This is a genomic window from Brevibacillus fluminis (assembly GCF_003710825.1).
GTDB lineage: Bacteria > Bacillota > Bacilli > Brevibacillales > Brevibacillaceae > Brevibacillus_D > Brevibacillus_D fluminis.
Genome location: NZ_RHHQ01000009.1, coordinates 1 through 43,550 on the forward strand (window position 1 = coordinate 1; position 43,550 = coordinate 43,550).

Genomic DNA, 43,550 nt, shown 5'->3' on the forward strand with positions numbered 1-43,550 from the left:
CTGGTAAGACCCCTCATAGACGATGAGGTTGATAGGTTCGGTGTGGAAGCGCGGTAACGCGTGGAGCTGACGAATACTAATCGGTCGAGGGCTTATCCACAACTAATCCACAAGCATACTTGCGTATCCAGTTTTCAAGGAATAACAAGGGGTGTCGGCACTTTGCCGGCATCCTTTTTGTCGTTTATCCAAAGAGTTGTCCACAGCTTGCACAGCTGGTTGTGACGAATCTGAAAAATTTGAATAACCACAACGAATCGATCAGCGTTATGATAGAGTGTGAGTGAAAACAGAGAGGAAAGGTTTATCCATGATTGAAAATAGTAAGGGGGTCACCATAACAAACCGGCATGGTGAAAGCGAGGAGAACGAAATGAAGCAACAAGTGGCTGACGCGGTAAAAAGCATGATCCCAGAATTGGTGGCATGGCGGCGGGACTTCCATCAGTTTGCTGAATCCGGATGGGTCGAATTCCGCACCGCGTCAAAGGTAGCCGCCCTTCTGAAGGAGTGGGGCTACGACATTCGCATCGGACATGAAGTCGTCAAAGCGGAAGCGAGAATGGGTGTACCACATGCCGCGTTTCTCGCAGAGCAAGAAAAGCGGGCGATCGAGCAGGGGGCGGAGGCCGAATGGCTGCCTTATTTAAGCGGCGGCTTCACCGGCGTGGTTGGCATTTTGGATACGGGGAAACCGGGACCAACGATCGGCTTTCGCTTCGACATGGACGCATTGGACATCCAGGAATCGATGGAGGACGACCATTTACCAAAGGCGGGGGGATATGCTTCCATCAACGCAGGTATGATGCATGCTTGTGGGCATGACGCACACACAGCCATCGGGCTGGGATTGGCCAAGCTGCTGATGGAGCAAAAAGACCAGCTGTCCGGGCGCATCAAGATCGTGTTTCAGCCTGCAGAAGAGGGCGTGCGAGGCGCGAAAGCGATGGTTGAGGCTGGTGTGTTGGACGATGTCGAGCTGTTCTTTTCCGGCCATATCGGCTGCGACATACCTCTGGGGGAAGTTGTTTGCGGTGCAAACGGATATTTGGCGACGACGAAGCTTGATGTCACGTTCAAAGGGTATGCCGCACATGCAGGCGGCAGCCCGGAGGAAGGGAAAAACGCTTTGCTCGCCGCAGCATCTGCCGTGCTGAACTTGCACAGCATCCCGCGTCATTCCAAGGGCGCGTCGCGGATCAATGTCGGCGTGCTACATGGCGGTAGCGGGCGCAACGTCGTACCAGGCTCGGCATTCCTCAAAGTGGAGACGCGGGGAGCGACATCGGAAATCAACGAGTACATGCTGGAGCGCGCGGTGCAAATCATCAAAGGGGCAGCCATCATGCACGAGGCCCAAGAGCAGATTGAAATCGTAGGTATGGCGAACAACTGCGATTCCAGCGAAGCGCTCATCCCCTATATCCGGGCACAAGCCGAGCAGGTGGCAGACGTGCATGCTGTCCATGATATCGTCGAAGCGGGTGGCTCTGAGGATGCGACCTACATGCTGCAGCGGGTTCAGGACAACGGCGGATTGGCCTCATATTTAATGTTCGGGACGACGTTGGCTGCCGGCCACCACAATGAAAAATTCGACATCGATGAAAAAGTCATGGCCATCGCGATTCAAACATACGCGCTGTGCGCATTGAACGCGGGCGACTTAGCGAAACGATAAACAGACGAACGGTTAGCGGCAAGCCAAATACTCGCGAGCAAACCAAAAAACGATTTTAGCGGAGCGGGAGGCGCTGATGGACGATAAAGATTGGCTGATGCTGCAATACATCCATAAGGAGCGCAATTTCACAAAAGCCGCCGAACAGCTCTACATGACGCAGCCCGCACTGTCGTATCGGCTTTCGCAGCTGGAGAAAGAATTCGGCGTGCCGCTGATCATCAAGAGCGGTAAAGTGTTCCGGTTTACACCTGAGGGCGAGCATCTAGTCGCCTATGCGAAAAACATGCTCGCTGAGCTACGTAAGACAACCGATTTCATCGTCAACATGCGGAGCGAAGTGCAGGGGAGTTTGCATATCGGCGCCTCCATCTATTACGGGCAATATGAGCTGCCGCAGAAGCTGCAGCAGTTTTTGGAGATGTATCCGCACGTTGAGGTGCGGGTCGATACCGGATTCAGCACTGAGATTATCCAAGCGCTCATGCAGGAAGAAATCCAGATCGGCATCGTGCGAGGGGATTACGAATGGCTGGACCAGAAGCTTTTGCTCGGCGAAGAGCAGATCAGCCTGATTTCCAAAACAGCAATCGATCCAGAGCGTTTGCCCTGCCTGCCGCGCATCAACTATCGGGCGCCGAAGCTTGCAGTGAAGGCAGTGCGGCATACGTCCACCTCATTGGATGAATCGATCAGCGCGTGGTGGTATGAGCGCTACCAGCAGCCCCCGCTCATCACCATGCAGGTGGACAGCTTTGAAACTTGCAAGGAAATGGTCCGCCACGGACTAGGTTATGCAATCATCCCAAGCAGCTTCGTCAGGCCGAGCGATCAGCTGCACAAGCTAGACCTGATGCTGAAAAATGGCGAGCCTATCACACGCAAGACATGGCTGTTGTATCGGGAAACGGCGATGCAGTTCACAGCGGTGCAAAAGTTTGTCCAGCTGCTGCAGGCTGACAAGGAACAAGAAGCAATCACGGAGGGGCCATAGCGCCTCTCCTTTTTGTTTTCATAATAAAATTTTTTAAGGATTATGCCATAATGTTTTCAATTTCACTTATAAAAACAGCACAAGTAAAATGAGAACGTACCAAACATAGTTCAACTATTTTAAATATTCACGAATAAGTCAAAAGGGGGGGCTTCTAATGAACAGTCAGCAAATGAGAGAAATGAAACAACGAATACTAGAGGCGGTGGATGCGCATGATGAGACGCTGCGAAGCATCGCTTTGACGATTCACGCGAATCCGGAAATCGCCTTTCAAGAAGTGAAAGCGGTTCAATGGCTGACGGCGCCGCTCAAAGAGGCGGGCTTTCGCGTCGAGACGGGCGTTGCTGATCTGCCAACCGCCTTTCGTGCAGAATGGGAAGGACAGCCGGGGGGACCGACGATCGCGCTTTTGGCGGAGTATGATGCGCTGCCTGGATTGGGACATGCCTGCGGGCACAACATCATCGGAACGTCCGCAGTCGGAGCAGCACTTGCTTTACAGCAGGCTTGTCCTGAACTAAAAGGTCGGATCGTCGTGCTCGGAACGCCGGCGGAGGAAGACGGCGGCGGGAAAATCATCATGTGTGAAAAAGGGCTTTTCGATGATGTGGACGCTGCCATGCTGTGCCATCCGCATAAAAAGACGATGGTGCTGCGCGGCGCGCTGGCTTGTGTCGATGCCACCCTGCAATTTTTCGGCAAGGAAGCCCATGCATCATCCGCGCCGGAGACCGGCATCAGCGCGCTCGATGCGATGATCAACGCCTTTGTCGCGATCAACGGGCTGCGCCAATTTTTCAAAGAGGACGTCCGCATTCACGGGATCATCACAAAGGGCGGCGAAGCGCCGAACATCATACCTGAATATTGCGAGGCCAAGTTCATCCTGAGGGCAGCGACAGTGGCTGAGCTCACGGTCGTGCAGGAAAAAGTGTACACAGCCGTCAAGCATGCCGCCGCAGCGGTCGGGGCGCGAGCAGAAATCCAGGAAGGGCTCGTCTACGCGGAGCGCAACAACAATCATGCGCTCGCCGGGCTGTTTGCGCGAAATCTGGAAGCGCTCGGCCTTGAGGTAAGCGAGCCGCCGAAAAAAGGCGGAATCGGCTCTTCGGACATCGGCAATGTCGGCCAGCTCACATCGACGATTCACCCGTACATTCAAATTACCGAAGCGGGCACGCATACGCCAGCGTTTACCGAGGCGACGGCATCAGAGCAGGGGATGGTCGGACTGATTCAGGCGGCAAAAGCACTGGCGATGACAGCCTATGATTTATGCGCCGATGCGAACGCGCTCAAGGACGTGCGAGAAGAATTCATACGCTGGAAGCAAAACCGCGACAAGGAGGTATAGGGATGCACGGAGAGATGGGCATACAAACAAATGGAAGCACAGACAAACCGAAAACGGGCTTTCTCCGCTTTTTCAAGATTCCTCATACGTACGTCATCCTGGTCATCCTGACTTTGGTGGCATGTGTGCTCACGTACCTCGTCCCGGCGGGCGAATTCGACCGGGCGAAAGATGCGCATTCCGGAAAAACGTTGGTTGTGCCGACCTCGTACCACGCGGTTGAGCCGCATCCAATCAGCCTCCTCGAGGTGCCAGGCGCGATTGTCAAAGGCTTGAATGATTCGAGCGACATTGTCTTTTTTATCTTCATTATCGGCGGAGCTTTTCAGATCATTACGGCGACAGGAACCATCGAGGCGGTAACCGGACGCGTGGCCAGGCTGTTTGCCAAGCGGGCCAAGCTGGTCATCCCGGCGTTTCTGGCCATGTTCTCTGTGGGCGGATTTACAATGGGGATGTCATCGGAGGTCATGGTGTTCGTGCCGCTTGGCATCGCAATCGCGCGCTCGCTTGGCTATGATGCCGTGACGGGGACGGCCATGGTGTCCTTGGGAGCATCGATCGGCTTCACCGCCGGCTTGATGAATCCGTTCAACGTCGGAATCGCGCAGGTGATCGCCGAGGTGCCGATGTTTTCCGGTATGTGGCTGCGGGCAATTTTGCTTCTGGTGCTGTTTCTGTTGACCAGCTGGTATCTCATCCGCTATGCGACACGGGAAAAAGCGAAGCAGCCCGAGCAGACGGATGCGGCGGCTAGCATGCAAGCAGAGCTTTCCCAGCTGCCCAAAATGGAGACCAAGCATTACCTCACGCTGCTTGCCATCGCGGCGGGATTTGCGCTTTTAATCTGGGGTGTTTCGAAAAAAGATTGGTGGATGGAAGAGCTGTCGGCCTTGTTTTTGACGATGGGTGTCGTATCTGGCGCCTGCGCCCGATTCGGGCCGAGTAAAATCGCCAGCGAATTCGTCAAAGGTGCGACCGCCATCATGTTCGGAGCGTTCATCATCGGGATCGCCCGCTCGGTTATGATCGTACTGGACGAAGGCAACATCATCGATACGATCGTCCATTCGCTGTCTGCCGTAGTGGGAGAGCTGCCCGGCTCGCTCCAGGTGCTCGGTATGTACCTGTTCCAGACCGTCATGAATGTGTTCATCACCTCCGGTACCGGCATGGCGGCGACGACGATGCCGATCATGGTCCCGCTGGCGGATTTGCTGGGCATCACTCGCCAGACGTCCGTGCTGGCATTCCAGATGGGCGACGGCTTCACCAACATGATCTTGCCGACCTCGTCCGCCTTGATGGGCAGCTTGGCCGTATCGGGTATCTCGTACCAGAAATGGGTCAAATTCTTTTGGCCGCTGATGGTGATCTGGGTCGTCATCGGAGCGGTGTTTGTTATTATTGCAAATGTCATCGGTTATTGAATAAGGAAAAACGAAGGAGCTGTCTTGCCGCCAACGCAAGGCAGCTTTTTTGCACAGAAAAAGCGATATTCGAGGCAGGGGTGTTGGGACCGCCCAATTTGTGGGCTGACAAAAATCCCTTGACGCCTCTTCAAATGAATTTATATAATAAAAACTATAACGTGCGTTAAAATAACGTTATATAAATGTTTCGTCACATATTTGTTTTCCATACACATAACATTGTTTAGGGAGGATGAAAGTATTATGGTGAAATTAGTTGCCGTATACAAGAAGCCGGAAGATGTAGAAGCATTCGATCGTCATTACTTTGAAGTACATGCTCAGCTTGCGGAAAAAATGCCTGGCCTGATCAAAATGGAAGTGAGCAAAATTTACGGCTCCCCAGCAGGCGAAAGCAATCTGCACCTGATCGCAGAAATGTACTTTGAAACAAGAGACGCTTTGATGGAAGCGTTGTCATCTCCAGAAGGTCGCGCAGCCGGCAAAGACTTGATGGGCTTCGCGGGCAAAGTGGTGTCCATGCATTTCGCTGACGTGGTGTAAGCATGAGCGGGAAACTGTATCCTGACGAGCGCGAGCTGCACCGTAAGCATTACGATGAAATTTGCGCCAAGCTGGCTCAGGACACGTTCGGGCAATTTCTCGGAATCAAGCTGATCGAGCTTGGCGAGGGGACGGCTACCGCCGAGCTGGTCGTAGGCGACCACATGCTGAATGCACACGGAACCGCGCACGGCGCCGTTATTTTCTCACTGGCTGATTTCGTGTTTGCAGCCGCGTGCAATTCCTATGGCAAAACGTCCGTCGCTTTGTCTATGAACATCGGATTTTTGGCAGCTGCATTGAAAGGCAACCGCCTCGTCGCCACGGCGACCGAGGAGAAGCGCAACAACCGGACAGCCTGGTACCGCATCCGCGTGGAAAGCGACGGCGAGCTGGTGGCCACGCTTGACGCGCTGGCATACCGCAAAAATGAGTATTTCGTTTCGCTTTCGGAAGAAGCGGAGTAGACGCATATACCAAAATGGAAAAGGGTTTCGGCGAGTAACGCGGCAGTATCCTTTTCCATTCTTTTTTTCAGTTCTATCATCATCGATCTCTCGGCAGGTCATCGGGGAGGCTTATCATGGCAAACGTCAGCAATAATCGATTCAATCACTATCTCGGCATCGAGGTGCTGCATCGGGATGATCACGGGGCAAAAGTGGCGCTGCAAATCAGGCCGGAGCTGTGCAATAGCATTGAACATGTCGTGCATGGCGGCGTTACGGCCACGCTGGCAGATGTCGCTATGGGACACGGCGCTGCGCCGCACGTGGATGGCGTGCAGCAGTGCGTGACCGTGGAAAGCAAAATTCAGTATCTGTCCATGGCGAAAGGCAGCATGCTGACTGCAGAATCAAAGGTTCTGAAAAGTGGCAAAAGCATCATTGTGATGGAAGCGCGCGTTTTCTGCGACGGACAGCTGGTAGCCTTCGCCACCGGCACGTATGCGCGGGTGAAGCCGAAGCAAGAGAAAGAAGCGTAACAGACAAGAGAAGCTAAGTGTGGAGTCTGGGAGGGTGGACTATGAGCGTCAGCAATCAGGAGACCGTACGTTTGGAAATCAAGGGACATCTCGGCATCATTACGCTGGCACGTCCCGATGAATTGAATGCGCTTAACTACGAGACGCTGGAGCGCTTGGGCGCGATCGTCGAGGAGCTGCGCCTGTCGAGCAGAGAGGTGCGCGTAGTATTGCTGCAAGCGGAAGGACGCGCATTTTGTGCTGGAGCGGACTTGAAAGAGCGCCGCACGCTGACCGAGCAGCAGGTTCGCCGCAACGTTCGCAAAATTCGCGATGTTTTCTCAGATTTGGAGCGGCTGCCGCAGCCGACAATCGCGTTGATCAATGGGTTTGCTTTTGGCGGGGGCTTCGAATTGGCGCTCGCGTGCGATTTCCGCTTTGCTTTACGCGAGGCGAAGATGGGCTTGACCGAGGTGAGCCTCGGCATTATCCCTGGCGCAGGCGGCACACAGCGCTTGACTCGCTTGATCGGCCCGTCCAAGGCAAAAGAATTGATTTTGACCGCACGCCGGATCACGGCCGATGAAGCGCTTGCCATCGGCTTCGTGAATGGGGTAGCGGACAGCACCGAGCAGCTTGTGCTAATGGCGAGCTCGCTGGCAGACGAGATTTTGGCGAATGCGCCTTTGGCGGTTTATCAGGCGAAAGCAGCGATTGACCGGGGCGCGAGCGTCGATCTGCAGACCGGTTTGGATATCGAAACGATGTGTTACGAAGTGATTATTCCGACGAAAGACAGGCTTGAAGCATTGGAAGCGTTCCGTGAAAAACGAAAGCCAGTCTATCGCGGCGAATAGCTGGCATCCCAGAACAGACCAAAAGACAGGGGGAGTATGGAATGATTTTCAACAAGGAAATGGAAACGCTGTCACGTCAGGACATGGAAGCTGTGCAGCTGGAGCGTCTGCAATCGACAGTGAAGCGTGCATACGAGCGCGTGGCTTTTCATCGCAACTCGTTTGATCAAGCAGGGGTAGGACCGGACGACATCAAATCGCTGGATGACCTTCGCAGCCTTCCGTTTATGAAAAAGACGGACTTGCGTGAAAATTATCCGTTCAACCTGTTTGCCGTCGATATGAAGGATGTGGTGCGCATTCACGGCTCATCCGGCACGAAGGGCAAGCCCACGGTCGTCGGCTACACCAAAAAAGACATCGAAAACTGGGCGGACATCGTCGCGCGCGCCATCTGCAGTGCTGGTGGACAGCCTGGCGATGTGTTCCATAACGCATATGGCTACGGCTTGTTTACAGGCGGACTTGGCATCCATTACGGCATCGAGCATCTAGGAGCAATCGCCGTACCGGTGTCCGGTGGCAATACGTCCCGCCAAATCACATTGATTCAGGACTTCCAGCCACGTGGATTGGCAGGAACGCCTTCTTACATTTTGAACATCGTCGAAGAAATGAAAAAAATGGGCATCAACCCGCGTGAAACAAGCATCAAGTACGGCATTTTCGGCGCAGAGCCGTGGTCGGAGGAAATGCGCAAGCAACTGGAGGAAGAGCTCGATATCAAAGCGGTCGACATTTACGGTTTGAGCGAGGTCATGGGGCCAGGCGTATCGATCGAGTGCCATGAGGCGCAGGATGGTCTGCACATCGCCGAGGACCATTTCCTTGCCGAAATCATCGATCCGAATACGGGCGAGGTGCTTCCGTACGGAGAGGAAGGCGAGCTGGTATTCACATCGCTCACGAAGGAAGCGTTCCCGGTCATCCGTTACCGCACAGGCGATATCGCATCCCTGAATCCACAGCCCTGTAAGTGCGGACGGACAACCATGCGGATGTCGCGGATCAAAGGTCGCGTCGACGATATGCTGATCATCCGCGGCGTCAACGTATTCCCGACCGAAATCGAATCCGTGCTGCTCACCTTTAAGCAGCTGGCGCCGCACTATCAGGTGGTGATCGAACGCGACGGCGCACTTGACCGTTTCGAAGTGCATTGTGAGCTGACGTCGGAATACGCCAAAACTCTTGCCGAACAAGACATCACCGCCAGCCAGTCGGCATTGGTCAAGGAGATCTGCCATATGATCAAAAATACGCTTGGCGTTTCCGTTGTGCTGCGCGTACTCGCACCGAATTCGCTTTTGCGCAGTGAAGGAAAAGCGATTCGCATCGTCGACAATCGGAACAAGCCGCAAGCCATCTAACCTTTAGGGCAAAGGAGAAAGGTGTGAAAACGAGCATGGCCTATGAATTCATCACGGTCTCAATCGAGGATGCGATCGGCATCGTTGCGCTTAATCGGCCAAAAGTGTTGAATGCGCTCAATCTGGCGCTTATCGACGAGCTGGTGGCGGAGCTAGAGAGGCTCGACCGCGATCCGGCGATTCGCGTCATCATACTGACCGGCAATGACCGTGCGTTTGCCGCAGGCGCCGACATCAACGAAATGGCAGAAGAATCAGCCATCTCCATCATGCAAAAAGACCAGTTCGCTGTATGGGACCGGATGCGCCTGATCTCCAAACCGATCATTGGTGCAGTTAGCGGTTTCGTGCTTGGCGGCGGCTGCGAGCTGATGATGAACTGCGACTTGATCGTCGCTTCTGAAACAGCGGTCATCGGCCAGCCGGAAATAAAGCTCGGCGTCATGCCGGGAGCCGGCGGAACGCAGCGCCTAACCCGCGCGGTTGGCTTGCGCAAGGCGATGGAGATGCTCTTGACCGGAGAGCCGATCAAAGCGGACGAAGCGCTGCGCTATGGACTGGTCAACAAAGTCGTGCCGGTAGAAATGTATTTCAAGGAAGCGCTGCAGCTGGCCAAACGAATCGCAACGCAGCCGCCCCTCGCTGTGCAGGCGATCAAAAAAACGGTGCACAAAGCGGAAGATTTACCGCTCGATGAGGGAATGGATTATGAACGAAACGCCTTTTATCTGCTGCTCGCAAGCGAGGATCGGCAGGAAGGGATGAAGGCGTTTTTGGAAAAGCGCAACCCCCATTTTACCGGGAGATAGGAGGCAGTTATGTTTCAGACGATTACGTATGAAGTGACCGATCGCGTCGCCGTCATCACGATGAACCGCCCAGATAAATTCAACGCATTCACCGAGCGGATGCACAAGGAGATTATCGAAGCGCTCAAGCAAGCGCAAAAAGACCAGGATGTCCGCTGCATCCTGTTCACCGGAGCGGGCCGCGCATTCAACGCTGGTCAGGACTTGGGCGATGTCATCGGTCAAGAGGTCGATTTCGGCGGATTTTTGCGCGAGCGCTACAACCCGATGGTGCTGCAGTTCCAAAAGACGGAGAAGCCGATCGTCGCTGCGATCAACGGAGTTGCGGCAGGCGCGGGAATGAGCGTCGCCTTGGCGTGTGACCTGCGTGTCATTTCCGAGAAAGCTTCGCTGGTCAACGCATTCGTCAACATCGGACTTGTCCCGGATTCCGGCGGCTGCTACTTTTTGCCGCGCATCGTGGGGCTGGGGAAGGCGCTTGAGCTGGCGATGCTCGGAGAAAAAATCACGGCGGATGAAGCATACCGCATCGGTCTGGTAAATCAGGTGTTCCCTGCCGAAGATTTTGCAGAACAGGCACTTGCCTATGCGCGCAAGTTGGCGAGCTTACCGACCAAAGGCATCGGACTGATCAAGCGCACCATGTACAAAGGCTTGCAGATGGATCTGGAACAGACATTGGAATACGAGGCCTATGCTCAAGAGATCGCAGGCAAGACAGCGGATTACGAGGAAGGGGTCACCGCGTTTATCGAAAAGCGCGCGCCTTTCTTCACCGGGCAGTAGCTGCCAAAGGAGGTTGCCACAATGGAAATGACAACAGTCGGTGTGATTGGCGCCGGGACGATGGGGGCAGGCATTGCCCTCGTTTGTTCTCGCCGCGGCTATCAGGTACTTTTGCTTGATGCCAATCAGGCTGTTTTGGATAAAGCGAATGCATATTTCACCTCCACGCTGGAGCGGGATGTTGCCAAAGGGAAAATTACGGAAGCGCAAAAAGAGGAGACGCAAAAGCGGATCACGCCAGTATCCGCGATGGAGCGGCTTGGCGACTGTGATGTCGTCATCGAGGCTGTCCCTGAGCGACTGGACTTGAAAAAATCGATCTTTACATCGCTCGCGCAGCTTTGTAGAAGTGACGCGCTGCTTTTGAGCAACACGTCCTCGATTTCGATAACCGAAATCGCCGGAGGGCTTCCGCATCCCGAACGGATTCTCGGCTTCCACTTTTTCAATCCTGCTCCAGTCATGCCGCTGGTCGAGGTCATTCGCGGGATGAAGTCGGGCGAGGATGAAGTGCAGCGTGCCTACCGCTTTGCCGAGGCGCTCGGGAAGGTACCGGTGCTGGTGACGGACACGCCTGGCTTTATCGTCAACCGCATCGCGCGTCCTTATTATAATGAAGCGCTGCGCATCTTGGGTGACGGCGTCGCGGACGTGGCAAAAATCGACCGGATCATGAAGCGGGCAGGCTGTTTCAAAATGGGGCCGTTTGAGCTGCAGGACATGATCGGCATCGATATCAATTTTGCCACAACCGAGTCGGTGTACAGCGACTTTTTCCAGGAAGGAAGATTCAAGCCGAGCCGGATTCAGCAGCGGATGGTACAAGCGGGCAGCTTGGGCAGAAAGACGGGTGAAGGTTTCTATGACTACAACAAGTAAAGCGATTTTGCTCGCGGGTGAGGGACCGCTGTATTCCGAGCTGCAGCAATTGATCACCGAGCACGGGTATCGTGTCGTGTCGGTTGAAGAAGCGGAGGCAAGCGAGGTCGGATTGGCGCTGGAAGTGACCAATGGCGATCTCGATTCCAAAAAGGAGCGCGTTCGCGAGCTGGATCAACTGCTTCCCGCCTATGTGCCGATTGTAGCGACATCGCTTGCCATTACGGCGACAGAGGTGGCGGCATGGACTGCACATCCGGAACGCGTCTGCGGCTTCGGCACCTTGCTGCCGCTTGCCGAACGCGAGCTGTTTGAAATCGCGCCAGCTTTGCAAACGGAGGAACCGATTCTTTCGCAAACCGTGACGTTTTTCCAGTCGCTCGGCAAAGAGACGGAGATTGTTGACGATGAAGTGGGACTTGTGTTCCCGCGTATCCTTTCCTTGATCATCAACGAGGCGGCTTTCGCCCTGATGGAAAAGGCTGCGACCGCAGCCGATATCGATACGGCGATGAAAAAAGGCGTGAACTATCCGTACGGGCCCTTGGAATGGGCCGACCGGATCGGACTGGACGAAGTGTATGCAATCGTTCGCGGCCTGCACCGCGATTTGGCCGAAGAGCGCTATCGTCCGGCGCCGCTTTTGCGCAAGCTGGTGCTGGCTGGCCGAGTGGGAAAGCGCAGCGGGCGGGGCTTTTACGTATATGAGAATGTGGGTGACACAACATGACGTACGCAAGAAAAGACGTATATGTCACAGCAGCGGTACGCACGCCGATCGGTAAGCTGGGCGGCAGCTTGAAGCATGTGGCCAACGATGAGCTCTGCGCGATCGTGCTTGATGCGGCTTTGAAGCGGACCCATGTGCCGGGTAGTGAAGTGGATGGAGTCATCATGGGCAATGTCGTTTCGGCAGGGCCTTTCATTAATATCGCACGCGTAGGCTTGCTAAAGGCCGGTTTACCGGAAAGCGTGCCGGGCTTGACTGTAAACCGGGTCTGCGCATCTGGTTTGGAGGCCGTCAATCTGGCAGCGCAATCGATTCAGGCAGGACATGCCGAGGTGATGCTGGCAGGCGGCGTGGAAAACTTGACCCGTGCGCCTTATATCATGGAAAAATTCGAGCAGCCGTTTCAGCGCGGGGGCCAGACGCTAATGGAATCGTTCGGCGGGCCGCGTTCCGCTCCGGTCGCAATTTATGGCGAACTGACGATGGGCGAAACGGCGGAAAACGTGGCGGAGCAGTTTGGGATCAACCGGGAGGAGCAGGATCGATTCGCAGTGGAAAGCCACCGCCGCGCGATCGCAGCCATTGATGCCGGACGGTTCAAGGAAGAGATCGTGCCAGTTCACATTCCGGGGAAAAAAGGCGAAATCACCTTGTTCGATACCGATGAATTCCCACGCCGCGATACGTCAATGGAGAGCCTCGGCAGACTGAAGCCGGCTTTCCGTAAAAACGGCACGGTCACCGCGGGCAATTCGTCGGGCATCAATGATGCAGCGGCAGCGCTCGTTTTGATGAGCGGCGATGCGGTGAAAAAATACGATGCCAAGCCGTTGGGGCGTGTCATCCACTTTATTAGCGCAGGCGTCGATCCTCGCGTGATGGGCATCGGGCCGGTCGCTGCGGTTCGCAAGCTGCTCGCAGAGGTCGGGATGAGCGTCGAGGACATCGATCTGTTTGAGCTAAACGAAGCGTTCGCATCGCAGTCACTCGCTTGCATCCGTGAGCTGGGACTCGATCCGGAAAAAACCAATGTCAACGGCGGAGCAATCGCGCTCGGCCACCCGCTCGGCTTCAGCGGGGCACGGCTTTTGGGTACGATCCTGTACGAATTGCGGCGCCGCAAGCAGCGCTATGGAATCGTCACTTTGTGCATCGGCGGTGGACAGGGACTTGCCACGCTGGTCGAAGCGATGCCGGAATAACGAGCCAACGAAAAGAAAAGCATGATCGGTCCACGAGCTGCGGTCAGAGTGAACCATTCGAATCTGACTCAAACGCATCGTGGCGTGAGATGGAGGGAGCAGGAGATGAAGACAGCTGTTATTGTAGATGCGGTACGCACGCCAATCGGTCGGCACGGAGGTGCGCTGAAAGATGTGCGCCCGGACGATTTAGCCGCGCATGTGATCGCCAAGTTGCTGGAACGCAACGGGATCGATCCGCTTTTGATTGACGATGTAATCATGGGCTGTGCCAACCAGGCGGGTGAGGACAACCGTAATGTGGCGCGGATGGCCTCTCTTTTGGCTGGACTGCCGGTGGATGTGCCGGGCGTGACGGTGAATCGGCTGTGCGGCTCGGGGCTGGAAGCGGTGAATCAGAGCGCCAACGCGATCAAAGCGGGAGCAGGTCGCGTGTACATCGCGGGGGGAACCGAGAGCATGACGCGCGCGCCGCTCGTGATGATGAAGCCGGGAGCAGCGTTTGCACGCGGCAATCAGCCGCTGTACGACACGACCTTGGGCTGGCGCATGGTCAATGAAAAGCTGGATGCGATGTATCCTGCCATCAGCTTAGGCGAGACGGCGGAAAATGTAGCAGAGCAGTACGGGATTACCCGCGAGATGCAAGATTTGTTCGCGCTGGAAAGCCAGCAAAAATACGCTCGTGCGCAAGCGGAGGGTTTGTTCGCGTCCGAGATTGTGCCGGTCGAGCTGCGCGGCAAAAAAGGCGAGGTTACGCTTTTCGAGCACGACGAGCATCCGCGTCCACAGACCACGCTCGAGCAGCTGCAAAAGCTGAAGCCTGCGTTTAAAGCGGACGGCAGCGTGACGGCGGGCAACTCTTCCGGGATCAATGACGGTGCATGCGCGCTTTTGGTCATGGAGCAGGAGACGGCGGAGCAGGCGGGCCTGAAACCGCGCGCACGCATCGTGGCATCCGCCGTGGCAGGCGTCGATCCATCCGTGATGGGAATCGGTCCGGTTCCGGCCATTCGCAAGCTGCTAAAACAGGCAGAGCTATCGGTGGCAGATATCGATTTGTTCGAAATCAACGAAGCGTTTGCGTCCCAGTCGGTTGCCAGCGTGCGCGAGCTTGGCATCGATCCGGAGCGGGTCAATGTCAATGGCGGTGCAATCGCGATCGGCCATCCGCTTGGCGCGAGCGGTGCACGGATTTTGGCTACCCTGCTGTATGAAATGGAGCGCCGTGGTGCGCGCTATGGCGTAGCGGCGATGTGCATCGGCGTCGGTCAGGGCATCGCCACATTGATCGAGCGGGTGTAAGGAAGGGGGCGCCAAGCCTTGAAAAACGGACTTTTGCCAGGGGTGGAAGCGACCGTGCGAATTATGGTGACGGATGAGATGCTTGCCGCCTTTGATGGAGAAGTGATTCATCCGGTCCTCTCGACAGTCAGCATGATCTACCATATGGAAAAAGCGGGGCGAGACGTCATCTTGCCGTTTTTGGAGGAGGACGAGGAAGGCTGCGGCTTTGCGGTCGAGATCAAGCATGTCGGTCCGGCGGTGATCGGTCAGGAGGTCGTCTTCCACGCGGTCTGCACGGAGGTGACCGACACTCGCGTCGTCTGTGAGGTGACGGCCCATACTGCGCTGGGCCGTGTCGGTTACGGCTCCTTTACCCAAGCGCTGTTCAAAAAAGAAGACATGAAGCGGCGCATTCAAGACTTGCAAAAGCAGGTCGAAGCTACGCGGTAGCGCGAGAGAGTGACAAATCCTTGTCCAACCGTCAAAACAAATTGACTTAGGCTAGCAAGCTTCATTATAATGACGTACGAAATACGTCACATATCTTTCGCATCATATGAGCTGGAGCGATTTCACTCAATTGCGAATTCGTGTGAATCGATCTGGGGGTAAATGTACCATGAAACCGCAATCCATGTTGTTCACCATCTATGGTGAGTATGTCAGACATTACGGAAGTGAAATCTGGATCGGCAGCTTGACCAAGCTGATGGGTGAATTCGGACTGTCGGAGCCGGCTGTCCGCGCGGCGATTTCGCGCATGCTCCGCCAGGGCTGGCTGGATTCGCGCAAAGTGGGTAACCGCAGCTATTATTCGATGTCAGCACGGGGGAAAAACCGGCTTGAAGAAGCCGCCGCCCGTATTTATAAAGTGGAAGAGAGTGACTGGGACGGCCGCTGGTGCATTGTCAGCTACAATATTCCGGAGGAGCGCCGCGCTTTGCGCGACCAGCTGCGCAAAGACTTGTCGTGGATGGGCTTCGGCATGCTCACGACCAGCACGTGGATCAGCCCGAACAATCTGTCTGACTACGTGAAGGAGCTCACCGAGTCCTATGACATTAAGGACCATGTAGAAATGTTTTACGCCGATCATCTTGGCTGGAGCGATCCGAAGGAACTGGTGAAAAAGTGCTGGAACCTCGATGAGATCAATGACGCCTACAAAAGCTTCATCGATGTCTATCGTCCGCAGTTCGAGCAGATGGCCGACGATTTGCGCCAAAACAAGGACGTCGCGGACAGCTACTGCTTCGTGGAAAAGACCAAGCTCGTCCATGAGTACCGCAAATTTTTGTTCATTGACCCGGACTTGCCGCAAGAGCTGGTGCCCGAGCTGTGGCTCGGCAAAGAGGCCGATCAGCTGTTCAAGGATTACTATGCCTTGCTGAATCCAGGTGCGGTCCGCTTTTTTGAAGATGCTTACGAAGTCGCACCCGAGCAATAAGCCATTTGAATCAGTGAGAGAAGAGAAGCTCCGACCATGCCTGCATGAAGCATGTGTCTGGAGCTTTTTTTGTCGGGAGAGCAAGCCTCATCCTATTCAGCATCATCCAGCAAAATCAGCCCAGAATGAAGCGAATGACCGCCTATTGCGAATTTATATAACGTTATGTTATTATTACGTTACAGAAACGTATTATAATAATACCATAACATAAATTGCATCAAAGGGGGCAGGAGCATGCAGACCCAGTCTGACATGAGGGACATGACGGACAATGAAAAAATGGAAGCGTTTTTAGCCCGGATCGATCGCGGTGAAAAGATCGAGGCGGACGACTGGATGCCGGACGATTACCGCAATCAGCTGATCAAGCTGATCTCGATGCACGGCATCAGCGAAATTATGGGAGCGCTTCCGGAAAAGGAATGGGTGCCAAAAGCGCCGACGCTGCGCCGCAAGCTGGCGATTATGGCCAAGGTGCAGGATGAGATGGGACACGGGCAGCTCCTGCTGCGCGTAGCGGAAGATCTGATGGCACCTTTGGGCAAGAATCGCGAAGATTTGCTAAATGACCTATTTACCGGAAGACTGAAATTCCATAACGTGTTCCATATGGAAGCGCCGACGTGGGCCGACGCGGGCGTAATCGGCTGGCTGGTCGATGGAGCCGCGATCATCACGCAAACGATGTCGCTAGATTCGTCCTATGCCCCGTACGCACGGGCGCTGCACCGGATCTGTGCGGAGGAAAAATTCCATGCACAGCACGGTGAGAGCATCGTGCTCGAGCTGGCGGAAGGAACGGCTGCGCAAAAGCAAATGCTGCAGGACGCCGTCACCCGCTGGTGGCCATCGTTGCTAATGTTTTTCGGACCGCCTGAAGACGGGCAGATTACCAGTAACCAGCAGCAGAACATGCGCTACAAAATCAGAACGCAGACGAATGAAGAGCTGCGCCAGGCTTTCTTAAACAAATATGTGCAGCGGATTTTCCACCTTGGCTTGACGCTGCCGGATGAGACAATTCATTTTGATGAAGCGGCGAACAAGTGGGTATATCAACAGCCTGACTGGAATGAATTCAAGCAGATCGTCAAAGGGAACGGACCTCGCTCCAGCCAGCGTCTGCGCTTGAGAGAGATGTCCTATGAGGAATCAAAATGGGTGCGGGATGCCATCCTGGCATACGGCCGCGTCGCAGGGTAGGTGAAGAGGAATGAGCAACCAGGTGAATTCAAACGAGTCGTTCTTGATTTTTGAGGTATTTAGTCAGAAGAATCCCACTTCCTCATTTGTTCACCAATTCAGTTTGCTTGCGCCGAACAAGGAAGTCGCGATGACAATGGCGCGGGAAAACTTTTTGCGGCGGGAGCCTTGCATCAACCTTTGGGTGGTGCAGCGCGAGGACATTCATGTCCTGCCGGTGGAGGAGCGTCCGCTTTTGCAGCGTCTGGACAACAAGAGCTATCGGGAAACAAAGGGCTACGGCGATTTGCAATCCAGATGGCGCGCCCATAAAGAAGAGTACGATAAACGCATGAAAAATGCGGAAAGCGGCAGCTAAGGGGGCAGGGATGATGAGCGCTTACTCATTGGTGGAAACGGTCGAACAAGCAAAACAAAATCCCGACTACGCAAAAGCGCTGACGGAGCTTTTGTTTCAATTGGCCGACGATGACTTCATTTTGGCGTACCGGGGCTCGGAATGGCTCGGCCTCGCGCCGCATATAGAAGAAGATGTGGCCTTTTCCTCCATGTCGCAGGACATGATGGGCCATGCGGTGATGTTTTATGAAATGCTCGAGGCGCTTGGCGTGGGCAGCGCGGACGATTTGGCGCAGCTGCGCGGGCCGGAGGCTTTCCGCAATGTGATTTTAGCCGAGCGCAAAAACGGCGCGGGCGAATATTTGGCGGAGCCGCACTATGATTGGGCATACGCGATCGTACGAAGCTATGTGTACGGGCTGTTCAAGCAGGCACGCCTCGATGCACTGGCGCAATCGTCCTACGTGCCGCTCGTGCATGCCAGCCGGAAGATGAAGACGGAGCACCGGTACCATCTGATGCACTGGCAAGTATGGATGAAGCAGTTGGCGAACAGCACCCCAGAAGCGCGCGAGAAGCTGGAAGCGGCTGTCGCGAGTGTGTGGGCGGATGCAGGCGAGCTGAGCAGCCTCGGACCAAGTGCGGATGACATCGTGCGCTTCGGGCTTTTGGTAGATGAAGCGACGCTTCGCAATCAATGGCTGGCGCATACAGCAGCGGCTTTCGCACAGATCGGCATCGTGGCACCGGGCGAGCCAGGTGTGCCGCAGCAAAACGGCCGCAGCGGCGAGCATACCGCCGAACTGGCTCAAGCTTTGCAAACATTATCGGAAGTGTATCGTATCGATCCAGTGGCCAATTGGTAAAGGGAGGTGAGCCGTAAAATGGCATACGAAACGGCAGCTATGTTGGAGAATGCGTGCTGGAAGCTTCTAGAAGAGGTGAAGGATCCGGAAATTCCCGCGATCAGCATGGTGGAGATGGGCATGATCCACAAGGTCAGCGCGAATGACGGCGTCGTCGTCGTGGAGGTTTTGCCTACTTTTGTCGGCTGTCCCGCACTGGAAATCATGAAGAAAAACATAGTAGACACCTTGGGTCCTATTGAGGGAGTCAAGGAGGTTCACGTCCGGTTTGTCTATGATCCGCAATGGACGTCAGACCGGATATCCATAGAAGGCAGAGGGAAGCTCCGCAGCTTCGGCATCGCGCCTCCTCCACTCGACTACAAGGATGGCGATCCGTGGGAGGTCACTTGTCCGTACTGCGATTCGCCATACACGAAAATAGAAAATCTTTTCGGGCCGGCAGCCTGCCGCAGCATCCTGTACTGCCGCCATTGCAAAAATCCGTTTGAGGCATTAAAGCCTATCTATTAAAAAGCGGGCAGCGAAATCGAGCAGCGTAAATCGAAAGGAGCGATTCTAGTGGATCAGGTAAAACAAATGTATATCAATGGAGAATGGGTTGCAGCTGAAAGTGGCGAAACCCTTTCCGTCACCAATCCGGCAACAGGCGAAACAGTCGGCGCCGTAACGTTCGGCGACAATCGCGATGCCGCAAAAGCGATCGATGCGGCACATGCGGCATTTGCCAGCTGGTCGCGCCTTACAGCGAGAGAACGCTCCAAATATCTCTACAATCTCTATGAACTCGTTCGCAACAGCCGCGACGAGCTAGCCGGCATCATTTCCGCGGAAATGGGCAAGCCGCTGCGCGAAGCGAAAGGCGAGGTGCTGGGCGCTGCAGACAACTTCATGTGGTATGCAGAGGAAGCGAAACGCGTATACGGCGAAACGATTCCGTCCTCTGTACCGAACAAACGGATCATGGTGCTCCGCCAGCCAGTTGGCGTCGTTGGCGCGATCACGCCATGGAATTTCCCAGTGAACATGGTTGCACGCAAAATCGCACCGGCATTGGCAGCAGGCTGCACAGTTGTCTTAAAACCAGCGGAAAGCACACCGCTGTCTGCAATCCGCCTGTTTGAGCTGATTGAGCAAGCTGGCTTCCCGAAAGGCGTCGTCAACCTCGTGATCGGCAAACCGGAAGCAATCGGCCAGGAATTCATCGATAATCCGAAGCTTAGCAAAATCGGCTTCACCGGCTCGACCCGTGTCGGCAAGCTGTTGATGGAAGGCGCTGCGAAACAGGTCAAGCGCGTCAGCATGGAGCTGGGGGGCCATGCGCCGTTCATCGTGTTCGATGACGCTGATTTGGATGCAGCGGTGGAAGGCTTGTTCGAAAGCAAATTCCGCAACTCCGGCCAAATGTGCATCTGCACCAACCGCCTGTATGTACAGGAAGGCGTAGCGGACGCATTCACGGAAAAGTTGGTCGAACGATTGAAAAAAGCGAAAGTCGGCGATGGCCGTTTGAAAGATACCGAGATCGGTCCATTGGTTAACGAGCGCGCGCTGGCGAAAGTACTGGAGCATATCGACGATGCGAAAGCGAAAGGCGGCGTCTTGGCTGCGGGCGGCAATCGTCTCGTGGAGGGCGACTATGCCAGAGGCTTCTATTGTGAGCCAACCCTCATCACGGATGTGACCGGCGACATGAAGATCGCCAATGAAGAAACGTTCGGACCAGTAGTGCCGCTCATCCGCTTCAGCGACGAGAAAGAAGTCGTGAAGCAGGCGAACGATACACGCTACGGCTTGGCAGCGTATGTTTATACCCGCGACAATGCCCGCTGCTTCCAGATGGCTGAGCAGCTCGAATATGGAATCGTCGGCATCAATGACGGCTCCCCGACCCAAACCCAAGCGCCGTTTGGCGGCTTCAAGGAAAGCGGCATCGGGCGTGAAGGCGGCCATTTCGGTTTGGATGAATATTTGGAAACCAAATTCGTTTCGTTCGGTGTATAGTTTATTCGAGTAAGTTACAGCCAGTGTGTTCCTGGATTCCCCAGGGCACGCTGGCTTTTTTATTTTGCAAAAAAGAGAAACTACCACAAAGGAGGTACGGATCATCGCCGGAGTTTTTTTGTCGATGGGCGAAAGTTCTAACTTTGGTTAGGTTTTTTTTACACCCCGTTCTGATAGGATGTACGCGAGTCATTGAAAGATGGGGGAGAGATACATGGCGGGAAGAAGGACATACCAGCCGCTTCTAGCAAAATACATCAAGATCATGTTGGCATTTTTCATCGCATTTTCGGGATGGGCAATCGTTTTTGTAAATCTGGCGCGGCCGGCAAAGGCAGCGACAGGGGACGGGACTCCGGCCAATCCGTATATCATCACGACGGCGGAGGAATTGGCGGATATCCGTACGAATATGAGTGCGTCGTACAAGCTCGGCAATAACATCGATTTGAGTGATTTTAGTGAGGGAGAAGGTTGGGAGCCGATCGGTTCTGACGGTACCCCATTTACGGGCACATTGGACGGGAATGGACATGCCATCATGGAGCTTACGATCAACCGCCCGGATGAGATGGGGCCAGTCGGGTTGTTCTCCACATTAAAAGGAACCGTCAAGAATTTGGAGCTAAGTGATGTGAAAATTGCCGGGAAGGACAGTGTAGGAGCACTAGCCGGAGAGACGATCGGGGATGTGATTGAACCGCCGCCCGGTCCGCCTGCAGTACTCAGCACGATTTCCAACGTAACGGTTACGGGCAGGGTGGAAGGTGATAAACAGGTAGGCGGAATCATCGGAACAGCCTACAACGCGCAAATCAGCTGGATCGATTCAATCACTCGTGTAAGCGGAATGGATGCTGTTGGAGGAGTGGCAGGCAAACTTTTCGGTTCCTCACTTGATAAAACGATCATCCGTGGCGCTGTCATTGAAGCAAATGAAGCGCGGGGGACCAATCTGGGCGGTCTCGCAGGAAAGGTGGATGCATCGACGATCCGTACATCCGTTACGCTCAGCGGTGTCCGGGGGAACATGTGGGTAGGGGGCCTTGCCGGTCGAATGATGGGTGGCTCCGTTTCAGACAGCTTTGCAGTCGGCAGCATCTTTGGCACAAACATGGTCGGCGGGCTGATCGGTCTGGCAGATACCAACACGATCAAGACGTCCTACGCGGCAGGCGAAGTGACGGGAACCACATTTGTCGGCGGACTGGTGGGCAAGTCCAACGATGCGCTTGTTCAAGACTCTTACTGGGATACGGACGAGACCGGACGGTACACAAGCGACGGCAGTAAACCAGAGGATGGCAAAACCACTGCCGAGATGACATCATTTGGTCCGGCAGGCACCTTCCCGAACTGGGATGGGGACGAAACCTGGTTTTTTTACGATGGCGACTACCCGTTTTTGCAAATTGCCAATCCAATTATGAATCTGCAGGGCATTGATGATGAACTGGAACTGGAAAAAGGAGCTACAAAAGAGATTGACGATGTTAGGGTGATACATCGAGATGAGACCCCCCATGACATCAGCGGCAAGTACAAGCTGGTGTCGGACGATCAAAACATCGTGGAAGTAGACGGCAACAATTTGGTAGCCAAAAACTACGGAACTACAACCGTTCATGTCCAATATCACGGATTTGACCAAACAATCACCGTCACAGTCCCGTCGCCCGGCATGCTGCAGCAGCTGAAGGTTTCATCAGGCACGCTGAGCCCGGCATTTTCGGGGGATACGCTCAACTACACCGTTCAGGTGCCAAACAGCGTGACAGACTTTAAACTGACGCCGAAGCTGCGGGGTTCTGCACCTGTGACTACCGTGAAAATCAACCGCTTGCACGAAAATCCGCAACTGGTCGAAAGCGGATCGTCGAGCAATGCATTCCCGCTTGCGGTGGGTGAAAATACATTTGAGGTGACGGTGACGGAAGCAGACGAAAACGAGCGGACCTACACCATCGTCGTCACGCGGGCTCCAGCTCCGCCCATACCGAATCCGGACCCGACTCCGTATTATCCGGTAAACGAAATTAAGTTCGAGCAAAAAGACGTGAAGGTGAACGAGGGTGACGATGTGATCGTGCTGCGTCCCGTGATCACGCCGTCGTATGCGACGAATCAAACGGTGAGATGGAGCAGCAGCGACCCGGATATCGCGGACGTTGATCAAAATGGGCGTGTAACGCTTGGACGCCCTGGGGTTGCGACCATTACAGCGACCACGGCGGACGGCGGTAAAGCGGCGGTAATCAAAATCACCGTCGTCGCCAAGAAAACGGTAGTCAAGCTAATCCCGTCGGAGCGGGTGTTGGTGGTCAAGCCGAACCAGACAGCTCGTTTTACCGTAACCGCCTTGTATGACAATGACGAAAAGCAAAACGTAACGCGGGATAAACAGACCGCATATGAAAGCAAGTCCAAGGACATGAAGTTCCGCTCCGAACGGATCAAGGTCGGCTCGAAAGAAGGAACTACATCGTTTACGATCACGTACCAGAACAAAACGATTACAATTCCCGTGATCATTTCCAAAATTACCGTGAAAAGCGTGGCAATCAGCGATGCACCCGCTACGTTGAACGCAAAGGATACGCAGCAGCTGAAGCTGATCGCGGCCTTATCGAACAAAAAAACAAAGGACGCTGCGGAAGATGCCACCTGGACGACCAGTGATCCAAAAGTGATTACTGTAAGCGATACGGGCGAGCTGGAAGCGGTTGGAGCAGGGAAAGCGACGATCACGGCCGTTTACGGCGGCAAGAAGACCAAAACGGAAGTGAAAGTCACCTCTTCAACCAAGCTGGACAAGCTTCAGATCAGCAAACGTACACTGCGGATGGATCCGCAAGAGACCCAGCAGCTGACCCTGACGGCAATCTATACGGACGGTACCAAAGCGGACATCACAAAAGAGGCAACCTGGAAGGTTGCGGACGAGGCGATTGCCGATGTGGAGGCAGGGCTGATCACAGCCAAGTCGGCAGGAACGACCAAAATAACCGTGACCTATGAAAAGAAAAAGCTCACCATCAGCCTCATTGTGAGATGATGGACTGACAAGCGTGATTGAAAAGATCATCCGAAAGCGGATGGTCTTTTTTTTACCAACATTTCCAGCGAAAGAGATGTAACCGAACAGCAGCCTCATTCGTTCCCCATACAGTGAGGTGCAGCGCCTTTCTTGCCAAGCAGCTTGTAAAAAAAAGTTCCGTTTGCAGTGAACCTTTTCAAACTTGGGCGCCAATACATCATGTATACAATTTCAGGGGGCCCTCAATGGATAATCAAGAGTTGGATCAGTGGGTCGATCGACTGATCGCAGGCGATGAAGCTGCGTTCGATCACGTCTATCAGCTGACCCGAACAAAACTATACGGCACGGTGGCGTCGCTGGTGCACAACCGCGAAGACGTCAATGACATCGTGAGCGAAATATATTATCAACTATGGCGAGCCTTGCCTTCCTATGATCGCAAGCGACCGTTTCTGTTTTGGCTCAATGGGCTTGTGATCAAGCAAGTGAGCAATTGGCGCAGACAAGTGTGGCGACGATTCCGCCTCTTGGAGAAGCGGACCCGCTTGCATGAAGAGCCCGATGCCAGCCTGCCGGGGGATGCCCTGATGGTAACGGAAACCCAGCGGGACATGCAGCAGGCGATTAGCCGTTTGCCGTTCAAGCTGCGAACGGTCATCCTCTACCGTTTTTACTATGAATATACGTACGAGCAAATCGCCGAATTGCTGCAAATCCCTGTTGGTACCGTAAAGTCGCGGAATCATCTGGCCATCAAGCAATTGCGGAAATGGGTCGATCTCAAGCAAGTCGAGGAGGGTCTTTGCGAACATGTCCATCGAGAAGAAAATAAGCGAGTCGCTAGCGAACCAAATTGAAGGCGTGACCGTTCCAGCAGAAGTGGACGAACGAGTAAGGCAATCGTTTCGCCAATTCCACACGAAAACGAAAAAGGAGCATAAAACGATGAAAAAACGATTACTGGCGCTCGGATTGACCGCAGCGATTTTGATACCGACAGGCGTTTTCGCCCTGAATAGCTCTTATTTTGCCGGCCCGGATGTGAATCTCAACGGGCTGGTCGATGATGGTGTGAAGCGGGCGGTTTCGGAAGGGTTATCGGTGACAATCGACCAAAAGATCACAGATCAAGGTATCACCGTCCATTTTGATGAAATGTATGTGGAAGAAACGAAAATTCTCGTGCATTACAAAATCGAGCGGGAAGACGGAAGCCTGGTTCCTTATGAATTCGATACAACAGGGCTGCAGGTTATTTCGGATGGGAAGAAGGACAATAAGCAGGTGGAAAATCCGACGTACCAACAATCTGGCTTGGAAGGCTTCAGCGTCCTGAATTTCATCGGCACCGAAAGGAAGGACAATCTTCCATTTACTTTGACAGACGCTTCGGGGAAAGAGATCGACACCGGCATCGCGGAGAAAGACAAGCCGGAGGGCATGCTGGCGTTTGTGACCAGCGGGAAAAAGCTGCCGTCAACCATCGTCTTGCATGTGGACATCGATCGGATCGGGAAGACGAAAGGGAGCTGGAAGGGGCAGATCCCAATCGATCAGAGCAAGGCGCAGAAGGCGACAGAGGCTGCGAAATAGGGGAGAAGTGCCAGCGGGGAACCAGCCAAATGAAAGGGCTGGTTCCTTTCGCATGTGACGGATCTTCGACCGGCATGTTATCATGATATATTCAAGATTCTTTTTTTCGAGTCAGCAGGGATTGTGTTAGAATAGGTTGGGGTGAATCAACGGATGGCAGAAAAATCGCTAAAGGACCGGATCATCGAATCGTCGCTGCGACTATTTGAAGAGTACGGGTACCATAAAGTGACGGTAGATCAGATTGTGAAAGCGAGCGGCACATCAAAAGGAGGATTTTATCATAATTTCAAGTCGAAAGACGAACTCCTTTATACCGTTCACGATCACTTCATATCGTATGTGCTGGAAAAAGGGCAGCAGGCGTACCAGACGTTTGCCACGCCAACTGAAAAGCTGGACGCAATCATTCGTTCATTTGTCATGATGATCGACCTGTACCGCTCGGAAGTCACAGTCTTTTATCAGGAAAGCTCTTATCTCGCGCCAGAGTATTTTTCATTGATTGAGGAAAAGCGCGATCACTATAAGGGGATTATGTTCAAGGTCATCCAGGACGGGATCGACTGTGGGGAGTTTCGCCAAGAGCTGCCGGTGCCGATCATGGCCATGGCGATCTTCGGCATGATCAACTGGATTTACAAATGGTATCAAAAGACGGGACGCTACTCGATCGAGGAAATTGCCGTCATTTACTCCGATATCATTCTCAAATCGATTCTTACGCCAGAAACCATGAACAAGCCTGAGTATTCGCGATTCTTTTTGACCTCCAATGACATCAACATCGCACCTGTCTGAGGCAGGTGCTTGCTTTGTCCCTTTTGGCTTGGTACAAAAGGGATTTTTAACGTGTAACGTGTTTCATCCAAAAGGAGTGATTTAATGAAAACGAGAGGCACTTTGCTCATTCTCGCTTTTTTCATGGCTTCATTAAACCTGCGCCCGGCGATCACCTCAATCGCTCCCTTGTTGGAGACGCTTAGGGACCAGCTGGCGATGAGCGCCTCGGTGGCAAGCCTGCTGACATCGATTCCGGTCTTTTGCATGGGTATCTTTTCACCGATGGCCGCTGCGCTCGGGGCGCGCTTCGGCATCGAACGGGTCATCGGATGGTCACTTGCATTGATTGGCGTCGGCACAGCTCTTCGCTATTTCACCCATTCCACCTTCTTCCTGATGGTGACCGCTTTTGTAGCAGGCCTTGGCATCGCCTCGGCGGGCCCGCTGCTCTCCGGCTTTATCAAGCGCTATTTCCCGACACGGGTGCCGACGATGATCGGGTTGTTTTCCGTCGCCCTAACGATCGGCGCATCGCTCGGCTCTGGACTGGCGGCTCCGTTCCAAAGCCAAACCCATTCCTGGCAGGGGGCGCTGGCGGTATGGGCGCTGTTGGCCTTCATCGCGGTTCCGATCTGGTGGATGTCGCTGCGGCGTGCAGGCGGACGCGGTGACGGGAATTCCGCTTCTGCCCAGTCAGCCAGCTTGCCTTGGGGACAGAAAAAGGCGTGGCTCCTGACGCTGTCCTTTGGCTTCATGGCCATGATGTTCTATTCGATCACAGCATGGCTGCCACCGATCATCGAAGGCTTGGGCTACAGCAAAGTGTACGCGGGCAATGTGCTCACACTGTTTGCTTTGGTGCAGGTGCCGGTCAGCCTGTTCCTGCCGGCATTGCTCAAACGGTATCCGGCACGATTGCCGTGGATGCTGCTTTGCTCCGCCTTTGAGCTGGTCGGGCTTTCGATGCTCTATTTTTCGGTCGCACCATGGATTGCGGCGATTGTCATCGGTATCGGAGCGGGAGCTTTGTTCCCGCTGAATCTGCTGTTGCCGATCGATGCCACAACAAACGGGCAGGAAGCGGCCAGCTGGTCGGCGATGACACAGTCGGCAGGATATGTGATCGGAGCGATGGGCCCGCTCATTTTGGGGTGGATTCACGATGCGACACAGAGCTTTTCCATGGCGGTTGTCGCATTGATCGCACTCGTGGTCATCATGATCGTCATCCAGCTGATCGCTGTGCCACGTCATGAAGGGCAGCGGGAGCGAAAAGCTGCATAAAATAGCGAATAAAAAACAGGTGCCGATAAAATGGCGCCTGTTTTTTTGCGTGGGAATGATTAATCTGACGAATTACTTTTACGATTCTCTACTTCCATATTGGATAAGCGGCGTTGAAAACTATCCTGCCAATTGGCTTCTATCCTTTCGGCAGCAGCTTCAAAGTCTTTTTCTTTTAACGAAAGAATGATTTTTTTATGTTCTTCAACCGATTGTTCAACCCCTGAAATACCGTTGAAGTAGGTAATTTCATAACGGCGCAGCTTTTTCTTCAGCCCTTCCAGCACATGAATCAGTTCTTCATTTTCCGATAAATTGATAATCACCTGGTGAAAACGAGCATCATGGTGTTGGGCGCCGAGCGCATCCCCCTGCTTGATAGCCTGATCTAGCTCTTCATTAATGGTTTCCAATTCCTCGAGGTGCTCATCTTTCATATTCTCTTTGGCAAAGGAAACAGCAAGCTTCTCTAGCGTCCAAATAATCGGATAGAGGCGATAAGCCTGGTTACTATCAACGGGAGCAACCTGTGTCCAGCTATTCGCTTTGCTTTGAATCATTCCTTCTTCTTCGAGTCTCAACAGGGCTTCACGAATAGGCGTGCGGCTTGCCCCTAACGCCTCCGCCAAATCTTGATCTTTTAATCTGTCACCCGGCTTTAATACGCCGCTAATAATCCACTCTTGAAGCTGATGGTATACTTGCTCACGAATGGATGAGCGTTTAACTTTTTTGGCATGCTCCAATAACAAATGATACGCCTCCTCTTTAGTAACGCCTGAATGTAATATATCACGTACAATTTGTAGGTTTCAACATGGGACGATTCTATAAAGCTACCAAGTTGACAGAGAATAATTCAATTGGGTAAAATGTAATATATTACATATCAATCTTTCGTTTTTTCTTACAGCGTTACTCACTTGATGCGCTGATTCAATTTGAAGCAGGGGGAATGTAAATGATGGACATCTCTTCATTCAAGTACATCGCAAATAATCAAGCGCGTAAAATTGAAACCGAGCATCTATCCGTACCTTTTATGGACCAAGAAGTGATTGGGAAGGTCAGAAGCTTTCACAAGCGTTTTCCTGAATACCAGGTGACGCCTCTACACAGCTTGAAAGCATTGTCTCGTAGGTTGAACGTTCAGAATATATGGATAAAGGACGAGTCTTACAGATTTGGTCTCAATGCTTTTAAAGTATTGGGTGGATCTTATGCAGTTGGAAAGTACTTAGCTAATAAACTAGGCATGGATATTTCAGATCTTTCATTTGAGATTTTGAAATCGAGAGAAATGAAAGAGAGACTGGGCGAAATAACCTTTGTTACAGCGACGGACGGAAACCATGGCAGAGGGATCGCATGGGCCGCAAGCCAGTTGGGACAAAAATCAGTCGTGTTCATGCCCAAAGGCTCATCCAACATCCGTTTGAACAATATTAAAAAAGAAGGCGCGGAAGCTTCGATCACCGATCTGAACTATGACGATGCTGTAAAGTTGGCCAAGCATTATGCTGACGAGAATAACGGGGTATTGGTACAGGACAGCTCATGGGATGGCTATGAAGAAATCCCCACCTGGATTATGCAAGGATACTGTACGCTCATAGACGAGACGCTTGAACAGATAGAAATAGAGGGGAGTGAATGGCCAACACATGTGTTTTTACAAGCAGGAGTTGGCTCCTTTGCGGCAAGCGTTCTTGGCTATCTCATAACGAAAATGGGAAAAAACAGGCCGATCACTACCATCGTGGAACCGAATGAAGCAGCATGTATTTATAAATCCGTTGAGGTAAATGACGGAAATCCTCATGCGGTAACTGGTTTTATGCCAACCATTATGGCCGGCCTAGCCTGTGGAGAACCAAGTACAGTCGCTTGGGGTCTTTTACGAGATTATGCAGACATGTATATCTCTTGTCCGGATTATGTATCGGCAAAAGCCATGAGGATGCTTGGCAACCCTTTACCTGGAGATCCCCGTGTCATTTCCGGAGAATCAGGTGCTGTCGGATTAGGCGTTCTCAGTCTTATTCGGGAAGAACAGGTATTGCACCAAATCGCTTCACAGCTCCACATTAACGCGGATTCAAGAATTCTCATCATTAGTACTGAGGGCGACACAGATCCCGAGGGTTACAGAAATATTGTATGGGACGGCATGTATCCGTCTTTTTAGGAGGGGTGAATGCCACTGATTACATTCAAGTGAGAAGGGGAAATGTGAAATGGCGTACGATTCTTCCATCGTTTCGATCGATGCTGCACGATTGTTGACCCGAATTGAGCAGCTCGGGCAAATTGGCCGTGACAAAGAGGACAGGCTCGTCAGATTGGCGGCTTCCGACGCGGACAAGCGAGGGCGTGATGCGCTTGTTTCCTGGATGAAGGAGGCGAATTTGGAGGTAGTGGTAGACAAAGTCGGCAACATTTTTGGCATCTGGCGAGCTCCCAGTGAAGATGATCAAGCACCGATTATGGTCGGATCGCACATTGATACCGTCATCAATGCGGGAGTGTACGACGGTTGTTATGGTGTGCTCTCAGGCATCGAGGTCATTCAGACGTTGCAGAAAGCAGGTTTTGTTCCTTCTCGCCCTATTGTCGTCGCTGCGTTTACGAATGAAGAAGGTGTGCGATATACACCCGACATGATGGGATCGCTTGTGTATGCTGGCGGTCTGTCTGTTGAGGATGCACTCGCTTCTGTCGGTACCGATGGCTCTTTACTTGGAGAAGAATTGGAACGGATCGGTTATGCGGGTTCTGTGGAGCCTGGATTTTTGAAACCACATGCGTATGTAGAGCTGCACATTGAACAAGGCCCCGTATTGGAACGAGAGGGAATACAGATCGGTGCGGTGAAGAACCTTCAAGGTATTTCGTGGCAGCGGATTACAATTGAAGGTGTGGCAAACCATGCCGGTACCACACCGATATCCATGCGCTCAGATGCGGGATACGCAGCGTCACGTGTCATTTCATTTTTGCGTGACCGTGCGACGAGTTCACCAACACCTACGGTAGCAACGGTTGGTTGTATCAGCTTTGAGCCGAATGCGATCAATGTTATCCCTTCGCGTGCAATATTCACGGTTGACCTGCGTGATCCCAACGAACACAGCTTGCAGGCTGAGGAAGCGGCATTAGGTGCCTTCCTCACAGATCTTGCTGCTGCCGAAGGAGTGAAGATCACGACAGAACGCATGGCCCGCTTTGAACCTGTCACGTTTGATGCAACTATCGTCGAGATAGTGGAAGCAGCAGCCGAGCGGCACGGATTGTCCTATCGGCGAATGACGTCCGGTGCCGGCCATGATGCTCAAATGATCGCTCACATATGTCCTGCAGCCATGATTTTCGTACCGAGCATCGGGGGCATAAGCCATAACCCCCGCGAATTTACATCAGAACCGGATCTGGTAGCCGGAGCAAATGTGTTGCTTGATGTGATCGGTAAACTTGCAAGCGAACGAGAAAAATAATTCCGCTATAGGAGATCAATATGACCGGGAATCCTTACGAGAAAAGGAGTTCCGGTCTATTTCTTTATTTTCACGAAACAAAAAAGTCCCCACATAGAACGCAGCTGAGTCTTTCGGCCTATATCAGACCAACTGGTCGGTCTGATAAAATGAAGGCAAGAAATTGGTGAATACTAGGTGAATGATGAATAGGAGTGAGCTGGCTTGTTTAAAATCCATGAAATTCGCGAAATGATTAAATTGGTGGATCAATCTTCCTTGCAGGAATTCGAGGTTACAAGCGACGAGGTGCGCATTTATATGAAAAGAGGGGGCGCGGTTTCGCCTGTTATCGTGGAAGAAACCGCAAGCGTAGCTGCTCCGGCTGTTCAACCGGCTGCAGGCGTTGCTGCACAAGCGACGAGCGTACCTGCGGTTGAGACGAAACCTGCATCTGTGCCGACAGCAGCTGTCCAAACCGAGCAGCCGGTAGCTGCAGCCCCAGCTGCTTTGGATTTGCACAAAATCACCTCACCGATGGTCGGGACGTTTTACCGCGCGCCGGAAGTAGGCGCCGCACCCTATGTGCAGCCAGGGGACCAGATCAACCGCACGACGGTCGTCTGCATCGTAGAAGCGATGAAGCTGTTCAATGAGATCGAAGCCGAGGTCGATGGCGAGATCGTGGAAGTGTTGGTAGAGAACGGACAATTGGTTGAATACGGTCAACCTCTTTTTCTGGTGAAAGCACGATAATAAGGCGAGATGGAAAGGGGAGGACGGCCGATGATGTTTCGGGATTTTTCCAAGCCGACGTATGAGGAATGGAAGGCGCGGGCCGAGAAGCTTTTGAACGGCGCTTCATTTGAGCAAAAGCTGGTGACGCAAACGTATGAGGGCATCGCCCTGCAGCCGCTGTATCGCGGGGAGGACACGCAAAGCTTGCCGCACATGGAAAGCGTTCCCGGCGCTGCGCCTTATGTACGCGGCACGGAGGAGCTGGGCTACGTTTCCAAGCTGTGGGCGATTGCGCAGGAAGTGAGCGCTGCGTCGCCGGAAGCTTTTAACCAGGCGGCGCGCCACGATTTAGGGCGGGGGCAGACAATGCTGAATGTGCCGCTAGACCGGGCATCATCCGCCGGAGTGGACGCCGATCAGGCCGAGGGGGACCAGCTCGGGCAGGGGGGCGTTTCGCTCTCTACGCTAGCTGATGTCGAGCAGCTGCTCGCAGGCATCGACCTCGGTCAGACGCCAATCATGGTGGAGGCTGGGAACGCGGGAGTGGCGGTCTTGGCAATGGTGGCAGCTTATTTGCAAAAATCCGGACAATCGACGGCCCATTTGCGCGGCTTGGTAGGTACAGATCCGTTGGGCGAGCTGGCGCGGGAAGGTGTGCTTTCCGGAACGCTCGCAGAAGCGTACGATGCGATGGCTGACGCGACGCGCTGGGCGATTGCACATGCGCCTGCGCTGCAGACCGTTTTGGTGCAAGCGAACCCGTATCATGATGGAGGCGCGAGCGCGGTGGAGGAGCTGGCGTTTGCGTTAGCGACAGGCGTTGCCTATTTGCGCGAGCTGGATGCCCGAGGCATCGAGATCGACGATGCGGCACCGCGCATGTGCTTTTCGTTTTCGCTCGGCTCGCAATTTTTCACGGAAATCGCCAAGCTTCGTGCGGCCCGGATGCTGTGGGCAAAAATCGTTGAGGCGTTTGGTGGCAATGAACAGGCGCAAAAGCTATCGATCCATGCGCGCACATCCGCCCGGACCAAGACCGTCCATGATCCGTATGTCAACATGCTGCGCGGCACGACCGAAGCCTTCGCCGGCGTCGTAGGCGGGGCCGACAGCCTGCATGTTTCCCCATTCGATGAAGCGATTCGCCCCGCAGATGAATTTTCGCGGCGGATCGCCCGTAATACACAGTTGATATTGCAAAACGAAGCCCATCTGACAAAGGTGGCCGATCCGGCTGGCGGATCGTGGTACATCGAAGCGCTGACAGACGAGCTGGCCCAAAAAGCATGGGCGCTGTTCCAAGAGGTAGAGGCAGCAGGCGGTATGGCGCTGTCGCTGCAAGCCGGACTGCCGCAGGAAAAAGTGGCCGCGATCGCAGCGAAGCGTGAGGCCAACATGAGTAAGCGCAAGGACAAAATGGTTGGAACCAATGTGTATCCGAATTTACAGGAGACGGCCGTACCGGCGCTGACAGACGAAGAGCTGGCAGCGATTCGGGAAGAGCGCCGTACTTCGGTGCAAAAGCAGCGGGCAGCTACAGATCGGGAAGCGCTTACGGCAAAGCTCGCGTCTTATCGTTCGGCCGTCGCAAGTCGGAACGCGGACCAGGCGAACGTGATGGAAGCGGCGATTGATGCCGTTCTGCACGGTGCCACGTTGAGCGAGATCGTACGTGGCGAAGCTGCATCGAGTCATGCGGGCACGACGGTGCAGCCGATCCCGCTGCGCCGCGATGCCGCCGCATTCGAAGCGCTGCGAGCAAGTGCCGAGCGCTACAAACAAAAGCACGGCAGCTACCCGCAAGCCTATGTCGCCAAGCTCGGCACCGTGTCCCAGTACAAAGCGCGCGCGGATTTTTCGACCGGATTCGTGGAAGCGGGCGGTTTTCAGGGAATTCAAGGGCAAGGTTTCACAGAGGTGGAAGCAGCGGCAGAAGCGGCGCTTGCATCGGATGCCAGCCTCGTGGTGATCTGCTCGCACGACGAGCTGTATCCCGAGATGGCACCTGCATTCGCCTCGCTGATCAAGGCCAAAAATCCGCAGCTGACGGTCTGGCTCGCCGGACGTCCGGCACCGGAACAGGCTGCCACATACAAAGCGGCAGGCGTCGATGATTTCATTTACATGGGAGCGGACTGCGCGGGCCTCTTGGCACGGCTGTCCCAGCAGAAAGGAATAGGGCTATGAGAAAATCACCTGATTTCACGTCAATTCCATATCAGAGCGCTGTTTCTGCTGAGTCGCCTGCACGCGCGGCGAAAACTTCGTCCGTCTGGAACACGCTGGAGCAAATTCCGGTGAAGCCGGTTTATACGGCAGAAGATACGGCGGATATCGAGCATATCGGCTTTTTGTCCGGCATTCCGCCATTTTTGCGCGGACCGTACCCGACGATGTATGTGAACCAGCCGTGGACGATCCGCCAGTATGCCGGTTTTTCCACGGCAGAGGAGAGCAACGCGTTTTATCGGCGCAACCTGGCGGCGGGGCAAAAAGGCTTGTCCATCGCATTCGACCTGGCGACGCACCGCGGCTATGACTCGGATCATCCGCGCGTAGTCGGCGACGTCGGCAAAGCGGGTGTGGCAGTCGACTCCATTTTGGATATGAAAATTTTGTTTGATCAAATTCCGTTGGATCAGATGTCGGTTTCGATGACGATGAACGGCGCGGTGCTGCCGATTTTGGCGTTTTACATCGTCGCGGCGGAGGAGCAGGGTGTACCGCAGGCCAAGCTGACCGGCACGATCCAGAACGACATTTTGAAAGAATACATGGTGCGCAACACGTACATTTATCCGCCAGAAGCGTCGCTTCGCATCATTGCCGACATTTTTTCCTACACAGCCGAGCATATGCCGAAGTTCAACAGCATCAGCATTTCCGGTTATCACATGCAGGAGGCGGGAGCGACCGCCGACATCGAGCTGGGGTACACGCTGGCTGACGGTCTGGAATACGTCCGCACCGGGATCAAAGCGGGGATCGACATCGATTCGTTCGCGCCACGCCTTTCGTTTTTCTGGGCGATCGGCATGAACTACTTCATGGAAGTGGCGAAAATGCGCGCAGGCCGTCTGCTCTGGGCCAAGATGATGAGCGAATTCAAGCCGAAGAGCGAAAAGTCGATGGCATTGCGCACGCACTCGCAGACATCCGGCTGGAGCCTGACCGAGCAAGACCCGTTCAACAACGTGGCGCGTACGTGCATCGAGGCGATGGCAGCTTCCATGGGCCATACGCAATCGCTGCACACCAACGCGCTCGACGAAGCGATCGCGCTGCCGACCGATTTCTCCGCACGTATCGCCCGCAACACGCAGCTGTATTTGCAGGATGAGACGGGGATGTGCAGCGTGGTCGATCCGTGGGGTGGCTCTTACTACGTCGAATCGCTGACGAATGAGCTGGTGGAGCGCGCATGGACGCACATTCAGGAGGTCGAAGCGCTGGGCGGCATGACCAAGGCGATTGAGACCGGGCTGCCCAAGCTGCGGATCGAGGAAGCGGCTGCGCGCAGACAGGCGCACATCGATTCGGGAAAAGAAGTGATCATCGGGGTCAACAAATACCGCTTGGAAAAAGAAGAGCCGCTGGACATTCTCGAGGTGGACAACGCAGCTGTGCGCGAAGCGCAGATTCAGCGTCTGGCCGAGCTGCGTTCGAACCGCGATGAAGCGCGGGTGCAGGCAGCTCTTAGCGCCATTACGGAAGCGGCAAAAAGCGGCGAGGGCAACCTTCTGGCCCTCGCGATCGAAGCGGCGCGTGCGCGCGCAAGCCTCGGCGAAATTTCGGATGCGTATGAAAAAGTGGTTGGACGCCACAAGGAAGTGATTCGTTCCGTATCTGGCGTGTACGGATCGGAATACGGGGAGGACGAAGCGGTGGAAGACGTGCGCAAGCTTGCGGATGAATTCGAGGAGCGCGAAGGCCGTCGCCCGCGGATCATGATCGCCAAGATGGGGCAGGACGGCCATGACCGCGGCGCCAAGGTAATCGCGACGGCTTTTGCCGATCTGGGCTTTGACGTCGATATCGGACCGTTGTTCCAGACGCCGGAGGAAGCGGCACAGCAAGCGGTCGAAAACGACGTGCATGTCGTTGGGATGAGCTCGCTTGCGGGTGGACACAAAACATTGCTGCCGCAGCTTGTCGATGAGCTGAAAAAGCTGGGGCGTGAGGACATCATGGTCGTGATCGGAGGCGTCATTCCGGCACAGGATTATCAGTATTTGTACGATCATGGCGCAGCCGCCATTTTTGGGCCGGGAACGGTGATTCCTATCGCGGCGCGCAGCGTCATTGAAGAGATCAACCGCAGGCTAGAGGCTGAATAATGCGCCGCCGCCTGACGGTAGACGAATACGTGGAAGGGGTGCTCGCTGCCAACCGGACGATTTTGGCCCAGGCGATCACGTTGGTGGAAAGCAACGCCCCCGCCCACATGGAAACGGCGCAGGAAGTGCTGAACCGCCTGCTGCCGCATACCGGCAACTCCATCCGCGTCGGCATCACAGGTGTGCCCGGCGCAGGCAAAAGCACGCTGATCGACATGTTCGGCACAATGCTGTGCGACCAAGGTCATAAGGTCGCGGTGCTCGCGGTCGATCCGAGCAGCACGGTGACGCGCGGCAGCATTTTGGGCGACAAGACGCGGATGGATGCCTTGTCGCGCAACCCGCGCGCGTATATCCGGCCATCGCCTGCGGGCGGGTCGCTCGGCGGGGTCGCCCGCAAAAGCCGTGAGACGATGCTTGTCTGTGAAGCTGCCGGTTTCGATGTGCTTTTGATCGAGACGGTCGGTGTCGGGCAAAGCGAGGTAACCGTCCGCTCGATGGTCGACTTTTTCCTTTTACTGATGGTAACCGGCACTGGCGACGAGCTGCAGACGATGAAAAAAGGCGTCATCGAGCTGGCCGACGCCATTTTCGTCAACAAGGCGGACGGAGCCAACAAGCCGCTTGCCTTGGCGACGAAAGAGCAGCTGAACCAGATGCTGCACTATTTACAGCCCGCGACCGAAGGCTGGGAAAGCCGTGCCTTGACCTGCTCCGCTTTGACAGGTGAGGGTGTCGGCGACATTTGGTCGGTAGTCGGGGAGTTCCGTGAGACGACCGAGAAGTCGGGGATGCTGCAAAAACGGCGGCAGACACAGGCGGTCGCCTGGATGAACAGCATGGTACAAGATTCGCTGTATGCCCGTTTTTACGCGCACTCCGGCGTGAAGCAAGCGCTGCCCGCGATCAAGCAAGCCGTGGCGGAGGGAAATCTCTCAGTCACGTTGGCAGCGAACCAACTAATGAAGATCTTTGAGGCAGGTGAACCGTAGATGAGCGTGATTTACGAAAAAATTGATGAACTGATGGACCGAAAACGGAAGGTAGAGCTCGGCGGTGGAGATGCCCGCATCGATGCCCAGCATAATCGCGGCAAGCTGACCGCGCGCGAGCGGATCGACCTTTTGCTCGATGACCATACATTTGTGGAGCTGAATCCGTTTATTCAGCACCGTGCAACCAACTTCGGCATGGATAAGCTGGAAGCGCCTGGCGAGGGCGTCGTGACCGGCTACGGCAAGATCGAAGGACGCATCGTCTACGTCTTTGCCCAGGATTTCACCGTATTCGGTGGCGCTTTGGGCGAAATGCACGCGATGAAAATCGCCCGCATCATGGACCTCGCCGCGAAAAACGGCGCCCCGATCATCGGCTTAAACGACTCCGGCGGCGCGCGGATTCAGGAAGGCGTCGTGTCATTGGATGGATATGGGCACATCTTTTACCGCAATTCCATTTATTCCGGCGTGATTCCGCAAATCTCTGTCATCATGGGGCCATGCGCGGGCGGGGCCGTTTATTCTCCGGCAATTACCGACTTTGTGTTCATGGTTGAGGGCACCAGCCAAATGTTCATCACCGGGCCCAAAGTCATTGAAACCGTCACCGGCGAAAAGATCACCGCGGAAAACCTGGGCGGGGCCAATGTGCATGCGAGCATCAGCGGCGTTGCGCATTTCACCTCGCCGTCCGAGCCGGAAGTGTTGGCAGAAGTGCGCCGTTTGGTCAGCTTTTTGCCGCAAAACAACGAGGAGAAGCCGCCGGTTGTCGCATACGACGACTTGGACGACTGGCGTGAAGAGTTGACCGACCTCGTCCCGGTGGAAGGCACCAAAGTGTACGACGTGCGCAAAGTGATCGCTGAAATCGTCGACCACGGCGATTTCATGGAGGTCCAACCGAATTTCGCGAAAAATATCATCGTCGGATTCGGGCGCATCGACGGGCACAGCGTCGGCGTCATCGCCAACCAGCCAAAGGTCATGGCAGGCGGCCTCGACATCAATTCGTCCGACAAACTGTCCCGCTTTATCCGTTTCTGCGATTCGTTCAACATCCCGCTGATTACGTTCGAGGACGTGACCGGCTTTTTCCCCGGCATTAATCAGGAATATGGCGGCATCATCCGCCACGGGGCCAAAATCTTGTACGCCTATTCCGAGGCTACAGTCCCGAAAATTACCGTCATTTTGCGCAAAGCGTACGGTGGGGCTTATGTGGCGCTCAACTCCAAGGCGATCGGTGCGGACATGGTGTACGCTTGGCCGAATGCGGAAATCGCCGTGATGGGGCCAGAGGGCGCAGCCAATATCATTTTTGCCAAGGAAATCGAGCAGAGTGAGAATCCGGCGGCCACCCGCGCAGAAAAAATCGCTGAATACCGCAGCATGTTCGCCAATCCGTACGTCGCAGCGGCAAACGGAATGGTTGACGACGTCATCGACCCGCGCGAGACGCGTAAAAAGCTGAAGGAATCGCTCGAAATGCTGCGCAACAAAAAGGAAAGCCGCCCTGCGAAAAAGCACGGCAACATTCCGCTGTAGAGCACGGACCAAGAAAGGGGAGCCGTCTTTATGTTCAAAAAGGTACTGATCGCCAACCGCGGCGAAATCGCCGTCCGCATCATCCGGGCATGCCGCGAGATGGGTATCGCCACAGTCGCCGTTTATTCGGAACCGGACCGGGAAGCGCTGCATGTGCAGCTGGCCGATGAAGCATACTGCATCGGGCCAGCACCATCCAAGCAAAGCTATTTGAACATGGCCGCACTGATCAGCGTCGCCGACCGTACAGGATCGGACGCGATCCATCCGGGCTATGGCTTTTTGGCGGAAAATGCAGCGTTTGCGCAAGTTTGCGCTGACAACAACATCACCTTCATCGGCCCAGAGCCGGACGCCATCACACGCATGGGCGACAAATCGATCGCACGGCAAACGATGAAGGAAGCTGGCGTCCCGACCGTCCCCGGCACCGAAGGACTCATCGAACGCGAGGAAGAAGCGGTCTCCATCGCGGATGAGATCGGCTATCCGGTCATCATCAAGGCAACGGCAGGCGGCGGCGGAAAAGGCATGCGTGTCGCCAACAACGAGGAAGAGCTGGTGTATTCGCTCCATCAGGCGCGCAAGGAAGCGGAGGCCGCGTTCGGCAACGCTGGCGTGTACATCGAGAAGTATTTGGAAGAGCCGCGCCACGTGGAAATCCAGATCATGGGTGACAAGCACGGCAACGTCGTCTACCTCGGCGAACGCGACTGCTCGATCCAGCGCCGTCACCAGAAGCTGGTCGAGGAAGCGCCGTCGCCTGCGCTGACGGAAAAGCTGCGCAAAGAGATGGGCAAGGCTGCGGTTGAAGCAGCCAAAGCCGTGAATTACCACGGCGCCGGTACGATCGAATTTTTGCTGGATCGGCACGGCAAGTTTTATTTCATGGAAATGAACACGCGCATTCAGGTGGAGCATCCGGTGACGGAGATGATCACTGGCATCGACCTGATCCGCGAACAAATCAGCGTCGCAGCAGGCAAGCCGCTGTCCTTTGCGCAAAAAGACGTGAAGATCAATGGCTGGGCCATCGAGTGCCGGATCAACGCGGAAAACCCAGCGAAAAACTTCATGCCATCGCCCGGCAAGGTGGAGTTTTATTTGCCGCCAGGTGGGTACGGGGTGCGGGTGGACAGTGCGGTCTATTCAGGCTACGCCATCACGCCGTTTTACGACTCGATGGTCGCCAAGCTGATCGTCTGGGGCAAGGATCGGGAGGAAGCGATCCAGCGGATGAAGCGCGCGTTGGATGAGTTCGTGATTGAGGGTGTGAAGACGACGATTCCGTTTCATCAGCGGCTGTTGGAGCATGAGCTGTTTGTGGCGGGGGATTTTCATACGAAGTTTTTGGAGAGCCATCCGGTAAGGGTGGAGGAGTAGGGTAGATTTTGTAAATAGAAAACGTAAACGTCGGCCTAGGAGGGCGGACGTTTTTTTTGTTTTTCTACTCCTAAGTTACATTCTTATCAATATTTCTGTTATTTGTAAAAATGTAATTTTACTCAGTGTTTTGTCAGAGCTGTTTATTAACATTGAAAAGTAATATTTTTACACCATCAAATAAGGTCAGGAAAAGGTGACAGCCAAAACATGAAAGCAAGGAGAACACTCACGAAGAAATGAATTTGATTTACGTTTCCCTTGGTTTAACAGGCTGGCGATTTTTCCGGACAGGGGGAAACTTGACGAGAAAAAAATCGAACAAAAACCATTCTGTCATTGCAGGTTTCATTGATGATGATTGGTGGACCGTTCATGCAACCAGTGAAAGAGTCTGGGATGCATGAAGTCAGTTTGAGTAGCGACATTGATGACAGGGATCCAAGAATCTCGTCGACGGGATCGGAAGGAGCTTGTATCTCACCAGCACTCCATCTGAATGCAGTGGGACAGGCAAATGTCTTTATCCAATTAAACGTCGAACCGGGAATGGTAGAGCAACAACAAGCAAAAAGGAAAGCGGAGGTGGAATCGGTCCATGAACAACAATCCGCTTTTACCGATGCTGTTCGTGACATGGGGATCAAGTTGAAGGTACACTATCAGTTTGATACGTTACTCGATGCAATAGATGTTACGCTGGCGACGGATCAGATATAGAAGGTAGCTGCGCTTCCAGGAGTAAAGGCGGTTTTTGAAAATAGCAATGATGTAACTGTGGTGGAGCTTCCACAAAATCTGGATGAGCAACTTGTTGGGGAGTCGCCCGAGAAAAAAATGTGGTGAAACAGCTCGGAAAAGTGGCCAATCGTAATAATCGCAGCCATATTATGGTTGGCAATGTGCTTTCAAAGGATTTGAATAGCGAAACGATTCCGTTTCATGAGATCGGTGTGCAAACTGCTTGGGATGAAGGCTTAAACGGCAGCGGGCTTAAAGTCGGCATTGTTTATTTGTGATGGGGTGAACCTTATTATAAGTAACGGCAACGGTTTTTGAGGATTTCTAAATAATTTATTATGATTTCGCAACATAATCATATGTTCGGTATTCCTAACAGGAAAAAGAAGAGCTATAATTGTCAGTATAAGGTATATATTTACATATGATAACACTTTTGGGGGAACAAGTAATGGCTAAAGGAATTAACCTTGCTAATCCTATTTTAACCGAGTCACAGAGAAGAGCATTTAGTGCGAAACCTAACAATGTGTGTGTGTTTCTATCCCATATAAGCATAGATAAAGATGCGGCAATTAAAATTGGTGAGTATATTATGAGTACAGGAATAGATATCTACCTAGATATTTATGATAGAGACCTAGAAACAGCAATGCAGATTGGTGACCCGTCTGCAATAACTAGCAGTATTGAAAAGGGTATCGCTAATTCAACTCATATTATGTGTATTGTTTCACCAAGAACGGTTAATTCTTGGTGGGTTCCATATGAAATAGGTTTTGGTAAGAAGTCGAATAAAAAACTATCCACTTTACTCCTAAGAAGTACTCCGATTCCGCAATTTTTAGAAGTTACAAGAGTTTTGAAAGGTATAGATGATTTGGAGTGGTACATAAAGGAGCAGGGTGGTAGTAGTCAATTTTTACTCGAAGGGCATAGAGTGCTTACGGGTACTAATAGCAAGTATAGTCATCCACTATTTCAATATTTAGATTAACTATAGGAGGAAAACGTGTAATGAAATGGGGTAAGTGGTTAGAAAACTGGGACATGACTTCTCTAAAAATTAAAACACCTTTTTTAGAAATGGATTGGAACCCACAGGAAAAGGATAAGGATGCAGCTTGGGAACTATATATAGAGTTACTAACGAGAATTACGACACAAAAGATTGAACTTGAACATGGTGATGAAAAAGTTGCTCTTGATAGTGTCTATTCTTTATTTGGTTTAACGAGAGGAATTATTAAGAATTACGGTAGAGATTGTATTGAGTTTACTAAACTTGCTATTGTAGTTCTAAACCAAATAATTCGCCCCTTTACAGTAAAGTGGCACAAATTAAGCTTAGGTGGAGCGTTTTCAGACTCAGAACAATGCGAAGCTTTCCGTAAAGAATTAGGAAGTTTACAAGAAAAACTTATAGTATATACTAAAATGCTAGCTGATATGGCTGGTGTTGAGGACTTAACCAACCTTGAGGATACAAATTATTAAACTTTAGAATAATTAGGTAAGATTAGATTAACTAATTAAAGAGAAAATAATTTATGTATTGCCATATTCATGGAATAAGGTACCCTTATCCCAAACTATTATCTTAGAATACATAGGTATAGACTATAATGTTGAATATAAGTGGGGGAAATAATGTCAGCTAAGTTGGATAAAGATTTTGTTTGGGAATGTGATTATGGAATTAGAAAACCTATTATTCCTGTTTTAAAAAAATTATTAGCAGAACAGGATTCATCATCTTTGCAAATGATAAACGTCTTTGTTAACTCGATTCCCTATAACTTAGAATTATTTATTGTAGTAAGCTATAAAAACCCACTAGATGGTCATATTCAAATTATGAAGGAATGTATGCAAAATGTGGGATTACGTTATAGACCAGATATAACAATGGATGAGTTATACGGAGAAATGGCTAACAGAAGGTTCAATAGTTTCACATTAACAGATGATATACCAGTCGAAGATCAATTCAATATGTTATTTCCAATTCCAGAAAAAGATGAGCTACAAAAAGAAGGATATAATTTTAGTAGACCTTTAGGTAACCAATTTCCCGTTTTTTTAAGTCACGCTTCGAAAAATAAAGCAGAGGTGGAAGACTTAATTCCCTATTTGAATGGAGCGAATTTACCTGTTTGGTTCGATAAAGTAAACATTGATTATGGAGAATCACTAGTTGAAGCGATTCAAAAGGGCATCAAAGACTCTGGAGCAGTAATTTTCTGGATTACAAATGAATTTCTTAAGTCCAATTGGTGTAAAAAAGAGTTGAGAAATTTCTTGCACAGGCACTCATCATATGATGATGTACTCATCATAAGCATTTTTTCAGAAGATGTAAATTTTGAAGAAGTTGACTTATTTTTAAAAGAATTAAAATTCTATCGTAGAATTAGCCAAGATAGCTTGGAGAGTATAGCGAAGGAAATCATCCCGAGTATTGAAAAATATATGGAGAAGAGTAAAGTGTAGGGCTTGATAGAGCGGCAACAATTGCTGAATCAGTAACTCCAGTAGGCGAAGTGGTATACATTTTACCAACTTCGCCTTTTGACATAAATCATCCTAAGCAATTAACAACCCACTTATCACTTTATCAAACTTCCACTCAATCGTAGCAATCTTCTTATCATTTGTCACCGTAATCTCTTTTATCATCGCATGCACCAACTGCTTCTGCTTCCCATAATCAGCCCGGAGTCTGTAAAATATTCTGTGTAAACTCTCAACCTCCTAATTTACAATTAAATTAGAAAGGTTGGGATTTTTTATGAGTCTCATGTCGAAAGAGCAATTAAAGCAGTGGATCAAAGAGAAAAATATGAAGTCGGTGGACGATGTCCAATCTGCATTAAAA

At 52.9% G+C, this 43,550-nt stretch carries 41 protein-coding genes and 1 rRNA gene; 41 read left to right on the forward strand and 1 reads right to left on the reverse strand.

Annotation, left to right across the window (positions count from 1 at the left end; translation table 11 throughout):
* The 28 genes from EDM56_RS12715 to EDM56_RS12850 form a co-directional block, all read left to right on the forward strand.
* A 23S ribosomal RNA gene (locus EDM56_RS12715) occupies window positions 1–100 on the forward strand; the annotation flags it as partial.
* Between the two features lie 273 nt (window positions 101–373).
* Window positions 374–1,684 (forward strand): amidohydrolase, encoded by a 1,311-nt coding sequence (locus EDM56_RS12720; protein WP_122918302.1) that lies wholly within the window; start codon window positions 374–376, stop codon window positions 1,682–1,684.
* A 76-nt stretch (window positions 1,685–1,760) separates the two neighbouring features.
* Window positions 1,761–2,678 (forward strand): LysR family transcriptional regulator, encoded by a 918-nt coding sequence (locus EDM56_RS12725; protein ID WP_122918303.1) that lies wholly within the window; start codon window positions 1,761–1,763, stop codon window positions 2,676–2,678.
* Between the two features lie 157 nt (window positions 2,679–2,835).
* Window positions 2,836–4,035, forward strand: a complete 1,200-nt coding sequence (locus EDM56_RS12730) for a M20 family metallopeptidase (RefSeq protein ID WP_122918304.1) — start codon at window positions 2,836–2,838, stop codon at window positions 4,033–4,035.
* A gap of 2 nt (window positions 4,036–4,037) precedes the next feature.
* Entirely contained in the window at window positions 4,038–5,465 is a 1,428-nt protein-coding gene (locus EDM56_RS12735) for a YfcC family protein (protein WP_246009366.1), read from the forward strand.
* Window positions 5,466–5,711: 246 nt separating this feature from the next.
* A complete protein-coding gene (locus EDM56_RS12740) occupies window positions 5,712–6,011 on the forward strand; it encodes an EthD family reductase (RefSeq protein ID WP_122918305.1) in 300 nt (99 codons plus the stop codon).
* Window positions 6,012–6,013: 2 nt separating this feature from the next.
* A complete protein-coding gene (locus EDM56_RS12745) occupies window positions 6,014–6,478 on the forward strand; it encodes a PaaI family thioesterase (RefSeq protein WP_122918306.1) in 465 nt (154 codons plus the stop codon).
* Window positions 6,479–6,594: 116 nt separating this feature from the next.
* Window positions 6,595–6,996, forward strand: coding sequence for a PaaI family thioesterase (locus EDM56_RS12750; RefSeq protein WP_122918307.1), 402 nt, complete (start codon window positions 6,595–6,597; stop codon window positions 6,994–6,996).
* A 41-nt stretch (window positions 6,997–7,037) separates the two neighbouring features.
* Window positions 7,038–7,832 (forward strand): enoyl-CoA hydratase-related protein, encoded by a 795-nt coding sequence (locus tag EDM56_RS12755; RefSeq protein ID WP_122918308.1) that lies wholly within the window; start codon window positions 7,038–7,040, stop codon window positions 7,830–7,832.
* 41 nt (window positions 7,833–7,873) lie between these two features.
* On the forward strand, window positions 7,874–9,202 hold the full coding sequence (gene paaK, locus EDM56_RS12760) for a phenylacetate--CoA ligase PaaK (protein ID WP_122918309.1): 1,329 nt from the start codon (window positions 7,874–7,876) through the stop codon (window positions 9,200–9,202).
* A 35-nt stretch (window positions 9,203–9,237) separates the two neighbouring features.
* A complete protein-coding gene (locus tag EDM56_RS12765) occupies window positions 9,238–10,011 on the forward strand; it encodes an enoyl-CoA hydratase-related protein (RefSeq protein ID WP_122918341.1) in 774 nt (257 codons plus the stop codon).
* 9 nt (window positions 10,012–10,020) lie between these two features.
* Window positions 10,021–10,797 carry an enoyl-CoA hydratase-related protein gene (locus tag EDM56_RS12770; protein ID WP_122918310.1) on the forward strand — a complete coding sequence of 259 codons (777 nt, stop codon included), beginning with the start codon at window positions 10,021–10,023 and terminating at the stop codon, window positions 10,795–10,797.
* Window positions 10,798–10,818: 21 nt separating this feature from the next.
* Window positions 10,819–11,676, forward strand: a complete 858-nt coding sequence (locus EDM56_RS12775) for a 3-hydroxyacyl-CoA dehydrogenase NAD-binding domain-containing protein (protein WP_122918311.1) — start codon at window positions 10,819–10,821, stop codon at window positions 11,674–11,676.
* Window positions 11,660–12,406 carry a 3-hydroxyacyl-CoA dehydrogenase family protein gene (locus tag EDM56_RS12780; RefSeq protein ID WP_122918312.1) on the forward strand — a complete coding sequence of 249 codons (747 nt, stop codon included), beginning with the start codon at window positions 11,660–11,662 and terminating at the stop codon, window positions 12,404–12,406. Before EDM56_RS12775 ends, EDM56_RS12780 begins: the two co-directional genes overlap by 17 nt.
* Window positions 12,403–13,608 (forward strand): thiolase family protein, encoded by a 1,206-nt coding sequence (locus EDM56_RS12785; RefSeq protein WP_122918313.1) that lies wholly within the window; start codon window positions 12,403–12,405, stop codon window positions 13,606–13,608. The genes EDM56_RS12780 and EDM56_RS12785 overlap by 4 nt, the downstream gene beginning before the upstream one ends.
* Before the next feature lie 105 nt (window positions 13,609–13,713).
* Window positions 13,714–14,913, forward strand: coding sequence for a thiolase family protein (locus EDM56_RS12790; RefSeq protein ID WP_122918314.1), 1,200 nt, complete (start codon window positions 13,714–13,716; stop codon window positions 14,911–14,913).
* Window positions 14,914–14,931: 18 nt separating this feature from the next.
* Window positions 14,932–15,345: a thioesterase family protein gene (locus EDM56_RS12795; protein WP_246009367.1), complete on the forward strand. Its 414-nt coding sequence runs from the start codon at window positions 14,932–14,934 to the stop codon at window positions 15,343–15,345.
* 169 nt (window positions 15,346–15,514) lie between these two features.
* Complete coding sequence (gene paaX / locus EDM56_RS12800) at window positions 15,515–16,342, forward strand: phenylacetic acid degradation operon negative regulatory protein PaaX (RefSeq protein ID WP_122918315.1); 828 nt, start codon at window positions 15,515–15,517, stop codon at window positions 16,340–16,342.
* 237 nt (window positions 16,343–16,579) lie between these two features.
* The gene (paaA, locus tag EDM56_RS12805; protein WP_122918316.1) at window positions 16,580–17,548 is read left to right on the forward strand and encodes a 1,2-phenylacetyl-CoA epoxidase subunit PaaA; all 969 of its coding nucleotides are present in this window, start codon (window positions 16,580–16,582) and stop codon (window positions 17,546–17,548) included.
* Between the two features lie 10 nt (window positions 17,549–17,558).
* Complete coding sequence (paaB, locus tag EDM56_RS12810; protein WP_122918317.1) at window positions 17,559–17,906, forward strand: 1,2-phenylacetyl-CoA epoxidase subunit PaaB; 348 nt, start codon at window positions 17,559–17,561, stop codon at window positions 17,904–17,906.
* Window positions 17,907–17,919: 13 nt separating this feature from the next.
* The gene (gene paaC, locus EDM56_RS12815; RefSeq protein WP_122918318.1) at window positions 17,920–18,753 is read left to right on the forward strand and encodes a 1,2-phenylacetyl-CoA epoxidase subunit PaaC; all 834 of its coding nucleotides are present in this window, start codon (window positions 17,920–17,922) and stop codon (window positions 18,751–18,753) included.
* Between the two features lie 18 nt (window positions 18,754–18,771).
* Window positions 18,772–19,266: a 1,2-phenylacetyl-CoA epoxidase subunit PaaD gene (paaD, locus tag EDM56_RS12820; RefSeq protein WP_122918319.1), complete on the forward strand. Its 495-nt coding sequence runs from the start codon at window positions 18,772–18,774 to the stop codon at window positions 19,264–19,266.
* Window positions 19,267–19,314: 48 nt separating this feature from the next.
* Window positions 19,315–20,757 (forward strand): NAD-dependent succinate-semialdehyde dehydrogenase, encoded by a 1,443-nt coding sequence (locus tag EDM56_RS12825; protein ID WP_122918320.1) that lies wholly within the window; start codon window positions 19,315–19,317, stop codon window positions 20,755–20,757.
* Window positions 20,758–20,971: 214 nt separating this feature from the next.
* Window positions 20,972–23,812 carry an Ig-like domain-containing protein gene (locus EDM56_RS12830; RefSeq protein ID WP_183192415.1) on the forward strand — a complete coding sequence of 947 codons (2,841 nt, stop codon included), beginning with the start codon at window positions 20,972–20,974 and terminating at the stop codon, window positions 23,810–23,812.
* A 227-nt stretch (window positions 23,813–24,039) separates the two neighbouring features.
* Entirely contained in the window at window positions 24,040–24,654 is a 615-nt protein-coding gene (locus tag EDM56_RS12835; RefSeq protein ID WP_122918322.1) for a sigma-70 family RNA polymerase sigma factor, read from the forward strand.
* On the forward strand, window positions 24,608–25,390 hold the full coding sequence (locus EDM56_RS12840) for a DUF4179 domain-containing protein (RefSeq protein WP_122918323.1): 783 nt from the start codon (window positions 24,608–24,610) through the stop codon (window positions 25,388–25,390). Before EDM56_RS12835 ends, EDM56_RS12840 begins: the two co-directional genes overlap by 47 nt.
* A gap of 153 nt (window positions 25,391–25,543) precedes the next feature.
* Complete coding sequence (locus EDM56_RS12845) at window positions 25,544–26,191, forward strand: TetR/AcrR family transcriptional regulator (protein ID WP_122918324.1); 648 nt, start codon at window positions 25,544–25,546, stop codon at window positions 26,189–26,191.
* Between the two features lie 84 nt (window positions 26,192–26,275).
* The gene (locus tag EDM56_RS12850) at window positions 26,276–27,457 is read left to right on the forward strand and encodes an MFS transporter (protein ID WP_122918325.1); all 1,182 of its coding nucleotides are present in this window, start codon (window positions 26,276–26,278) and stop codon (window positions 27,455–27,457) included.
* A gap of 59 nt (window positions 27,458–27,516) precedes the next feature.
* Here EDM56_RS12850 and EDM56_RS12855 read toward each other — a convergent pair whose 3' ends face one another.
* The gene (locus tag EDM56_RS12855) at window positions 27,517–28,209 is read right to left on the reverse strand and encodes a GntR family transcriptional regulator (RefSeq protein ID WP_122918326.1); all 693 of its coding nucleotides are present in this window, start codon (window positions 28,207–28,209) and stop codon (window positions 27,517–27,519) included.
* Between the two features lie 209 nt (window positions 28,210–28,418).
* Between EDM56_RS12855 and dpaL the strand changes: the two genes are divergently transcribed.
* The 13 genes from dpaL to EDM56_RS12920 all read left to right on the forward strand — a co-directional run bounded on the left by dpaL (window position 28,419) and on the right by EDM56_RS12920 (window position 43,165).
* Window positions 28,419–29,645: a diaminopropionate ammonia-lyase gene (gene dpaL, locus EDM56_RS12860; RefSeq protein ID WP_122918327.1), complete on the forward strand. Its 1,227-nt coding sequence runs from the start codon at window positions 28,419–28,421 to the stop codon at window positions 29,643–29,645.
* Window positions 29,646–29,694: 49 nt separating this feature from the next.
* Window positions 29,695–30,951, forward strand: a complete 1,257-nt coding sequence (locus EDM56_RS12865) for a Zn-dependent hydrolase (RefSeq protein ID WP_122918328.1) — start codon at window positions 29,695–29,697, stop codon at window positions 30,949–30,951.
* A gap of 231 nt (window positions 30,952–31,182) precedes the next feature.
* On the forward strand, window positions 31,183–31,686 hold the full coding sequence (gene accB / locus EDM56_RS12870) for an acetyl-CoA carboxylase biotin carboxyl carrier protein (RefSeq protein ID WP_246009368.1): 504 nt from the start codon (window positions 31,183–31,185) through the stop codon (window positions 31,684–31,686).
* Window positions 31,687–31,716: 30 nt separating this feature from the next.
* Window positions 31,717–33,855 (forward strand): acyl-CoA mutase large subunit family protein, encoded by a 2,139-nt coding sequence (locus tag EDM56_RS12875; RefSeq protein WP_122918330.1) that lies wholly within the window; start codon window positions 31,717–31,719, stop codon window positions 33,853–33,855.
* Window positions 33,852–36,005 carry a methylmalonyl-CoA mutase gene (scpA, locus tag EDM56_RS12880; RefSeq protein ID WP_122918331.1) on the forward strand — a complete coding sequence of 718 codons (2,154 nt, stop codon included), beginning with the start codon at window positions 33,852–33,854 and terminating at the stop codon, window positions 36,003–36,005. The genes EDM56_RS12875 and scpA overlap by 4 nt, the downstream gene beginning before the upstream one ends.
* The gene (gene meaB / locus EDM56_RS12885; protein ID WP_122918332.1) at window positions 36,005–36,997 is read left to right on the forward strand and encodes a methylmalonyl Co-A mutase-associated GTPase MeaB; all 993 of its coding nucleotides are present in this window, start codon (window positions 36,005–36,007) and stop codon (window positions 36,995–36,997) included. The genes scpA and meaB overlap by 1 nt, the downstream gene beginning before the upstream one ends.
* Window positions 36,998–38,548 carry an acyl-CoA carboxylase subunit beta gene (locus EDM56_RS12890; protein ID WP_122918333.1) on the forward strand — a complete coding sequence of 517 codons (1,551 nt, stop codon included), beginning with the start codon at window positions 36,998–37,000 and terminating at the stop codon, window positions 38,546–38,548.
* 30 nt (window positions 38,549–38,578) lie between these two features.
* Window positions 38,579–39,931: an acetyl-CoA carboxylase biotin carboxylase subunit gene (accC, locus tag EDM56_RS12895; protein WP_122918334.1), complete on the forward strand. Its 1,353-nt coding sequence runs from the start codon at window positions 38,579–38,581 to the stop codon at window positions 39,929–39,931.
* A 375-nt stretch (window positions 39,932–40,306) separates the two neighbouring features.
* A complete protein-coding gene (locus tag EDM56_RS12900) occupies window positions 40,307–40,651 on the forward strand; it encodes a hypothetical protein (protein WP_148040385.1) in 345 nt (114 codons plus the stop codon).
* Between the two features lie 122 nt (window positions 40,652–40,773).
* On the forward strand, window positions 40,774–40,950 hold the full coding sequence (locus EDM56_RS31480; RefSeq protein WP_183192416.1) for a hypothetical protein: 177 nt from the start codon (window positions 40,774–40,776) through the stop codon (window positions 40,948–40,950).
* 173 nt (window positions 40,951–41,123) lie between these two features.
* Entirely contained in the window at window positions 41,124–41,669 is a 546-nt protein-coding gene (locus EDM56_RS12910) for a toll/interleukin-1 receptor domain-containing protein (RefSeq protein WP_183192417.1), read from the forward strand.
* 20 nt (window positions 41,670–41,689) lie between these two features.
* Complete coding sequence (locus EDM56_RS12915) at window positions 41,690–42,169, forward strand: hypothetical protein (RefSeq protein ID WP_122918338.1); 480 nt, start codon at window positions 41,690–41,692, stop codon at window positions 42,167–42,169.
* 153 nt (window positions 42,170–42,322) lie between these two features.
* Window positions 42,323–43,165 (forward strand): toll/interleukin-1 receptor domain-containing protein, encoded by an 843-nt coding sequence (locus tag EDM56_RS12920; protein ID WP_122918339.1) that lies wholly within the window; start codon window positions 42,323–42,325, stop codon window positions 43,163–43,165.
* The last annotated feature ends 385 nt before the right edge of the window (window positions 43,166–43,550 follow it).

What these genes read in the sequence shown, in the direction of transcription:
- EDM56_RS12785 (WP_122918313.1), top strand. Translation starts at nt 12,403, where the DNA reads ATGACGTACGCAAGAAAAGACGTATATGTCACAGCAGCGGTACGCACG.
- EDM56_RS12910 (WP_183192417.1), top strand. Translation starts at nt 41,124, where the DNA reads ATGGCTAAAGGAATTAACCTTGCTAATCCTATTTTAACCGAGTCACAG.
- EDM56_RS12775 (WP_122918311.1), top strand. Translation starts at nt 10,819, where the DNA reads ATGGAAATGACAACAGTCGGTGTGATTGGCGCCGGGACGATGGGGGCA.
- EDM56_RS12735 (WP_246009366.1), top strand. Translation starts at nt 4,038, where the DNA reads ATGCACGGAGAGATGGGCATACAAACAAATGGAAGCACAGACAAACCG.
- EDM56_RS12740 (WP_122918305.1), top strand. Translation starts at nt 5,712, where the DNA reads ATGGTGAAATTAGTTGCCGTATACAAGAAGCCGGAAGATGTAGAAGCA.
- EDM56_RS12755 (WP_122918308.1), top strand. Translation starts at nt 7,038, where the DNA reads ATGAGCGTCAGCAATCAGGAGACCGTACGTTTGGAAATCAAGGGACAT.
- dpaL (WP_122918327.1), top strand. Translation starts at nt 28,419, where the DNA reads ATGATGGACATCTCTTCATTCAAGTACATCGCAAATAATCAAGCGCGT.
- EDM56_RS12770 (WP_122918310.1), top strand. Translation starts at nt 10,021, where the DNA reads ATGTTTCAGACGATTACGTATGAAGTGACCGATCGCGTCGCCGTCATC.
- EDM56_RS12725 (WP_122918303.1), top strand. Translation starts at nt 1,761, where the DNA reads ATGGACGATAAAGATTGGCTGATGCTGCAATACATCCATAAGGAGCGC.
- EDM56_RS12865 (WP_122918328.1), top strand. Translation starts at nt 29,695, where the DNA reads ATGGCGTACGATTCTTCCATCGTTTCGATCGATGCTGCACGATTGTTG.
- paaX (WP_122918315.1), top strand. Translation starts at nt 15,515, where the DNA reads ATGAAACCGCAATCCATGTTGTTCACCATCTATGGTGAGTATGTCAGA.
- meaB (WP_122918332.1), top strand. Translation starts at nt 36,005, where the DNA reads ATGCGCCGCCGCCTGACGGTAGACGAATACGTGGAAGGGGTGCTCGCT.
- EDM56_RS12780 (WP_122918312.1), top strand. Translation starts at nt 11,660, where the DNA reads ATGACTACAACAAGTAAAGCGATTTTGCTCGCGGGTGAGGGACCGCTG.
- EDM56_RS12835 (WP_122918322.1), top strand. Translation starts at nt 24,040, where the DNA reads ATGGATAATCAAGAGTTGGATCAGTGGGTCGATCGACTGATCGCAGGC.
- paaB (WP_122918317.1), top strand. Translation starts at nt 17,559, where the DNA reads ATGAGCAACCAGGTGAATTCAAACGAGTCGTTCTTGATTTTTGAGGTA.
- paaD (WP_122918319.1), top strand. Translation starts at nt 18,772, where the DNA reads ATGGCATACGAAACGGCAGCTATGTTGGAGAATGCGTGCTGGAAGCTT.
- scpA (WP_122918331.1), top strand. Translation starts at nt 33,852, where the DNA reads ATGAGAAAATCACCTGATTTCACGTCAATTCCATATCAGAGCGCTGTT.
- EDM56_RS12845 (WP_122918324.1), top strand. Translation starts at nt 25,544, where the DNA reads ATGGCAGAAAAATCGCTAAAGGACCGGATCATCGAATCGTCGCTGCGA.
- EDM56_RS12915 (WP_122918338.1), top strand. Translation starts at nt 41,690, where the DNA reads ATGAAATGGGGTAAGTGGTTAGAAAACTGGGACATGACTTCTCTAAAA.
- EDM56_RS12920 (WP_122918339.1), top strand. Translation starts at nt 42,323, where the DNA reads ATGTCAGCTAAGTTGGATAAAGATTTTGTTTGGGAATGTGATTATGGA.
- paaC (WP_122918318.1), top strand. Translation starts at nt 17,920, where the DNA reads ATGAGCGCTTACTCATTGGTGGAAACGGTCGAACAAGCAAAACAAAAT.
- EDM56_RS12875 (WP_122918330.1), top strand. Translation starts at nt 31,717, where the DNA reads ATGATGTTTCGGGATTTTTCCAAGCCGACGTATGAGGAATGGAAGGCG.
- EDM56_RS12745 (WP_122918306.1), top strand. Translation starts at nt 6,014, where the DNA reads ATGAGCGGGAAACTGTATCCTGACGAGCGCGAGCTGCACCGTAAGCAT.
- EDM56_RS12900 (WP_148040385.1), top strand. Translation starts at nt 40,307, where the DNA reads ATGCAACCAGTGAAAGAGTCTGGGATGCATGAAGTCAGTTTGAGTAGC.
- EDM56_RS12720 (WP_122918302.1), top strand. Translation starts at nt 374, where the DNA reads ATGAAGCAACAAGTGGCTGACGCGGTAAAAAGCATGATCCCAGAATTG.
- EDM56_RS12750 (WP_122918307.1), top strand. Translation starts at nt 6,595, where the DNA reads ATGGCAAACGTCAGCAATAATCGATTCAATCACTATCTCGGCATCGAG.
- paaK (WP_122918309.1), top strand. Translation starts at nt 7,874, where the DNA reads ATGATTTTCAACAAGGAAATGGAAACGCTGTCACGTCAGGACATGGAA.
- EDM56_RS12890 (WP_122918333.1), top strand. Translation starts at nt 36,998, where the DNA reads ATGAGCGTGATTTACGAAAAAATTGATGAACTGATGGACCGAAAACGG.
- EDM56_RS12730 (WP_122918304.1), top strand. Translation starts at nt 2,836, where the DNA reads ATGAACAGTCAGCAAATGAGAGAAATGAAACAACGAATACTAGAGGCG.
- EDM56_RS12765 (WP_122918341.1), top strand. Translation starts at nt 9,238, where the DNA reads ATGGCCTATGAATTCATCACGGTCTCAATCGAGGATGCGATCGGCATC.
- paaA (WP_122918316.1), top strand. Translation starts at nt 16,580, where the DNA reads ATGCAGACCCAGTCTGACATGAGGGACATGACGGACAATGAAAAAATG.
- EDM56_RS12830 (WP_183192415.1), top strand. Translation starts at nt 20,972, where the DNA reads ATGGCGGGAAGAAGGACATACCAGCCGCTTCTAGCAAAATACATCAAG.
- accC (WP_122918334.1), top strand. Translation starts at nt 38,579, where the DNA reads ATGTTCAAAAAGGTACTGATCGCCAACCGCGGCGAAATCGCCGTCCGC.
- EDM56_RS12850 (WP_122918325.1), top strand. Translation starts at nt 26,276, where the DNA reads ATGAAAACGAGAGGCACTTTGCTCATTCTCGCTTTTTTCATGGCTTCA.
- EDM56_RS12790 (WP_122918314.1), top strand. Translation starts at nt 13,714, where the DNA reads ATGAAGACAGCTGTTATTGTAGATGCGGTACGCACGCCAATCGGTCGG.
- EDM56_RS12840 (WP_122918323.1), top strand. Translation starts at nt 24,608, where the DNA reads ATGTCCATCGAGAAGAAAATAAGCGAGTCGCTAGCGAACCAAATTGAA.
- accB (WP_246009368.1), top strand. Translation starts at nt 31,183, where the DNA reads ATGATTAAATTGGTGGATCAATCTTCCTTGCAGGAATTCGAGGTTACA.